This window comes from Falsiroseomonas ponticola (assembly GCF_016805305.1).
Classification (GTDB): Bacteria; Pseudomonadota; Alphaproteobacteria; order Acetobacterales; family Acetobacteraceae; genus Falsiroseomonas; species Falsiroseomonas ponticola.
This window is the reverse complement of record NZ_JAERQN010000003.1, coordinates 449,654-504,031: the sequence shown is the minus strand read 5'-3', so window position 1 is coordinate 504,031 and position 54,378 is coordinate 449,654. Positions and strand designations below refer to the sequence as shown.

Sequence of the window (54,378 nt, the reverse complement as noted above, 5' to 3'; positions counted from 1 at the left end):
CCGCCGTGGTGGCGCCGCGGCCGGACCCCGACGGCGCCCGCCGCATGCTGGCGGAGGCCGGCTTCCCGCAGGGCTTCCGCCTGACGCTGCACACGCCGAACGACCGCTACCCCAATGATGCCCGCACCGCCCAGGCGGTGGCGCAGATGTGGACGCGGGTCGGGGTGCGCACCCAGGTCGAATCGCTGCCCTGGGCCGCCTATGCCGCCCGCACCGCGCGGCAGGAACACAATGCCCGCCTGGCCGGCTGGGGCAGCGTGACCGGGGAGGCCAGCTACATGCTGGTCAACATCTTCGGCACCTTCGACCGGGAGAAGCGGACCGGCGCCTCCAACAACTCCCGCTACTCCAACCCGGAGCTGGATGCGCTGACGGCCCGCGCCACCGCGACGCTGGATGACGCGGCGCGGGAGCGGCTGCTGCAGGAGGCGGTGGCGATGGTGGACCGGGAGACGGCGATGATCCCGCTGTTCCAGCTCGTCAATTTCTGGGCGACGCGCCGCGGCATCACCTATGAGCCGCGGATGGATGAGCGGACGGTGGCAATGGGCGCGCGTCCGGCGAATTGAGGCCGCACCATTGTCATTGCCTTTTGTCCTATAGAGGAATATATTCCTTCATCAGGAGGTGTCCTGATGACGCGATCAGTCCCGGTGACCGAAGCCAGCCTGCGCCGCGCCATGCGGGACGCACGGTATTGGAACAACGCCAGCCTTGAACGGCCCGGCTATGTCCGGTGGGTCACCGAGGGCTATCGCGCCCTCGCGGGGCCGACCATTCGGCTGCCGGATGGCGGCGGCATGGTGTTCGTGCGCGCCTACACCCGCAGCCGCGATGGGAAGACGGAGCAGGTGCGCGCCCACTACAGGGCGGACCCTCCCGGCGGCAAGGATCGCGGCGGGGAGGGCGGCACGGGTACAGGGAAACGCGCCGGGAGCCCACCGGCAGGGAAGGCATCGTCGCCCGAGGATGACGGAACCACGCTGCCGGCCTCCTGGTGGCTACTGCCGCGCGGGCCGATCATCGGGGCGCGCCCGCCGGTCATCCCGCGCCTCCCCGGCCAGCGGCTGCCCGAGGGCATGCGTGATCCCGGTGGTGTGCCCCTGCCAAGGGCCGCCGGGCGCAGCGGAAAGGAAGCGGCGACGGACACCCCGGGCTGGGCCAGGGAGTTCCGCGACATTCGACAGAAACCCCCAGGCAGTACGCCGAACGCCTTCTGGATTGGAGATATGGCGGACGGCGGAACTGGGATAGCCGCGAAAACCGTGGGCCGACCTCCGAATTCAGCAGGATCCAAAAGAACGGTGGACGCGGATTCGACACACGCTCAATGCCGGGATCGCCGACGGAGGAGATCTACTGATGACGCCGCAACCTGTCTGGATACTTCTGCACTATGAAATCGCCGCCGATGTTGATGAGGCGGAGGAGGATGAGACGATCCTTAGCGAACGGGTCGTAGGTTATTACAGTTCGCAAGAACGGGGCGAAGCAGCCATCCAACGAATGCGGTCCAAGCCAGGCTTCCGGGACTGGCCTGACGGATTTCGCCTATACCCCACGGCGCCGAACCGGGAAGTTTGGAGCGATGGCTTCGTCAACATGGATGAGGAGGCGTGACATGATGGAAAACATCGGACCAGGCGGCCCGCGGCGGGTCTGGCGCCTCGAACATTACAAGGTAGCGGAGGATGCGGACGAACGGGCGGACCCCCGATCTGTGATGGAAAGCTTCGAATTGGGCACCTTCACCAGCCGAGACCTGGCTGAGGCCAGGGTGCAACGACTGGTGCTCCAGCCCGGTTTCCGCGACTATCCCGGCGGCTTCCGCATCTTCGAATACGTCGTGGACCAGGACGTGTATCCGGAGGGCTACGACGCCGACACGCCCCATCGCTGAACGGCGCGGGCCTATTCCTCCTGCGCCGCGGCCACGGGCAGGATCGCCGTCTCCTTCGGGCTGGCCAGGGCCAGGATCGTCTCCGTCCGCTCCACCCCCGGCTGGCCGCGCACCTCCTCGGAGACGAAGGTCTCCAGCGCCGCGATGTCGGCCAGGCGCAGCTTCACCAGGTAGCACCAGGCGCCGGTGACGGTATGGCATTCCAGCACCGCCTCATGCCGCTTCATGGCGCGCAGGAAGGTGGCGTCATCCTTGCCCGGCCGCATGGCGACGAAGACGAAGGCCAGCAGGGGGCAGCCGGCGGCGACGGGGTCGAGGTCGATCCGCCAGCCGCGGATCACGCCCCTTTCCTCCAGCCGCTTCACCCGCTCCGCGGTGGCGGAGACGGACAGGCCCGCGGCCTTCGACAGTTCAGCCAGCCCCGCCGCGCCGTTCTCCTGCAGCGCGACGACCAGGTTGCGATCGATCTCATCCATGGCGACAGGTTAGACCGGCTCATCCGAAAAAAGAAACGGCGGCCTTTCGGCCGCCGTTCCGTTCCGAGGCAGGGGGTCGCCGGCGGCGGCCGGGGGTCAGATGTAATGCTCGCGCAGCGGCTTGAAGCCGTTGAAGGCCTGGCTGGCATAGGTGGTGACATAGGCGCCGGTGGAGAGCAGCTCCACGCGGTCGCCATCCTCCAGCGCCAGCGGCAGGCGGTAGTTGGACTTCTCGTAGAGCGTGTCCGTGCTGTCGCAGGTCGGCCCCGCGATGGTCACGGGCCCTTCCGCGCCGCCGTCATGCGGCGTGCGGAATTCGTAGCGGATGGCCTCGCCCTCCGTCTCCGCCAGCCCGCCGAAGCGCCCGATGTCGAGATAGACCCAGCGCACCGGATCATCCGCCCCCTTGCGGGAGACGAGGACGACCTCGCTGCTGACCACGCCGGCATCGCCCACCATGAAGCGGCCGGGCTCGATCACCATCTCCGGCAGCGCATTGCCGAAATGCTCCGCCATGGCGCCCATGATGGCGTCGCCGAAGGCGTCGATCTCCGGCACCTCCGCGCGGTAGCGCACGGGATAGCCGCCGCCGAGGTTGACCATGCGCAGGTTCACCCCGGCCTCGCGCAGGTCGGTGAACAGCATGGCCACGCGGGCGATCGCCGCCTGGTAGGCGCCGGTCTGCGTCTGCTGGGAGCCGACATGGAAGGAGATGCCATAGGGGTCCATGCCCCATTCGGCCGCCTTCACCATCAGCTCCTTCGCCATCCCCATCTCGCAGCCGAATTTTCTCGAAAGCGGCCACTCGGCCCCTTTGTTCTCGACGAGAATCCGGCAGTACACACGCGCACCCGGGGCATGCTGGGCGAGCTTCTTCAGCTCCGGCTCGCTGTCGAAGGCGAACATGGTCACGCCGGCCGCATGCGCGGCCTTGATGGCGGAGACCTTCTTGACGGTATTGCCGAAGGAGATGTCGGCCGGGCGCGCGCCGGCGGCCAGGCAGGCCTCGATCTCTTCCCAGGACGCCGCGTCGAAGGAGGAGCCGAGCGCGGTCAGCCGGTCGAGGATCGGGGCGGCCGGGTTGGCCTTCACGGCGTAGTAGACGCGCGCCAGCGGCATCGCGGCCATCAGGCGGCGATAATTCTGCTCCACCCGGTCCACGTCCAGGACGAGGCAAGGCGTGGCCGGCGCGTGGTCGCGCAGATAGGCGGCGATCTTCGGGTTCATCGCGCCCCAACTCCCCAAACGGCGGGGGCGGCCCTGCGGGGCGGCCCCAGATTGACGAAACGGTCGAACGAACCAGCGACCAAGTGAAACCGGCGGGGTGAGCCACCGGGGTTGCCAGAACGCTTGACGTCGTTGCGTTAACCTTGCGCCGCGGTGACCCCGGATGTGCGAAAGCGCCCGTCACCCGCCAGGGGCTTCGGCCGTATCGCTGTCCGGTGGTTCCGTGGGCCTGGGGCCTTCGGCACGTGCGTACTGCGTCTGGGCGGGCATATAGGCCCCCCCTCCCCCGCTGGAAAGCGGTTTTTCCGCCCGGGCCGTTTTTTTTCCGCGGCGCCCCTTAAGAAGCCGGAAACACCGCCTGTCCGCCCCCCGGGGGCGCCGGGATGGCTCCTGGGAAGACAGCGCTTTCCACGCGATTCAGCCGGAACGACGAGTCGCACCCCAGGAAGCCCCTGGGTTTGCCGCGCAAGGCCGCGCCGAAAGGACTCGCGGCCGCCGCCATGTTTCTGCTATGTTCCCGGAGCCACCGGGCGATCCGCGCCCGGGCCCGCCCCCCCGGAACGGCAAGGCGGGGCCCGAAGGCGGGACCGGAACCCGGAAGGGCACGCGGAATCGGTGCTAAAGGCACTAAACCGGCATTAACGGCTAAAGGGGGTTAGTGGCTCAAAGGCCACACCCCCGGGTCAACTCGCCAGCAGGCCGCCATTCGTCACGGTGATGCGGCTGGCGCGGCAGACATTCACGCCGCGGATCTCGGCGGCGCGGCCATTGGCCCAGACCACGCGGAAATCGTAGTTGCCGGTATTGGCCGCGCGGTAGGACACCTGCCGGCCCGGCGGCAGCACGCTCTGCCCCAGCTGGTCGGCACCCCAGGCGCCCAGGCTGGAATGGCTGAAATACAGCCGCTCCACCGTCGCGCCGGAATTGTTCACCACCACGAAGCTGGTGTCGCAGGCCTGCGCCACGGGCTGCTGCACCACGACCACCTGCTGCGGCTGCTGGGGGGTGCAGGCCCCGAGAGCCAGGGCCGCGACCACCAGCGAACCCATTGCGCCACGACGAAGCATGCGATGTCCCCCCTGGGGTTTTCCCATCCCCTGGGACAGAATCTACATCGTGGCGAAACCGTCACACAAGCCGGGGGCGCATCGACCTCAGGCGATCAGGCCGGTGGTGGGAGAGGACGGATCGGCCGCCGGGGAGCGCGGCATGCGCCCGGCCAGGAAGGCATCCCGCCCCGCCTCCACCGCCGCCTTCATGGCGCGCGCCATGCGGACGGGGTCGCGGGCATGGGCGATGGCGCTGTTCAGCAGCACCGCGTCGCAGCCCAGCTCCATGGCCAGCGCCGCGTCGGACGCCGTGCCGATGCCGGCATCCACCAGCACGGGCACCTTCGACTGCGCGATGATCGCCTTGATCATGAAGGGGTTCGCGACGCCGAGGCCCGAGCCGATCGGCGCGCCGAGCGGCATGATGGCGGCCGCCCCCATCTCCTCCAGCCGCTTCGCCGCCACCGGGTCGTCGGCGCAATAGACCATCACCTCGAACCCGTCGCGCACCAGGGCTTCCATCGCCTCGAAGGTCGCGCGCATGTCGGGGTAGAGGAAGGGCGGCGGGCCCAGCACCTCCAGCTTCACCAGGTTCCAGCCGCCCGCTTCCCGCGCCAGGCGCAGCGTGCGCACCGCATCCTGCGCGGTGAAGCAGCCCGCCGTGTTGGGCAGGTAGGTGTAGCGGTCCGGCGGCACGAAATCCTGCAGCATGGGCTGCGAGGCGTCGGAAAGGTTCACCCGCCGCACCGCGACCGTCACCATCTCGGCGCCCGATGCCTCGATGGAGGCCGCGGTCTCCTCCAGGCTCTTGTAGCGCCCGGTACCGACGACGAGGCGCGATCGGAAGCGGCGGCCGGCGACGGTCCAGCCCTCGTCGGTGTCAGCCAGCGGCGTGATCCCGTCCATCTCAGCCACCTCCGATGAAGTGCACGATCTCCAGCCGGTCCCCGGCGCCGAGCCGCGTGCTGGCCCAGGCGGAACGCGGCACGATCTCCAGGTTCCGCTCCACCGCCACCTTGGGCGCGGCCAGGCCGATCAGGTGCAGCAGGTCATGCACCGAGGCGCCTTCCGGCACCTGCCGCGCCTCGCCATTGACCTCGATGGATATGGTCCCCGTCATGGGGCGAAGATGGCGGGCGGCGGCGGCCGGGACAAGACGCCGCGGCGCGCGGCAGGCGCGGCGGGAACGCGGGGCAGCCCCGCAACCCGGAGGCGTGCTTGCCCGGCGCGGAGACACCGTGCTAGGCGCACCTCTCCCTGCGAGCCAATCGCGAGAACCGGGACATTCCTTCCTTGACCCCGCCGATGATCGCCGTGCTGAACGGTCCGAACCTGAACCTGCTCGGCACCCGCCAGCCCGAGATCTATGGCGCCGAGACGCTGGACGACGTGGAGGCGCTCTGCGCCGAAACCGCCGAGCAGCTCGGCCTCGCGATCGATTTCCGCCAGACCAACGGGGAAGGCGAGCTGGTGACCTGGGTGCAGGAATGCCGCGGCCGCGCCGCCGGCATCGTCATCAACCCCGCCGCCTACAGCCACACCTCCATCGCCCTGATGGATGCGCTGAAGGCCGTGGACCTGCCGATCGTGGAGGTCCACATCTCCAACATCCACCGCCGGGAGGAATTCCGGCACCTGAGCTACGTGTCCAAGGTGGCCACGGGCGTCATCGCGGGCCTCGGCATCCGGGGCTATGCGCTGGCGCTGCGCGCCATGGCGGACATCGTCGCCGCAGAAGGAGAGCCCTGAATGTCGGGCGTCCAATTCGACCCCGCGGCGATCCGCGAACTCGCGAAGATCCTGCGCGAGACCGACCTGACCGAGATCGAGCTGGTCGAGAAGGACAGCCGCATCCGCGTGGCGCGGCAGATCACGGTGCAGCAGGTGGCGACCGTCGCCGCCGGCCCGGCCCCGGCCCCCGCCGCCGCGGCGGCGCCCGCCCCGGCCGCCGCGCCCGCCCCGGTCAGCGATGCCGCGCATCCCGGCGCCGTCACCTCCCCCATGGTCGGCGTCGCCTACCTGGCGCCGGAGCCCGGGGCCGCCCCCTTCATCACCGTCGGCGGGCGCGTGGCGCAGGGCCAGACCGTGCTGCTGATCGAGGCGATGAAGACCTTCAACCAGATCCGCGCGCCGCGCGCCGGCGTGGTCTCACGGATCCTGATCGAGAGCGGATCGCCGGTCGAATACGGCGAACCCCTTCTCATCATCGAATGAGCCGTCCGATGACTGGAAGGCCACAGGCCTGGAGGTCTGAATCGGCCGGCCATGCGCCGCGCAGCGGCGAGGAGTAGGCGCTATGTTCGGCAAGGTCCTGATCGCGAACCGGGGCGAGATCGCGCTCCGCGTCCATCGCGCCTGCCAGGAAATGGGCATCCGCACCGTCGCCGTGCATTCCACGGCGGACAGCACCGCCATGCATGTGCGGCTGGCGGATGAAAGCGTCTGCATTGGCCCGCCCTCCGCGCGGGACAGCTACCTGAACATGGCGGCGATCCTCTCGGCCGCCGCCATCACCGGCGCGGACGCCATCCACCCGGGCTACGGCTTCCTGTCGGAGAACGCCAATTTCGCCGAGATGGTGGAGGCCCATGGCCTGGCCTTCATCGGCCCGACGGCGGCGCATATCCGCATGATGGGCGACAAGATCGCCGCCAAGGACGCCATGCGCTCCCTCGGCGTGCCCCTCGTGCCCGGCAGCCTCGGCGCGCTGGAAAGCTTCGAGGAAGCGCGCGCCGTGGCGGAGGAGATCAAGTACCCCGTCCTCATCAAGGCCGCCGCCGGCGGCGGCGGGCGCGGCATGAAGGTGGCCCGCAGCGCGGAGGAGCTGGAGGAAGCCTGGCGCGTCGCGCGCACGGAATCCAAGGCCGCCTTCGGCGACGATGCCGTCTACATGGAGAAGTACCTGGACCGCCCGCGGCATATCGAGCTGCAGGTCCTGGCCGACATGCACGGCAACGTCGTGCATTTCGGCGAACGCGACTGCTCCCTCCAGCGCCGCCACCAGAAGCTGGTCGAGGAAGCCGGCAGCCCCGTGCTGACGGCGGCGGAGCGCGATGCGCTCGGCGCGCAGGTCACGAAGGGCCTCCGGCAGCTCGGCTACCGCAATGCCGGCACGCTGGAATTCCTGTGGCAGGACGGCCAGTTCGCCTTCATCGAGATGAATACCCGCCTGCAGGTGGAGCATCCCGTGACGGAGATGGTCTGCGGCGTGGACCTGGTGAAGGAACAGCTCCGCGTCGCGGCCGGGGAGCCGCTGGGCTACAGCCAGGCCGATATCCGCTTCTCCGGCCACGCCATCGAATGCCGCATCACGGCGGAGGATCCCGAGACCTTCGCCCCCAACCCCGGCCGGGTGGACATGTACCACGCGCCGGGCGGGCTCGGCGTGCGCGTCGATAGCGCGCTCTATTCCGGCTACACCGTGCCGCCGCACTACGACAGCCTGGTGGCCAAGCTGGTCGTGCATGGCCAGACACGGTCGGAGGCGATCGCCCGCCTCAAGCGATCGCTGGACGAGATGGTGGTGAGCGGCATCAAGACCACGCTGCCGCTCCACCAGCGCATCGTGGCCGATCCCGAGTTCCAGGCCGGCGACTACACCATCCACTGGCTGGAGAAGTTCGTCAGCCGGGGCCACTGAGACGACGGGGCCGATTCATTCGCTCGCCCCGGAGGCCCGGGGCGGGTAGGATGGCGCCGTGAGCCGAAGACAGTTCGAGATCACCCCCGAACTCATGCTCCGCGCCTATCGCGCGGGCCTCTTCCCCATGGCCGAGACGCGGCGGGGCGACCGGCTCTACTGGCTGGACCCGGAGCTGCGCGGCGTGCTGCCGCTGGATGGCTTCCACCTGTCCCGCCGCCTGGCGCGCACCGTGCTGGCGGGGGAGTACCTGATCACCACCAACCGCGATTTCGCCGGCGTCATCGCCGGCTGCGCCGCGCCGGCCGCGGGGCGGGAGGATACCTGGATCAACCCGGAGATCGAGCGCCTGTTCAGCGCGCTGCACCGCATGGGCCATGCCCATTCGGTGGAGGCCTGGGCGCCGGCGGAAGGCGGGCCGAAGCTGGTCGGCGGCCTCTACGGCGTGGCGCTGGGCGGCGCCTTCTTCGGGGAGAGCATGTTCAGCCGCGCGCGCGATGCCTCCAAGGTCGCGCTGGTGCACCTGGTGGCGCGGCTGCGCCTCTTCGGCTTCACGCTGCTGGACAGCCAGTTCATGACCACCCACCTGGCCCAGTTCGGCTGCACGGAGATTCCCCGCCAGGCCTATAAGCGCCTGCTGTCGGAGGCGGTGGAGGAACAGGCGCGCTGGGATGACGAACCCGCCCCCGCCGCCATCGAGGCCGAGGTCCGCCGCCTGCGCGACGCCTCCCGCGGCGAATAGCGGCCGCCGGCGGGGCCGCGGCCCCGCGCCCGGTCAGCTCGCCCGGCACTCCATGATGCGGATGTCGTAGACGGGGTGTTCCAGCATGTTCACGCCCGGCGCTTCCGCGAACATCCAGCCGCGGAAGACCGCCGCGCCATTGGCCGGGGCGCGGCTGTCCGTGATCTCCAGCCAGGCGGCGGCGTCCGGCACCTCGTCCGGCGGGCGGGCGTTGCAGGACCGCACGGTGATGGTGAGGCTGCCGAAGCGCTCGGGCTGGTTCAGCGTCGCGCGCAGCGTGATGACGCGCGCCGTCACCTTGTCCAGCGCCTGCAGCACCGCGACGCGCTGCGGGCGCCATTCCTGCGCCGCGGCCGGGGCGGCGATCGCGCAGGCCAGCAGCGCCGCGGCGGCGAGGGTGCGGATCATGCCGCGCGCTTCGGGCTCGGCAGCGCGGCCACCATCTCGGCCAGGATGCGGCGCATCGCAGCCTCGTCCACCCCCATCAGCACGGCATCCTCGAAGGCGTCGCGCAGCACCTGCGCGGCTTCCCGGTGGTTCTCCGCCAGCACCTTCAGCTTTTCCCGGCACGACAGCGGCGTGCCATCGGCGCCCGGCCAGGCGGCGGGCGGGTCGAGCGGCGTGGTCATGGCCGGGGGGTGGCGGTTCCCGTGGCGGCGCCTTCCGGGGCCTGCCCGCCGGGGGAGGAGGAGGAGCCCTGGGTCATGGAGAAGATGAACCGGCCCAGCAGGCTCTCCAGGCTGATCGCGGATTGCGTGATCGTGATCTCCCCGCCGTCGCGCAGCATGCGGTCGGACCCGCCCGGCACCAGGGAGACGAAGCGGCCGCCCAGCAGCCCCTCGCTCGCGATCTCGGCGGAGCTGTCGGAGGGGATGCGCAGGCTGCCATCGATGCGCATGGTCAGCACCGCGAGGAAGCTCTGCGGGTCGATCCGCTGCCCGGTGATGGAGCCCACCTTCACGCCCGCGATGCGCACATCGGCGCCGGGCGCCAGGCCATCGATCCGGTCGAACTTGGCGGTCAGCGTCAGCGCCGGGCCGGCCATGGTGGACCGCCCGCTATTGGTGACGGCGAAGAGCAGGAAGCCGGCGGCGACCAGCAGCACCACGGCGCCGGCCAGCACTTCCGCGATCGAACGGCCCTTCATGCGCGCGGTCCCGGCATCAGGTCCCGGGCGTCCAGGCCTCGTAGTCCCCGGCCGTCACGGCGCGGCGGCCGCCGGCATAGTCGTGGCCCGCGGGGCGGTAGGCATTGGCCGTGCCCGTCTGGTTCGGCTGGTGGTCCAGCATCCAGAGGTGGCGCTTCTGCTCCGGCATGGGCTGGGGCGCGGTGTGGTGCAGCCAGCCATGCCATTCCGGCGGCACCTTCGTGGCCTCCGCCGCGCCGTTGAACAGCACCCAGCGGCGCTTGCGGCCATAGCCGCGGAAATCGGCCTTGGACTCGTAGTAGGCATTGCCGAAGCGGTCCGTGCCGATCTTGCGGCCGGACAGGGAGGAGGTGAGGCGCAGCAGCACCGACATCGGGAATCCTCGCAGCGGCCCGGGGCAGGCCGGCCCGCCAGGTGCGGGCCCATGACCGGGCGGCGCCAGTTTCGCACATCGGCTGCCGCAGCGCAAAATCCCCGAGGGGGTCCCGGCGGGGCATCCGCGCCGGCGGCGCGCATCCGCGATTCTGTCCACAGGATGTTGCGGTTGCGGCCCCGTAACACCACCACATACGGCTTCCACCGGGCGCCCCGCCCCCCTAGAGTAACCCCATGACAAGCATGGCCGGGACGATCTGGGACGGAATGGCTCTGTGGCGCCTGCGCGCCGCGCCGGACCCGGATTCGAAGCCCCGCGCCGTCGCCCTGCCCGTCGCCTGGGATGAGGAGGCGGCGGAGGCCGTCGCCGCCATCGCCCCGGGCCAGGCCCCCGTCGCCCTGCCCCGCCTGGCGGAGGGCTGGATCGCCCCCCTCCTCGCCCGCGGCCGGCAGCTCGGCATCCTGGCCGATGCGGCGGAACAGGACCGGCTGGGCCATGCGCTGCGCGGCCTGCTGCTGTCCCGCGCCGCGGCGCCGGGGCTTGGCATCTGGCGCGGCGATGCGCGCTCCGCCAGCCGCTTCGTGCTGAACCTGCCGGCCTTCCTGGATGCCGAGGGCGGCTTCGATGCCACGGCCTATGCGGCCGCCGTCGCCGTCGGCGTGCAGGTGCTGGATATCTGGACCGGCGCCCGGTCCCCCCGCCTGTCGATCGGCTTCGCCGACCTGGCCGGGCTGCTGGCCGGGCTCGGCCTGGCCTATGAGTCGGCGGAGGCCCGCGCCGTCGGCGCCGCCATCGCCGCCCTCACCCGCGGCGCGGCGGAGGCCGAGTCGGGCCGGATCGCGGAGCGGCTGGGCGCGCGGGAACCGGTGGCCCTCATCGCCCCCTCCCCGCCCGAGGCGACGGTGGTGCCGGGCCTGGCCGCCGCGGCGCGCGCCGCGCTGGATGAGGCCGCGGGCAGCCTCGGCCTGCGCCACCAGGCGCTGGTCGCCCTGGCGCCCCCCGATGCGGTGGAACGGCTGCTGGGCGCGGAGGTCGGCGGCCTGGCCCCGGCCAGCGGGCCCACGCGCCTGACGCTGGACCGCGAGGGCTGGGTGGCGGAGGTGCCGACCCGCGCCGCGCTGCGACTCGGCCGGGCAGAGGCCGAGCGGCTGCTCGCCCCGGCCCCGGATTCCGCCTGGATCGCCATGGCGCAGGGCATCGCCCCCTTCCTGCATGCGGCCCCGCCCATGCCGGTGGCGGCCGCGGCGCCCGCCAGCGCGCCCGCCCCCCTGCCCGCCCGCGCCACGGCGCTGCCGACGCGGCCGGGCGGATCGGTCTGGCGCGTCTCGGTCGGCGGCCACAAGGTCGTGCTCCGCACCACGGAGGATGGCGCCGGCAAGCTGTCCGAGGTCTCCATCGCCCTGACGAAGGAAGGCGCGGCCTATCGCAGCCTGATGGATGCGATGCTGCACTCCGTCTCCATCGGCCTGCAGCACGGCGTGGCGCTGGACCATTACGTGGAGGCCCACGCCTATACCCGCTTCGGCCCCGCTGGCGCCGTGGAGGGCGACCCCGCCATCCGCCGCGCGACCAGCGTGCTGGACTGGGCCTTCCGGCGCCTGGCGCTGGAATATCTCGGCCGCCGCGACCTGGCCGATCCGTCGGAGGCCGATTGCGCGCCGGATGCCACCGGGCATGCCGCGGAACAGGCGCCGCTGCTGCCGATGGACCTGCCCTCCTCCCCCGCGCCGCGGGCCAGGCGGCGGCAGTTCAAGCTGGTCGGGTAGCGTTTTCCGCGCGCCCGACGCAGTCTCCCGCCCGGCAAGAACGGAGACCGCGCCATGGCTGGCACCATCGAAGGCAACCTCGCGACGCTCGGCATCACGCTGCCGGTGCCGGCCGCGCCGGTGGCGAACTACATCCCCTACAACATCGTGGGGAACCTGCTGGTCGTCTCCGGCCAGATCCCCTTCGTGGACGGCAAGGTGGCCGTGACCGGCAAGGTCGGCGCGGGCGTCAGCATCGAACAGGGGCAGGAAGCGGCGCGGATCTGCTTCATCAACCTGGTGGCGCAGGTGAAGGCCGCCTGCGGGGGCGACCTCGATCGCGTGAAGCGCGTGGTGCGCCTCGGCGGCTTCATCGCGGCGGGGCCGGACTTCACGCAGCATGCGGTGGTGATGAACGGCGCCTCCGACCTCGCCGTCGCCGTCTTCGGGGAAGCCGGGCGGCATGCGCGCACCACCATCGGCGTGCCCTCCCTGCCCGCCGATGCGGCCGTCGAGGTGGAAGGGATGTTCGAGATCGCCTGAGGCGGGCTTGAGCATCCGCCCGCCGACCCAAGCTGGACCTGCATGCCCGATACGGCGCCCGCGCTGAGCCTCTCGCTCCATCCCTCCATCGCGGCGATCCCCGCGATGGAGTGGGATGCCTGCGCGGGATCCGCGAATCCCTTCGTCAGCCATGCCTTCCTCCTCGCGCTGGAGGAATCGGGCAGCGTCGGCGGGCGCACGGGCTGGCTGCCGCAGCACGCGGCGCTGCGGGAGGAAGGCGGCAGGCTGGTCGCCTGCGCGCCGATGTATGCGAAGATGCACAGCCAGGGCGAATACGTCTTCGACCATGGCTGGGCGGATGCCTTCGAACGCGCGGGCGGCCGCTACTACCCGAAGCTGCAGGTCGCCGCCCCCTTCAGCCCCGTACCCGGGCCGCGGCTGCTGGTGCGGCCGGGCTGCGAGGCCGGCATCGCCGCGCTGGCGCAGGGGCTGGTGCAGGCCTGCGGGCAGCTCGACCTCTCCTCTATCCATGTCACCTTCTGCCAGGCCGCGGAGTGGGAGGCGCTGGGCCAGGCGGGATGGCTGCAGCGCATCGGCACGCAGTTCCACTGGACCAATGCGGGCTACACCAGCTTCGACGACTTCCTGGCCGCGTTGTCATCGCGCAAGCGCAAGCAGATCAGGCGCGAGCGCCGCGATGCCGAGGCCTCCGGCTTCGTCCTCAAGACGCTGCGGGGCCATGAGATCACGCCGCGCCACTGGGACGCCTTCCACCGCTTCTACCTCTCCACCTCCGACAAGAAATGGGGCCGCAGCGCCTACCTGAAGAAGGCCTTCTGGCCGATGCTGGGCGAAAGGCTCGGCGACCGCGTCGTGCTGATGGTGGCGGAGCAGGAGGGGGAGCCCGTCGCCGGCGCGCTGAACCTGCTGGGGGAGGAGGCGCTGTTCGGCCGCAACTGGGGCTGCCTGGTCGATGCGCCCTTCCTGCATTTCGAGCTCTGCTACTACCGCGCCATCGACTTCGCCATCGAGCACAAGCTGCCACGGGTCGAGGCCGGCGCGCAGGGCGAGCACAAGATCCAGCGCGGCTACCTGCCGGTGCCGACCTACTCCGCCCATTGGATCGAACACCGCGGGTTGCGTCGCGCGGTCGGCGATTTCCTCGACCAGGAACGCCCGGCGATGATGCGGGAGATCGAGGCGCTGGCGGACATGTCGCCCTTCAAGAGGGATGGCGAGGCGGGCTGATGGGCTCGCCCTTCTACGCCCGGATCAAGGGTGACGTGCTGGCGATCGTGGCCAGCATCCCGCCCGGCCGCATCGCCACCTTCGCCGATATCGGCGCGCATCTCGACGTCATGCCCCGCCATGTCGCCTACATCCTGGCGACGCTGTCGGAGATCGAGAAGGCGACGCTGCCCTGGCACCGCGTGGTGGCGGCGGATGGCCGGCTCGGCGTGCCCAAGGCGGGCGCGGATGGCACGCCGCAGCGGGCGGCTTTGGAAGCGGAGGGCGCGGCCTTCGATACCGACGGGCGCATCACCGATGCGGTGACGCGGGCGGCCGCGGTGGACAGCCTGCCGCATCGCGTGCCACGCCAGACGCGCCCCGCCACCGCCCCGAAAGCCCCGCGCCGCCGATGATCGCCATCGAGGATCCCGCCCAGCCCGAGATCATCGCCATGCTGGAGGAAGGGGAGGCGCATAGCGCCAGCCTCTACCCCGCGGAGAGCAACCATCACCTGCCGCTCGACGCGCTGCGCGCGCCTGGCGTGCTCTTCCACGTCGCCCGGGACGCAGCCGGCCGCGCCATCGGCACCGGCGCCATCGTGGTGAAGGGCGACTGGGCGGAGGTGAAGCGCATGTGGACGGCGCCGGCGTCGCGCGGCCAGGGCGTGGCGGCCGCCATGCTCGCGGCGCTGCTGGATGCCGCCCGCAGCCGCGGCATCGGCCTGCTGCGGCTGGAAACCGGCATCCACAGCCATGCCGCGATCGCGCTCTATCGCCGGCACGGCTTCGTCGAGATCCCGGCCTTCGAGGGCTATGCGCCCGATCCGCTCAGCGTCTTCATGGAACGCCGCGAACCGGTGTAGACCCCTTCGCGTGATCCTCGCCTACTTCCAGCTCGCCCTCTCCATGGCGTTGGTCGGCGCCAATGTGGGCGTCGCCAAGCTCCTGGCGCAGGACCTGCCCATCCCCATGATCGCGGGCCTGCGCTGCGCGCTGGCCGTGCTGGTGCTGTGGCCGCTGGCGAAAGCCATGGAGGGGCTGCCCTCGATCGAACGCCGGGGCTTGTGGAACCTGGCGCTGCAGGCCTTCTTCGGCACGGTGATCTACAATGCCGGGCTGCTCGCCGGGCTGCGCCTGACCACGGCGCTGGAAGCCGGGCTGGTGCTGGCCACGCTGCCGGCCGTGGTCGCCATCGGCAGCGCGCTCTGGCTGCGGGAGAGGCTGCCGCCGCGGCAATGGGCGGCGGTGGCGCTGGCCGCCTTCGGCATGGCGGCGATCACGCTGGCGCGCCTCGGCGGCGATGGCGCGCATGGCAGCCTGCTCGGCAACCTGCTGGTCTTCGGCGGCGTCTGCGGGGAGGCGATGTATGTCCTGCTCGCCAAGCGCCTGGCGGGGCACGCGCCGGTCGTCACCTCGACGCTCTGGATGCAGGTCTTCTCCGCGCTGATGCTGCTGCCCTTCTGCATCCCCGTGGCCGGCGCGGTGGTGGCGCTGGCGCAGCCCGCGACGGCGGGGCTGCTGGTCTTCCATTCGCTGACGGCCTCGGTCCTCTGCCTGCTGCTCTGGTACCAGGGGCTGAAGCGCGCGCCGGCGGGCATCGCGGGCGTCTTCACCGCCTTCCTGCCCGCGACCTCCGCGCTGGTGGCGATCGGCTTCCTGGGGGAGGTCTTCACCGCCACCCATGCGGCGGGCTTCGTGCTGCTGACGGCCAGCATGCTGCTGGCGACCTGGCCTTCACGCCCCCGCGCGGGGTGACGCGAAAGCCTTCGCAAGCCGCGCCGGCAGCGGGTACGCTCGGTGCGTGAGACGAACCAAAGCCCTTCGCCTGGTGCTGCTGGGAGGCGGCGTGACCTCCCTCCTCGCGGCCTGCGGCGATGATGATGCCCGCGCCGCGGAATGCGCGCGGGCGCGGGCGGAGATGCGCCCGAATGCGGAGCAGATCTGCCAGCAGAGCGGGTCGCGCGGCGGCTCCTCCTCCTCCTGGACCAAGGGCCGGACCGCGACGGATACCGCCAGCAGCGCCGGCTCCTCCGCCCGCGGCGGATTCGGCGATTCCTCCGCCTCGAGCAGCGGATGAGCATGCGGCGCGTCCCGACGGCCCCGCGGCCGGACCTGCGGGCGCGCGCGGCGCGGCTGGGCTTCGCCTTCGCCGAGATCGCCGGCGAACCCTATTGGGACGAGACCGCCTTCTACCGCTTCGATGCCGCCGGGATCGACGTGCTGGACGACGCGACGGCGGAGATCGAGGCGCGGAGCCGGGAGGCGGTGGACTACGCCGTGCGGCACGACATGCACGGGCCGCTCGGCATCCCCGCCGGGGCCTGGCCGCTGGTGACGCGAAGCTGGGAGAGGCAGGAACCCAGCCTCTATGGCCGGCTCGACCTGCGCTGGGACGGCAGCGGGCCGCCCAAGCTGCTGGAATACAACGCCGACACCCCCACCGCGCTGTTCGAGGCCAGCGTGGTCCAGTGGGAATGGCTGCAATGCCGGAGCGAGGGCGAGGCCCGGCCCGCCGACCAGTTCAATTCCATCCATGAGGCGCTGATCGCCGCCTGGCCGGCGATGGCGCTGCCGCCGCGCGTGCACTTCGCCTGCGTGCGGGACCATGCGGAGGATCGCGGCACCGTCGATTACCTGCGCGACACCGCCATCCAGGCGGGGATCGAGGCGCCCTTCCTCTTCATGGACGAGATCGGCTGGGGCCGCGGCCGCTTCCGGGACATGGAGGAGCGGGAGATCGCCGCGATCTTCAAGCTCTACCCCTGGGACTGGCTGCTGGCGGAACGCTTCGCCGCCAGCATCGCCACGGCGCCGACGCGCTGGATCGAGCCGTGCTGGCGCCTGATCCCGGCCTCCAAGGCCTTTCTCTCGCTGCTCTGGTACCTGTTCCCGGACCACCCGAACCTGCTGCCCGCCTTTCTCGAATCCGGGAAGACGGGCGGGCCGGAGATCTCGAAGCCTTTCTGGGGGCGGGAGGGTGCCAACATCGTCGCCCCGGGGATCGAGACCCCAGGCCCCTATGCCGCGCAGCCGCGCCTCTGGCAGGAATATGCGGAGCTGCCCTGCTTCGACGGCCGCTATCCCGTGATCGGGTCCTGGATCATCGCCGGGCGCGCCTGCGGGATCGGCATCCGGGAGGATGCGACGCCGGTGACGCGCGACACCAGCCGCTTCGTGCCGCACCTCTTCGAGGGGGAGAACCCACCGTGACGAGCCTCGCCAACCTGCCCGGCTTCCTGGTCTATTTCGTCGTCGCCATCGCGCTGCTGGCCTTCGCCATGGCGACCTATCTGCGCGTGACGCCGCATGACGAGATGGCGCTGATCCGCGCGGGCAATGCCGGCGCCGCCATCGGCTTCAGCGGCGCCATCATCGGCTTCGCCCTGCCCATCGCCAGCGCCTTCGCCCACAGCGTGAACATCCTGGATGCCGCGGTCTGGGCGGTGGTGGCGCTGATGGTGCAGCTGCTGGCCTTCTTCGTGGTGGCGAAGCTGCTGGGCAGCGGCTGGCGCGCAGCGATGGAGAAGGGGGACAGCGCCGGGTCCATCCTGAAGGCGGCGGTGGCGATCGCGGTGGGGATGCTGAACGCGGCGTGTTTGAGCACCTGAGTTGAGGGCCTGGTTCGCCTGCACGGGGGCGGAGCTGCTGGCGCGCGACCCGCGCGACACGATCGGGCGCCTGGCGGCCGCGCAGCAATCCCGTGGCTATGCCGGCAGCATCGACCAGGATTTCGCCTGGCAGGGACAGCTCCGCGCCCTGGCCGCGGCGATCGCGGAGGCCGGCGGCCAGGCCTGGACCATCGCGCTGGAATACGACCTGCTGCGGCTGGAAAAGCGCATCGACGCCGTGGTGCTGACGGACCGCGCCATCATCGCAATGGAGTTCAAGACCGCAGCGGCGACCAACGCCACGCTGGCGGAGGCCGAGGATTACGCGCTGGATCTGCGCGACTTCCACGCCGGCAGCCGTGCCCATCCCATCGTGCCGGTGCTGGTCGCGGGCGGCGGCGGCTTCGCACCGCCGGTGCAGCCGCCCCTGATCTGGCATGGCGTGACGCAGCCCATCGCCTGCGGCAGCGCCGGGCTCGGCGCGCTTCTGCGCTGGGTGCAGTCCACTGCACCGGAACCGGCCCGGCCCCTGGATGGCCCGGCCTGGCTCGAGGCGCCCTACCGCCCGGTGCCGACCATCGTGGAGGCGGCGACGCTGCTCTACGCGCGCAACGGGGTGCGGGAGATCGCGACGGCGCGGGCGGACGCCGCCAACCTCACGCGAACCGCGCAGGCGATCCGCGACGCGGTGGCGGAAGCGCGGCGGGATGGCGCCAAGCTCGTCGTCTTCGTCACGGGCATCCCCGGCGCGGGCAAGACGCTTTGCGGTCTCAACGCCATCTTCGGCGAGGCGCGGATGGACGGCGCCGCCTTCCTCACCGGCAATGCGCCCCTCGTCACGGTACTGCGCGCAGCCTTGGCGCGGGATGCGGTGACACGCGGCGCGTGCAAGCGGCCAGAAGCTGAGCGCCGGGTGAAGGCCGCCCTGCAGAACGTGCACCGCTTCCTCGAAGACAATGCGCGCCCGGGCCTCGCGGCGCCGCCGCCCGAACGCCTGATCGTCTTCGACGAGGCGCAGCGCGCCTGGAACGAGGCGAAGGCCGTGCTCGGCACGCGCAACAAGCCCTCCACGCTCACCATGAGCGAGCCCGCCCATACGCTCGATATCATGGGCCGCCATGATGGCTGGGCGGTGGTGGTCGCCCTCATCGGCAACGGGCAGGAGATCAACACCGGGGAGGCCGGGCTGGCCGAATGGGGCCGCGTCATCGCCGCCGATCCGCGCTGGCGGGCGATCGCCGCGCCACGCGCCGTGCAGGCCACCGAGCCCGCGCAGCGCCTGGCCGGGATGGGCGCCCCTTGGCTGCGGATCGACGCCGCGCTCGACCTCGCCACCCCCATCCGCAGCGTGCGGGAAAGCGCGGGCGCCGCCTGGGTGGATGCGGTGCTGCGTGGCGCGGTCGTGGAGGCACGCGACATCGCGGCGGGCTGCGAGGTGCTGCCCTTCCTGCTGACCCGCGACCTTGACGCCATGCGCGCCGCCCTGCGCGAGCGGGCGCGCGGCCAGCGCCGGGCCGGGCTGCTCGCCGCCGCCGGCGCGAAGCGGCTGCGCGCGGATGGGCTTGGCGTGCAGGTGGAGGATGTGGCGGACTGGTTCCTGCGCCGCTGGCCGGACATCCGCGCCTCCGACGCCCTGGAGACCATCGCGACGGAGTATGATTGCCAGGGGCTGGAACTGGATGTGGCAGGGCTCGCCTGGGGTGGCGATTTCATCCGGATCGCCGGCGAATGGCAGGCGAGGCGCTTCGTGGGCGCGGCGTGGCAGCGCGATCTCAAGGAATTCACCTTCGTCCGCAACACCTACCGCGTGCTGCTGACCCGCGCCCGCTATGAGACGGTGATCTGGGTCCCCCGCGGCAGCATGGCGGGCGCGCCCTTCCATGACCCGACCCGCGACGCCGCGACCTATGACGCCATCGCGGATTTCCTCGAGGCCTGCGGCGCCCGTCCCCTGCCCGCCGCAACCGCCCCGCAGGACGAAGCCCCCGCGCTGCTGCTATAGCCGCCCCCATGCGCATCCTGCTGATCCTGCTCCTCCTCCTCGCGCCCCCCGCCGCGGCGCAGACGGAGATCAAGCTCGCCACCTGGAACATCGCCTGGCTGACGCTGAAGCCCGCCGGCCACCCCGACCTGCCGCGCGACATGCGCGTCCGCGAACCCGGCGACTTCGCGCTGCTGCGCGGCTATGCCCAGCGGCTCGCCGCCGATGTCGTCGCGATCCAGGAGATCGATGGCGAACAGGCCGCCGCGCGCGTCTTCGACCCCGCCACCTACGCCATCCACCTGACCGACGAGGACGACGTCCAGCGCCCCGGCTTCGCGGTGCGGCGTTCGCTGCGGATGATCCCGCAGCGGGACCTTGCGGCGCTCGACCTCCGCGCCGGGGCGCGGCGCAGCCTGCGGCGGGGCGCCGACATCATCGTGGAGGCGCCGAACGGCACGCGCCTCCGGCTCCTCTCCGTCCATCTCGATGCCGGGTGCCGGGAGGATGCCTTCGGCGCCAACGCCTCCCGCGATTGCCAGGGCCTGCAGCGCCAGGCGGAGATCATCGCCCAATGGGCGGAGGCGCGGCGGCGGGAGGGCATGGCCTTCGCCATCCTCGGCGACTTCAACCGCCGCATGGGCGGCAATGACGACTTCCTGCGTATCGTGGAGGAGGCGGCGCCGGTGGCACGGCCGACCGAGGGCCTCTCCTCCCCCTGCTGGGCGGATTCCCGGGGCGGGCGGCCCTTCATCGACCATCTGCTGATCGGCGGCCCGGCGCGGGAATGGCTGGTGCCGCGCAGCCTGGCCGTGCTCGCCTATGGGGAGCGTGACAGGAGCTATCGCGACCGCCTGTCGGACCATTGCCCCGTTTCGGTCCGGATGCGGCTGCCGTAGCGGCGCAAGCCGTGCCACCATCGCGCCATGCGCATGTTCGCCCGGCTCACCCTCCCGCTCGCCGGGCTGAATTTCGTCAACCAGGCCTCGCGGACCATGATCGCGACGGTGGGGCCGCTGCTGGCGCTGGAATTCGGCCTCAGCGCCAGTGAACTCGGCCTGCTGGCCGCGGTGTTCTTCGCGGGCTACGGCCTGGCGCAGCTGCCGATCGGGCTGGCCATCGATCTCTGGGGCTCGCGCCGCGTGCAGACGGTGCTGGGCTGCGTCGCGGCCTGCGGCTTCGTGATCTGCGCCGTGGCGCCGGGGCCGGCCTGGCTCGCGGTCGGGCGGGCGGTGACGGGGCTCGGCGTTTCCGCCGGGCTGATCGCCATGCTCAAGGTCAACACCCAGTGGTACCCGAAGGACCGCGTGGCGGGGATGACGGGGCTCGGCATCTTCGTGGGCTCCTGCGGCAGCGTCGCGGCCACCGTGCCCGTGGCGCTGCTGGTGCCGGAGATCGGCTGGCGCGGCGTCTTCGTCGTGCTGTCGCTGCTGACGCTCGGCGTCGCGGGCTGGATCTGGACCAGCGTGCCCGATCGCGGCCCGGGCGCCGCGCCGCCGCCCCGCCGGTCCTTCGGGCGGGAGATCGCGGAATTCGGGAAGATCTTCGCCCATCCCGCCTTCCTGCGCTTCGCGCCCGCCGTGGCGCTGCTCTCCTCCCTCAACTTCACCTACCAGGGCCTCTGGGCCGGGCCCTGGCTGCGGGACGTGGCGCTGCTGGATGACGGTGTCCGGGCGGTGCTGCTGATGGCCTATTCGGCGGGGCTGATGGTGGGCAGCGCCGCCACCGGCCAGGCGGCCTCCTTCCTCCAGCGCCGCGGCGCGGGGCCGATGCTGGTGCCGCTGGTGGCCATGGGCGTCATTGCCGTGGTGCAGCTGCTGCTGATCCTCCTGCCCTGGCGCGATCCGGTGACGCTGGGGGTGCTGTGGTTCACCTTCGCGCTCTCGGCCTCCGCCGGGCCTTCCGGCTATGCCGCCATCGGGCAGCGCTTCGGGCCGGAACTGGCGGGGCGGGTCGCGACGGCCATCAACGCCTCCATGCTCGGCCTGGTCTTCCTGCTGCAGAATGCCATCGGCTGGATCCTGGACCTCTGGCCGCGCGTTGCGACGGGCGGCTGGGACCCCGCCGGTTACGGCTGGGCGCTGGGCATGACGGTCGCGTTGCAGGCGCTGACGCTCGGCTGGATGCTGCTGCCCGGCCGCCGCGGATGACGGGAGGGATCGGTTGGAAAAGCGGATCGAGAAGCTGCTGTCCCGCTACCGGGTCGAGGGCGGCAAGTTCCGGCTGAAGGATTTCGACCCCGCCGATACTGGCGGGCTCGACCTGAAGAAGGAGGAAGCGGCCGCGCTGCTGAAGCAGGGCGTCGATGCGCTGTCGGCGCACCAGGACATGCTCTACGCGCAGGATCGCTGGTCGGTGCTCTGCATCTTCCAGGCGATGGACGCGGCGGGGAAGGATGGCGCCATCAAGCACGTCTTCTCCGGCGTGAACCCGCAGGGCTGCCATGTCGTGTCCTTCAAGGCGCCGACCTCGACGGAGCTGGACCACGACTTCCTCTGGCGCCACGTCATCGCCCTGCCGTCGCGCGGCCAGATCGGCATCCACAATCGCAGCTGGTACGAGGAAGTGCTGGTGGCGCGCGTCCACCCCACCATCCTGGAACACCAGAAGCTGCCGCCGCGCCTGGTGGGCAAGAAGATCTGGGAGGAGCGGCTGGAGGATATCGCGGCCTTCGAGCGGTATCTCGGCCGGCAGGGCACGGTGGTGCTGAAGTTCTTCCTGCATGTGAGCCCGGAGGAGCAGAAGCGCCGCTTCCTGTCCCGCATCGAGGAGCCGGAGAAGAACTGGAAGTTCAGCGCGGCGGATGTGCAGGAGCGCCGGCACTGGGACGCCTACCAGGACGCCTATGAGCGCGCGATCCGCGCCACCGCGACGAAGGAGGCGCCGTGGTACGTGGTGCCGGCCGACCGGAAGTGGTTCACCCGCCTGGTGGTCGCCGCCGCCATCGGCCGCGCGATGGAGGGCCTCGGCCTGCACTACCCGCAGGTGACGGAGGCGCAGCGCGCGGCGCTGGCCCAGGCGCGGGAGGATCTCGGCCCCTGATGGTGCGGCGCTTCCTGCTGGGGCTGCCGCTTCTGGCGGCCGCCTGTTCGCCGGCGCGGATCGCGGGGGTGCTCACGCCACGCGGTGGCAGCGTGATGCGGGAGGGCCTGGCCTATGGCCCCCTGCCCCGCCACCGGCTGGATCTGGTGCTGCCGGAAACGGTGACGGATCGCACGCCGCTGGTGGTCTTCTTCCATGGCGGCGGCTGGACCAGCGGCGGGCGCGGCGACTACGCCTTCCTCGCCCGGACGCTGGCCGCAGCGGGCATCGCCGTGGCGGTGCCAGATTACCGGCTGTTCCCCGAGGGGCGCTGGCCCGATTTCGTGGAGGATGGCGCGCGCGCCGTCGCCTGGCTGCGGGCGGAGATGCCGGCGCAGCCGCTGTTCGTCATGGGCCACTCCGCCGGCGGCTTCATCGCGGCCGCGCTCGCGCTCGATCCGCGCTGGCTTTCGGCGGCGGGATCATCGCGCGCCGCGCTGGCCGGCGGCGTGCTGCTGGCCGCCCCCATCGCCTGGCAGCCGGATGAGGAGCCGACCATCAGCATCTTCGCCAATGCCCCCGGCGGAAGGATCGCGGCGGTGGCGCGGGCGGAGGATCTGGCAGGCGCGCCGCCGATGCTGCTGCTGCACGGGGCGGATGACCGGGTGGTGGGGCCCTTCCACGCGCTGGACCTGGCGCGGGACCTGCGCGCGGCGGGGCGGCCGGTGACGCTGCAGGTCTATCCCGGTGTGGAGCATGTCGGCGTGCTCTCCGCCATGGCGGCGCCGGTGCGCGCGCTGGGGCTGGCGAAGGCGCCGGTGTTCGAGGCGGTGGTGGGGTTTCTGCAGCCCTCAGGCTGAGGGCGGCAGCAGGCCGAAATCGCGGCCGAAGGCATCGAAGGCCGCGGGGAGCCCGGCCAGCAGGCGGCGCCCCGCATGCACGGCGGGGGCGGCGCGCATCAGCTTGAAGCCGATATAGCCATGCACCGCCACATGCCTGAAGCGCCGGAGCTCATCCAGCTCCGCATGCAGGTGGCGCGCGAAGGCCGGGCGGCCGCGCGACGCGTTTGTCGCCATGACCAGCAGGTCCTCGTGCCAGTTGCCGCCGACAGGCTTCGGGTCGCCGGCATAGGCCAGCATCCGCAGCATCGCCTGCTCGATGCTGGCATAGGCATCCTGGAGACATTTCTGGATGGCCTTTTCCTCGATCCGCCGCCCGCGAACCGGCCCCTCCGCCGAGTGGCCATCCCAGAGCGAGATGGCGAGTCCGAGATCATCGAGCGCGGCATCGCGGAGGCGCTGGATCGGTGTCCAACGCGGGTCAGGCGCCGCAGGGAATTCCGTCACGCTGCGCCTCCTCCTGGATGAACTCTGCCAGATCCTCCCACAGCATCACATCGCCCCTGAGCCGCAGCGCCCGGCAGGCGTCGTAGGCCGCGCTTTCCGCCGCCGCCCAATCGCGCCCCGCACCCACGATGGCAATATCCGCGTCACTCCCCCGCCGCGCGGTGCCGCGGGCGAGCGAGCCAAACAGGATGTAGTGCCAGGGCCTGCCCTGCGCGGCCGCCGTCAGCGCCGCGATCAGCGGCGCCCGGGCGGCGGCGAGGTGGGCGGCCTCCGCCCGGTCGATGTCCTGGATGGTCGGCATGGCACGCTCATCCTAGCACAGGCAGGGTCAGCCCTGCCCCGCCCCGTCCATCGCATCCAGCACATGCATCGAATAGGTCAGCGCCGCGCCGGCGTTCAGCGCCACGGCGACGCCCAGCGCCTCCGCGATCTCCTCCTTCGTCGCGCCGGCGGCCTTGGCCTTGCGGACATGGGCGTCGATGCAGCCCTGGCAGCGGGTGGTGACGGCGACGGCCAGCGCGATGAATTCCCGGGTCTTGGCGTCGATGTGCTTCGTCGTGGAGGCACCACGGCTCAGCGCGCCGAAGCCCTTCATCAGTTCCGGATGCAGCTGCCCCAGTTCCTTGCCGCGCTCGCGCAGCGCCCCGCTGTACTCGTCCCAGTCCGTGATCCGGGTATCCGTGGTCATCGCTCTCTCCCACACACGCAAAAGGCGCCTCCCGGCCACCCGGGAGACGCCTTCGCAACTATGACCGCGGCAGCCCGGAGAATCTATTCGGCCGTCTCGGGCTCCTTCTCCGCCTCGCCGTCGCCGCTGTCCTCGGGCTTGGGCAGGGCGGGGGGCGCGGCCTCGACATAGTCGAAGACCAGCGCGCCGTCCTTCAGGCCGACCTTCACGGAACCGCCCTTCACCAGCCGGCCGAAGAGCAGCTCCTCGGCCAGCGGCTTCTTCACCACTTCCTGGATCACGCGGGCCAGCGGCCGCGCGCCATAGAGCGGCTCGTAGCCGCGCTCCGCCAGCCATTCGCGGGCGGCGCTGGACAGCTCGATCGTCACGTTGCGGTCGGCGAGCTGCGCCTCCAGCTGCATGACGAACTTGTCCACGACCCGGGCCACGATCTCCGGCGTCAGGCCCGAGAAGGGGATGACGGCGTCGAGGCGGTTGCGGAATTCCGGCGTGAACATCCGCTTGATCGCTTCCTCATCCTCGCCGAGCCGCTGCGTGCGCTCGAAGCCGATGGTCGGCTTCGCCATGTCGGCGGCGCCGGCATTGGTGGTCATGATGAGGATGACGTTGCGGAAATCGACGGTCTTGCCGTTGTGGTCCGTCAGCTTCCCGTGGTCCATCACCTGCAGCAGGATGTTGTAGAGGTCCTGGTGCGCCTTCTCGATCTCATCGAGCAGGAGCACGCAATGCGGGTGCTGGTCCACGCTGTCCGTCAGCAGGCCGCCCTGGTCGAAGCCGACATAGCCGGGCGGCGCGCCGATGAGGCGGGAGACGCTGTGGCGCTCCATGTATTCGGACATGTCGAAGCGGATCAGCTCGATGCCCAAGGTCTTGGACAGCTGCTTCGCCACTTCCGTCTTGCCGACGCCGGTCGGGCCGCTGAACAGGTAGTTGCCGATCGGCTTCTCCGCATCCCGCAGCCCCGCGCGGGACAGCTTGATGGCGGCGGAGAGCGCATCGATCGCCTTGTCCTGGCCGAAGACCATCGACTTCAGGTCCCGCTCCAGCGTGCGCAGCGTCTCCTTGTCGTCGTTGGAGACGGTCTTGGGCGGGATGCGGGCGATCTTGGCGACGATCTCCTCCACATCCTTCAGCGTCACCGTCTTCCGGCGCTTGTTCTCCGGCAGCAGCATGCGGGAGGCGCCGACCTCGTCGATCACGTCGATCGCCTTGTCCGGCAGCTTCCGGTCATGGATGTACTTGGCGGAGAGTTCCACGGCGGCGCGGATGGCTTCCGGCGTGTAGCGGACCTTGTGGTGCTTCTCGTAGTTCGTCTTGAGGCCCTGGAGGATCTTGACCGCATCCTCCAGCGTCGGCTCGTTCACGTCGATCTTCTGGAAGCGCCGCACCAAGGCGCGGTCCTTCTCGAAGTGCTGGCGGTATTCCTTGTAGGTGGTGCTGCCGATGCAGCGCAGCGTGCCCTGGGCCAGCGCCGGCTTCAGCAAGTTCGACGCATCCATCGCCCCGCCGCTGGTCGCGCCGGCGCCGATCACGGTGTGGATCTCGTCGATGAAGAGGATGCTGCCGGGCTGCTGCTCCAGCTCCGACACCACGGCCTTCAGCCGCTCCTCGAAATCGCCGCGGTAGCGGGTGCCGGCGAGCAGGCTGCCCATGTCCAGCGCGAAGATGGTGGACTTCGCCAGCACCTCCGGCACGTCGCCCTCGATGATCCGCTTGGCCAGGCCCTCGGCGATCGCGGTCTTGCCCACCCCCGGGTCGCCCACATACAGCGGGTTGTTCTTGGTGCGGCGGCAGAGGATCTGGATCGTGCGCTCGATCTCGGAGTCGCGGCCGATCAGCGGGTCGATCTTGCCCGCCTGCGCCTTCTTGTTCAGGTTCACGCAGTAGTTGGTCAGCGCGTCCTGGCCGCGCGGCGCATTGCCGCGCTGGGGCTTCTCCTCCTTCTCCGGGGTCTCCTCCGGCGTCTGGGGGGTGCCCTGCACGGGGCGGCTGGTGCTGCGGCCGGGGGCCTTGGCGATGCCGTGGCTGATGAAGTTCACCGCATCCAGCCGCGTCATGTCCTGCAGCTGCAGGAAGTAGACCGCGTGGCTCTCGCGCTCGGAGAACAGGGCGACGAGGACGTTGGCCCCCGTCACCTCGTCCCGGCCGGAGGACTGCACATGGATGGCGGCGCGCTGCACGACGCGCTGGAAGCCGGCGGTCGGCTTGGCATCGCCGGCGCGGTCGGACACCAGCCCGGCCAGGTCCTTGTCCAGGAACTCGGCCAGGTCGCGCTTCAGCTTGTCGTTGTCCACCCCGCAGGCGCGCAGCACGGTGGCCGCATCGGTATCGTCGGCGAGGGCGAGGAGGAGGTGTTCGAGAGTCGCGTATTCGTGCCGGCGGTCATTGGCGAGGCCGAGGGCGCGGTGGAGCGTCTGCTCGAGGTTGCGGGACAGCATGGTCTGACGCTCCCTATCGGGTGGCCTGGGCGTTCAACGGAACGCCGCGGCGCGGGTTGCCCTCAATGTGGTCGCTCCCTCTTGCTTGCGACAGTCCCCCGCAGGCCGTTTTGCCCGGCCTTCCTTCCATCCGCCGCCCGAGCGAAGGCGGCGTCCCGATCATTCTTTTTCGATCGTGCACTGGAGCGGGTGCTGGTTCTGCCTTGCCAGGTCCATCACCTGGGTGACCTTGGTCTCGGCGACTTCATAGGTATAGACGCCGCAGACGCCGACGCCGCGGCGGTGGACGTGCAGCATGATGCGCGTCGCCTCCTCCCGGCTCTTCTGGAAGAAGCGTTCGAGGACATGCACGACGAATTCCATCGGCGTGTAGTCGTCGTTCAGCATCAGCACCTTGTACATGGAGGGCTTGCGGGTGCGTGGCCGCGCCTTGACCACCACGCCGGTGGTCGGCCCCTCCGCCCCATTGCCCTGTCCTGGGCGCTTGTCGCTGTCGCTCATGCCTGCCTTGGTTGCCTGCCGGGGATGTGAACGCCCCCCGTCGTCGTCCTGTCGTCGTCCTGCCTAGGATATCGGAGCGAGGGGCCGGGAGTGAAGGGCTTGACGAAATTCTCCCGCAGAAGACCCCCGCCAGGGTTTCCCGGGCGTTAGCCTAGCCCGTAATCGGCGGTCCGGAAACGCAAAAGGCCCGCCGCGATGCCCGCCCTGGCCCCCGGGGGGACAGGTTGCGGGCACCGGGCGGGCCATTCGGGGCGAAGGAGGGGGGCGTGTCCACCCCCCGCCATCCCGGCGTCAGGCCGCGAGGGGCTTGCCCATCTTCTCGACCGCCAGCGTCACGCGGGCGGCGAGCGGGGCGGAGGCCTGCTCGGCCAGGCGGTAGGCGGCCTCCTGCAGCTTCGTCGCCTCGCTCATCGTGCGCTCCAGGGAGGCCTTGGCGAAGGCGGCCTGGATGTCAGCGGCTTCCTTCAGGGACTTCACGGCGGCCAGGGCCTTCGCGCTTTCCAGCGCATGGTCCGTCAGGGCCTGGGACACGGCGAAGTACTGCTTGCCGAGGTCCTGGAAGCCGACCGTCAGGGTCTGCGTCGCCTTGGTGAAGGCCTCGATGTTGCCGCGGCCGAACTCAGCGGCCTCCTCGGCGGCCTTGAAGAAACCCTCGGCCGTCTTCGTCGCCTGTTCCATGCCCTTCTCCATTGCGGCACGCGCCGTCGTGGCGCCATTGTCGATGATCTTCTTGGTCTGCGCGGCGCCCTGCGTCGCGGCATTCTCGACCAGCGCGATGTTGCGCTTGGATTCGGTCTTCGGCTCGGTGGCCATGGGGGTCTTCCTCAAGCTGGTTCGCCGGCACCCGGCGCGGCGGGAGCCTGGAACCCGGCCCCGGGGGATTTGCTGCGATGCAGCACGACGCCTATGTGCCAACGCTCGCATTCCGATGCAAGCACTATTTTGCAGTGCAGCAATTTCATTGACCGAAAAAATGCGGAACCCTCCCCGGGCCGGGCCGCACAACCGCGCGACGGCATGCGAAGCCGCTACAAAACAAGCCGTTAAGTCCTTGCGGTTACACCATGTTCCACAAACACCCCCGTGGACAGGCGCGCCAATTCTTCCCTAGGTTGTTGCGGGTGGCGGTGCACGGGGGGTGTGCCGCCGGGGGGACTATCCATGCGTTTCAGGCTCGGGACCTGTGCGGGACTCGTCGGCCTTGCCCTGTCCATGCTGGGCGCTGCCCCGGCGGCGCAGGCGCAGATCGGCAGCGACCGCTACTCCGCCATCGTGCTCGACAACCGCACCGGCAACGTGCTGGTCGCCGCCAGCCCGGACGAGACGCGGCACCCCGCCTCCCTCACCAAGATGATGACCCTCTACATGGTGTTCGAGGCGCTGCGCGAAGGCCGGCTCTCCCTCACCTCCGCCGTCCCGATCTCGGAGGAAGCGGCCTCCCGCCCCCCCTCCAAGCTCGGCTTCCCGCCGGGGCAGAGCCTGACGGTGGAGCAGGCCATCATGGCGCTGGTCACCAAATCGGCGAATGACGTGGCCGCCGCGGTCGGCGAACGGCTCGGCGGCTCCGAGGAACGCTTCGCCCAGATGATGACGCTGCGCGCCCGCTCGCTCGGCATGACGCGCACCACCTTCCGCAACGCCTCCGGCCTGCCGGACCCGGACCAGGTGACCACGGCGCGGGACATGGCGACGCTCGGCCGCCGCCTGATCCAGGACTTCCCGGAGCGCTACCACTATTTCGGCATGCAGCACGCGGCCTTCCGCGGGCTCCGGCTGCGCAACCACAACCGCATGCTCGGCGAGTATGAGGGCGTGGACGGCATCAAGACCGGCTATATCCGCGACAGCGGCTTCAACATCGTCACCAGCGCCAGCCGCGGCGGGCAGCGGGTGGTGGGCGCCGTCTTCGGCGGCAATTCCTGGGTGGAGCGGGACCAGCACATGGCCGCCCTGCTCGACCAGTCCTTCACCAGCATGGGGATCGCGCCGCGGCCCGTGATGGCCCGCGCCACCACCGGCGTGGTGCGCAGCGCCGATGCCGCACCCGCCCCGCGCCCCCGCCCCGCCACGGCGCAGGCCCCGGCGCGCCAGCAGCCCGTGGCGCGCACCACGGCCACCGCCCAGGCCGCGCCCCGCCCCCGCCAGGCCACCACCGCCCGCGCCACCACCCCCGCGCGCCCCACGCCGGCCGCCGCCACCCGCCAGGCCCCGCGCCCCGCGGCCGCGCCGCCCACGCGCACGACGACGAACCGCGCCGTGCCCATCCCGACCGCCCCCACCACCCCGGCCCCGCGCATCCGCACGGCCGAGGCGCGCTGAACGCCCCTCACGCTTTGCGGCGCGCGCCCGCCTGGCGCCGCCCGGCCCCGCAACGGGCTGGCGGCGCGGGCGCCATCGGTTAACACTTGGTGACGGCCAGGTTGCGGCGGGGCGCCCCCGCCGCCCCGGGCCGCACCACGACCGAGGCGAGCGGAACCGGCAGACGACGCGATGAGCGAGACCCTGGATGGCGGCGCGACCGCGCCCGAGCCCACCCACCGCCTCGGCCTTCGCGGCGCCCTGCTCCGCCGCATCGCCGCCCGGCTCAGCCATGGCAGCCTGACCATCGTGACGCCGGCCGGCGCCACCTGGCGGCACCGCGCCCCCCATCCGGGGCCGGAGGCGACGCTGGTGCTGCATCGCTGGCGCGCCGTGCGCCGCCTGGCGCTGGGCGGGGACGTCGCCTTCGCGGAAGCCTATGGCGATGGCGACTGGTCCAGCCCCGACCCCGCCACGGTGGTGGCGCTGGCCTGCGTGAACGGCGCCACCATCGACCCGCTGGTGGTCGGCTCCCCCCTCGCCCGGCTGTGGAACCGGCTTCGCCACCGGCTGCGCGCCAATACGCGCGCCGGCAGCCGCCGCAACATCATCGCCCATTACGACCTGGGGAACGAGTTCTTCGCCGCCTGGCTCGACCCCGGCATGACCTATTCCTCCGCCCTGTATCGCCGCCCCGGCGCGACGCTGGAGGAAGCGCAGACCGCCAAGCAGGACCGCGCGATCGCGCTGCTCGGCCTCGGCGGCGGGGAACGCGTGCTGGAGATCGGCATCGGCTGGGGCGGGCTGGCGGAGCGGCTGCTGACCACCAGCGATGCGCGCCTCACCGGCATCACCCTGTCCCCGCGCCAGCTCGCCCACGCCACGGCGCGCCTGGCCGCCGCCGGCCTCGCGCCCCGCGCCGAGCTCATGCTGCGGGACTACCGCGACGTCACCGGCACCTTCGACCGCATCATCTCCATCGAGATGTTCGAGGCGGTGGGCGAAGCCTATTGGCCCGCCTTCTTCCAGGCGGTGCGGGACCGCCTGGCCCCCGGCGGCATCGCGGTGCTGCAGGTCATCACCATCGCGGAGGATCGCTTCGAGGCCTATCGCCGCGGCGCGGACTTCATCCAGACCCACATCTTCCCGGGCGGCATGCTGCCCTCCCCCTCCGTGCTCCGCGCCCATGTCGCGGCGGCCGGGCTGGCGATGGAGCAGGAGGAATGCTTCGGGGAGAGCTATGCCCGCACGCTCGGCGAATGGCATGCGCGCTTCCAGGCGGCGCAGCCGCAGATCGGCGCCATGGGGCTGGATGAGCGCTTCCAGCGGCTCTGGCGCTACTACCTCGCCTATTGCGAGGGCGGCTTCCGCACGGGCGCCATCGATGTCGGGCTCTACCGCATCCGCAAGCCCGGCTGAGCCTCAATCCGCCCCCGCTTCCTCCGGCCGCCGGAAGCGCGCCAGGAACCAGGCGAAGCGGTGGTGCCAGGACAGGTCCGGCCGGTCCACGATCCGCGCCAGCGGCACCGCGTAGTCCAGCAGGAAGCCCGGGGTCCAGGTGGCGCTGTCGGCACGCAGCCGCATGAGGCCGGCCAGCCACATGTCGGGGTTCAGCATCAGCGCCAGCAGCCGCCGCCAGGGCCGGTCCGTCGCCAGCACGCCTTCCAGCGCCGCATCCAGCGCGCCGGCGATGACGGTGGAGCAGTTGCGGTTCACGACGTTGTAGGTGCTGTCCTGCCGGTAGCCGATCCAGAAGGCGCGCAGCCGGCGGGGATTGTAGGTGTGGAACCGCACCTCCCGGTCCGCCTCCACCCATTGCGCGACCTCCGTCGCGTAGTCCGGCTGGAACAGGCCCGGCGCGTCATTCTCCTTGGCTCCGCGCAGCGCGTGCAGGAAGTGGTCGCTCGACCGCGTCATCTCCTGCTTCGGGTAGTGGCTGATATAGACATCCGGCGCGACCTCCAGCGAGGAATGGCCGGTGGAGATGCTGCCATCCCGGTCCACCGCGCCGATGTAGCGGTCCAGGATGGGCATGCGGTCGGTGATGTTGGCGGCGCCGCGCGGCGTCCAGACGCGGATCAGGATCGGCCTGTCCTGCCGGCGCGCGCCGGCATCGTCCTCCACCAGGATCGGCGCATGCTCGTACCAGCCGCGCCCGGCGAAGAGCGGCAGCATGAGGATCGCGACCTCCTCCTCCAGCGTCCGCAGCATCAGGCCGAGGCGGAGCAGCAGCCACCCCGCGCCGCCGATGAAGACGCCGACGCAGAAATGCACGGCATGGCTGCGCGGGATCGGCCAGCCGGCGATGAGCAGCAGGGCGAGCAGGAATTCCCCCACCGCCAGCGCCACATGCAGCCGCCAGCCGACGAAGCGGCCGACCATGGCGGGCACGATCCGCCCGATGCCATCGACCACGAAGAGGAAGGCGTAGAACAGCGCCAGCGCCAGGTCGCTTTCGATCGGCGCCAGCAGGATGGCCAGCCCCGCCAGCATGGAGAGGGCTGGCGCCAGGCAAGCCGCGGCGCCGCGCCGCGCCACCACCGCCGCGGCCAGCGCCAGCGCGCCATAGGCGGCGAAGGCGAGCCCGAGCGCGTGGTAGGTGATGGCGGAGATGGCCGGCACGACATCCGTCACCACCAGCGCCGCCAGGCCCATCAAGCCGGCGCCGAGCGCCGCGATACCATGCCAATGTCCCCGGAAGGAGGCCGGGCCAATCAGAAGAAACGCCAGCTTCAGCATGCACACGCCTGGATTGAACGCCCCCAGGCATAGTGCCTCGCCGCGGGCTAGGCCATTCCCCCCCGCGCCGCGATCGGCCAGAGGCATTCGACGCGCCCGCGGCGCACGCCGACATACCAGTCGTAGCGATCGACCGTCGGGTCGCAATGGCCGGGGACCAGGCGCAGCTTCTCCCCCAGCTTCGGCGCCAGCGACGGATCCTCCGCCCTGATGTTCCCGTGCTCATCGGAAGCGCCGGTATAGGCAAGCCCCGGCCGGCCATGGACCAGCGGCAGGCCGCTATCCACGGCCACCGCCTTGTGCCCGGCATCCAGCACCGCGAAGCCGTCCCGCGGCGCGCTCATCACCTGCGACAGCACGAAAAGGCTGTGGCGGAAGGGCGGCGGGTCCTCGTTCCGCCCGTAATCCGCATCCATGAAGGCGTAGGAGCCCGCCTGGATCTCGTTCCAGATGCCGGACGCCGCTTCGTGCTGGAAGGTGCCGGTGCCGGCACCGCCCACGATGGCGCAGGCCAGGCCACGCTGGCGCAGTTGTTCCACGGTGCGGCGCGTGCCTTCCGCCGCATGGGCGATGGCATCGCGGCGCTGTTCCGGCGTGCGGCGGTGCTGGGCATTGCCGTGGTAGGATTGCAGCCCGCCGAAGATGAGGTGCGGGCTCGCCGCGATCCGCTCCGCCAGCGCCACCGCCTGCGGCCCCGGCTCCACCCCGCAGCGCCCGGCGCCGCAATCGATCTCCACCAGCACGGTCATGCGGATGCCGGCGTGTTCCGCCGCGGCTTCGATGGCGGCGATGCCGGCCACGTCATCGGCGCAGACGGCGACCTTGGCGATGCCGGACAGCGCCGCCAGGCGCGCCAGCTTGCGGGGCGCGATCACCTCGTTGCTGACCAGGATGTCCGGCACGCCGCCCCAGGCCAGCGCCTCGGCCTCCGCCACCTTCTGCACGCATTGCCCGACGGCGCCGCGCTTCATCTGGGCAAGCGCGACGACCGGCGATTTATGCGTCTTGGCGTGCGCCCGCAGCTTCGTGCCCGTCGGCGCCAGCAGCGCCGCCATGGTGTCGAGGTTGTGTTCGAAGGCGTCGAGGTCGAGCACCAGCGCGGGGGTGTCGATATCCTCCTCGCGCATGCCGGGCTCGGCGGGGGGGTGCTGGAGCATGCTCTGTCCTATTCCTCAGGAAGCCATGGCGGCGGTCAGCGCGGCCATGATCGGGTCGAGTTCGCGTTCGTCGTTGTAGCCGTGGAAGCTGATGCGGATGCGCCCGCGCCCGTTCCAGGCCAGCACGCCGCGCGCGGCCATGCCCTCCACGACAGCGGAAGCCCGTTCATGCGCGATGCAGACGCTGGCGCCGTGATGCGCGGGATCGGGCGGGGTGATGGAGGCGATGCCGGCGGCATCGAGGCGCTTCAGAAGGCCCACGGTCAGCCGCTGCACATGCCGCTGCACCACGCCCTGCGGGATGGCCTCGAGGAAATCGAGCGCGCCATGCAGCGCATAGGTGGCCGCATGGGCGGGATTGCCGCGGGTGAAGCGCCCGCCATCCGGCCGCAGCGCGATGGGCGCGCCGTAATCGGGCCGCGGCCCCGTGACGATGGAATACCAACCCGCCGTCGCCGGCGCCCAGCCCGGCTGCCGCGCGCGGTTCCAATACGCCACCGCCAGCCCCGTCAGCCCCAGCATCCATTTGTAGCAGGCGGAGAAGGCGAAGTCCGCGACCTCGGCCTCGATCGGCATCCAGCCATTGGCCTGGGTGTAGTCCACCACCAGCATCGCCCCCGCGCGGTCCGCCACCGCGCGCAGCGCCACCAGGTCATGCCGCGCGGCATCGAGGTAGGAGACGGCGGAGACCGCGATCATCCGCACCCGCCCCGTCGCGGCCGCCGCCACCGCCGCCGGATCGTTCATCGGCACGAAGCGCAGCTCGACGCCCGGGCGCATCGCCAGCGGCACGACGACGCTCGCATATTCCTTCGCATCCACCAGCACCACGTCGCCCGGCTGCCAGTCCAGGCTCTCCACCAGCATGGACATGCCCTCGGCGACCGAGGAGACGAGGCCGATGCCCGCCGTCTCCACCTTCCACCAGGCGCCGAGCCGCGCGCGCAGCCGCTCCACCTCCGCATCCAGCCGCGCACGGCCGGCCGGGCCCTCGGACTTGTCCACGGCATGGCGGTCCAGCGCGGCGCCCTGGGCGTGCAGCACCGGCGTCTCCCCGGCCGCGCAGACATGGATCGCGCCGGCGGGCAGGCGGAAGGCGGCGGGGTCGAACAGCGGCACGGGCGGGCCCTCGGGGTTGCGCTTGGCGGCCATGCTGGCACGCTCCGCACGGAGGAGACAGACGGGCATGGATTTTCAGCTCTCGGCCGAGCAGGAGGCGCTGCGGGAGGCGATCGGCCGCATCTGCGGCCGCTTCGGCGACGACTACTGGCTGGCCAAGGACCGCGCGCATGCCTTCCCGCATGAATTCCACCAGGCGCTGGCGGCCGATGGCTGGCTCGGCATCTGCATGCCGGAGGGAGTGGGCGGCGCGGGCCTCGGCGTGACCGAGGCCGCTGTCATGATGCAGGAGATCGCGCAGAGCGGCGCCGCCATGTCCGGCGCCTCGGCTGTTCATATGAACATCTTCGGCCCCATGCCGGTGGTGGTGCATGGCACGGCCGAGCAGAAGGCGCGCATGCTGCCGCCGCTGATCGAAGGCCGGGAACGCGCCTGCTTCGCGGTGACGGAACCCAATACGGGCCTCGACACCACGCAGCTCAGGACCTTCGCGGAGAAGCGCAACGACCGCTACGTCATCACCGGCCAGAAGGTCTGGATCAGCACCGCGCAGGTCGCGGACCGCATGCTCATCCTGGCCCGCACCACGCCGCTGGAGCAGGTGAGGAAGCGCAGCGAGGGCCTGTCGCTGTTCTACACCAGGCTCGATCGCAGCCGCGTGGAGGTGCGCGAGATCCCGAAGATGGGCCGCCACGCCGTCGATTCGAACCAGCTCTTCATCGACGGGCTGGAGGTGCCGATGGAGGACCGCATCGGGGAGGAAGGCAAGGGCTTCGACTACATCCTGCATGGCCTCAATCCCGAACGCATCCTGGTGGCGGCGGAGGCGGTCGGCATCGGCTTCGCCGCCATCGCGCGCGCCAGCCAGTATGCGAAGGAACGCGTGGTGTTCGGCCGCCCCATCGGCCAGAACCAGGCCATCCAGCATCCCCTCGCCGCCTGCTGGATGCAGCTGGAAGCGGCGCGGCTGATGGTGATGCAGGCCGCCTGGCGCTACGACCAGGGAATGCCCTGCGGGGCGGAGGCCAATGCCGCGAAATACCTGGCGGGCGAGGCCGGCTTCAACGCCTGCCAGCAGGCGGTGATGACGCTCGGCGGCTATGGCTACGCCCAGGAATACCATCTGGAACGCCTGCTGCGCGAAAGCTTCATTCCCCGCATCGCGCCGGTCAGCCCGCAACTCGTTCTCTGCTACATCGCCGAGCGCGTGCTCGGACTGCCGAGGAGTTACTGATGGAGTTCCTGGATCGCCTCGATGCCAGCGCCACAAGGCGAGAGACGCCATGCGGCGATGGCACGATGGTCTGGCGCTGCTGGAACGAGGGGGCGGGCCGGCCGCTGGTGCTGCTGCATGGCGGCAGCGGGTCCTGGCTGCACTGGACGCGGCAGATCGAGCCCTTCGCCGCGACCCGCGCCGTGCTGGCGCCGGACCTGCCGGGCCTCGGCGACAGCGCCAACCCGCCCGGGGAGCATTCGCCTGCCAATGTCGCCGCCGTGGTCGCGGCGGGGCTGCGCGAGTTGGTGCCGGCGACGGAAACCGTGGACCTCGCCGGCTTCTCCTTCGGCGCCAACATCGCGGGCCATGTCGCGGCGCTGCTGGCGCCCCGGCTGCGCAGCGTGACGATCCTCGGCGCCGGCTCCATGGGCACGCCCCGGCATCCCGTGCCACTGATGAAAGTCCGGGACAAGGAAGGCGCCGACCGCGTCGCGGCGCATCGCCACAACCTCGGCTCCATGATGATCGCGGATGCCGCGAAGATCGACGAATTGGCGCTGGCCATCCAGGAACGCGCCTTCATCAATTCCCGCCTGCGCAGCCGCCCCTTCGCCACCGCGACGATGCTGGCGGATGCGCTGGTGCGCGCGCAGGGCGTGCCGGTGAACGCCATCTGGGGCGATCGCGACCAGGTGGCGATGCCCGACATCTCGCTGCGGACGGATGCGCTGAAGCGCGCGCGCCCCGATGCGCGCATCGCGCTGGTGCCCGGCGCCGGCCATTGGGTGGCCTATGAGGCCGCGGGGCAGGTCAATGCGCTGCTGCGGGAGTGGCTGGCATGATCGCCTCCCTCCCGGGCGTCGATCTTTTCTACACCGACAGCGGCGGCGATGGCGCGCCGCTGGTGCTGCTGCACGCCAATACCGGCAATGCCGATAGCTGGGCCCATCAGTTCGGCCCCTTCGCCGAGGCCGGCTACCGCGTCATCGCCTTCGACCGCCGCGGCTGGGCGCGCAGCGTGCCGCGCCCCGATACCGGCCCGCAGCCCGGCTGCATCGCGGAGGATCTGGACGCGCTGGCCACGCACCTCGCCCTGCCGCGCTTCCACCTCCTCGGCGTGGCCGGCGGCGGCTTCGCGGCGCTGGACTATGCGGCCTGGCGCGGCGACCGGCTGCGCTCCCTCATCGTCGGGGCCAGCTACGGCCAGTTCATCGACCCCGCCATCACGGAACCCTACAGCCGCATCGCGACGCCTGCCTTCAAGGCGCTGCCGAGCGAGATGCGCGAACTCGGCCCCAGCTATCGCGGCTTCGAACCCGCGGGCCTGGCGCGCTGGATCGAGATCGACCGCCATGCCATGCGCGCCGATGGCGTGGCGCAGCCGCTCCGCACGCCGAACAGCTTCGCCAAGGTCGCGGCCATCGGCGTGCCCGCGCTGGTGATCGCCGGTGGCGCGGATCTCTACGCGCCGCCGCGGCTGATGCAGCTCTGGGCCTCCAACCTGCGGCGCCACGAATTCCAGGTGATCGCGGAGGCCGGGCACGCCATCAACTGGGAAGCGCCGGCGGCCTTCAACGCGATGGTGCTGGATTTCCTCGCGCGCGCTACAGCGACTTCTCCAGCAGGTACATGATCAGCACGGCGACGATCGCGCTGCCGGCGACGAGCGGGAAGGTGAAGGGCATGGCCGGCCCCTGGGGATGACGGTCGCTCATGGCGTGGTTTCCTCCGGTTGCAGGTCCCGCGGGAACGCAGGCCGCGACGCGGAAGTTCGGAAGCGTTACGCGAGGAGCGGCCGCAGGCGGAAGGCCAGCCGCTCCGCCGTCTCCGCGGCGGTGCGCGGCCGCACCAGCATCGCCTCCACCTCCGCGCGGATGATCGCCTCCGCCCGCGCGGCCTGGGCGAAGGGCGGCAGGGCCGGGCGGGCGACGCGCACCGCCGCTTCCTCCGCCGCCGCCCAGGGCACCGCGGCGCGGTAGCGCGGGTCCGCCAGCGCCGCCAGCCGCGTGGGGCCATTGCCGTTCAGCCCCGCGCGCACCGCCGCCTCCACCCCGCCCAGCCGGCCCAGGGCGCGCCGCGCGCCATCCGGGTTCGCCGCGTTGCGCGGGATGACCAGCGCGCGCAGCGCCACCGTCACCGGCGCCGCCTGGCCCTCCACCCCCGGCACGGCGGAAACCTCGATCCGCCCGGCATCGCGGCTGGCGCCGGGGCGGTTCAGCAGCCCGTGGCGCAGGAAGGGCGCCAGCGCGAAGGCGCCGCGCCCCGCCTGCATGTCCCGCAGCGCATCGGCGGGCGTGAAGCGCGGCAGGGTGCGGGGCAGCGCGCCCTCCGCGAACAGGGCCGACAGCGCCTCCAGCCCCCGCAGCATGGCGGGCTCCGTCACCCGCAGCGCCAGCGCCGCATCCAGCACATCCCCATCCCAGAGCCGCGCGAGGTCGATGGCGAGTCCCGGCCCATCCGCCACCAGCCCCGCCACGGCCGATCCATCCGGCCGCCGCCCGGCGGCCGCGCGGCAGGCCGCCAGCATGGCAGCGGCCGTGCCGGGCGCCGGCGCGTCCCGCGCGATGGCGGTGTTGCGGAACAGCGCCTGCGTCACCTGCGCGAAGGGCAGGCCGTAGAGCCGCCCATCCAGCGTGAAGGCGCGGCGGAAGGCGGGCGGGATGTCCTCCACCGCTTCCTCCAGCGGCAGGAACAGCGTCGCGACGCGGGGCGTCACCAGGTGATGCGGCAGCAGCGCCAGGTCGTAGCTGCCCTGCGCCAGCCCGGCATCGCGCAGCGCGCGCTCATGCGGCGTGTCGGAGATCGTCCAGACGATGCCATCGCCCGCCACCATGCCGCCCGGCCCCCCGGACAGCATGGCCTGCGTCGCCGCATCGCCCAGCATCACCACCCGATCCGCCTGCGCCCGCAGCGGCCGCGCCAGCAGCGCGGGAAGCGCGGGCAGCGCGGGCAGGAAGGCGCGGCGCCTCACGCGCCCATGCGCTCCCGGTACCGCGCGCCCCAATCCGCGCCGCGCACCCAGGCCAGCAGGCTTTCCGCATCCGGCGCCTGCTTCGTCACCGCCCGCACGCAGCGCCAGGCCAGCGCATGCATGCAGGAGGTCACCGGCGCCTCCCCCACAAAGGGTTTCTCCAATATGGCGCCCAGCGTCGGCATCCCGGTGCCCAGCATCGCCACCGCCTGCGCACGCCCCGCCGGAAGTGCTGCCAACGCCGCCGCGGCGCCGGCGGCGTTCATGGCGTAGATCGGGTGGAAGGCGCCATCCTGCATCGCACCGCGGGAGACATCGACCACATCGAAGCCCCGCGCGCGCCAGTATCCCGTCGCGGCATCCGTCAGGTCATCAGGATAGGGCGAGACGAGGCCGATCCGCTCCGCCCCCACCGCAAGGAAGGCGTCGCGCACCGCGGTCGCGGCGGTGATGACGGGAATGCCGAGCCGATCCTCCATCCGCGCCACCAGCGCATCCTCCTCCTCCACGCCGGCGTAGTAGCTGGCGCCGGTGCAGGCGAAGGCGATGGCGTCGATCGGCGCATTGGCGAATTGCGCGGCCGAGCCCGGCAGGTCCCGCAGATAGTCCAGCAGGCGCGCCACGATGGTGTCCTTGGGGCTGGTCAGGCGCGCATTCAGCATGGCGATGCCGGCCGGCCAGAGCATGGCGAATTCCGGCTCCACCGTGGTGTTCGCCTGCGGCGTCAGCACACCGATCAGCCCCTTCGGCGCATATTCCACCGTCATGCCGCTACCCCTCCACGAATGCGTGCGGCGATCGCCGCGGCCCCCTCCGGGTCCGCCTCGCCGCGCCAGGCGACATGCCCGTCCGGGCGCAGCAGCACCAGGGGGCGCTGCATCAGGTCCACCGCGACGGGATCGGCCACCGCACGCTCCGTCAGCGGAATTCCCGCCGCGCGGATCGCCGCCGCCAGCCCGGGCGCGGCGGCCCCCGGCGCCGCCAGCAGCGTGAAGCCGCCGCGATCCGCCAGGTCCAGCGTGCTCGTCCCATCCGCCAGCCAGCCATGCGGGAAGCGGCTGCCCGGCCAGGTGCCGGGCACCACCTGCCCCGGATCATCCGGCGGCTCCGGCGTGCCATCCGGCACCACGATGGGGCTGTCGGCATAGCGATACCCCAGATGCGTGCCCGCGCTGTTGAACTGCTTCGCCATCCAGAGGATGCGCTGCCGCAGCGCCTCCCGCGCCGCCTCCGACGTCGCGATATCCGGCGCCACCTCCCCCATCACCATGTCGATGCGGTCGGAGTTGTTGGCGCTGATGACGCTGTTGCGCCAGGCCACGGGCTTGCGCTCGGCCTCATAGCTGTCGACCAAGCCCTCCCCGCCCCAGCCCTGCTCCACCGCCGCGATCTTCCAGGCCAGGTCCACCGCATCGCCAATGCCCGTGTTCATGCCGACGCCGCCGGTCGGGACGAAGAGGTGCGCGGCATCGCCCGCCAGGAAGACGCGCCCATCCCGCCAGCGATGCGCGACCGATTGGTGGTGGTGCCAATGGGTCGTCGCCAGCAGCTCGAAGGCGAAGGGCTTGCCCATCGCGCGATGCAGCACCGCCGCCGGATCATCCTGGCCCGCATCCCGCGTCGGGTCCGCCCAGTAATGCTGGTAGTTCCAGGTGCTGTGCCCGTCGATGGCGGTAAAGACGCCGAAGGCATCCGGCGCCAGGCAGAAATAGAGGTTCGCCAGCCCCTTCCCATGCGCGGCCAGGAAATCCGGCGAGCGGAAGAGGTAGCTGACATTGCTGCGCATCCGCCCGCGCCCGCCCATGCGGATGCCGAGCCTGCGCCGCACCGCGCTGCCCCCGCCATCGCAGGCGACCATCCAGCGCGCCGCCAAGCTCTCCCGCCGCCCGGTCGCCACCTGCTCCACCTGTGCAGTGACGCCGTCCCCGTCCTGCGCGAAATCCACCTGCCGCCAGCCATGGCGCAGTTCCAGCAGCGGCTGCCGCCGCGCCTCCGCCAGCAGCACCGGCTCCAGCGCCTGCTGGCCGATCTGCGTCTTGCCCCAGGGGGACCAGGCCAGCTCCCGGAACCGCGCCACCGCCTCCGGCGCCCGCCGCCGCACCGCCTCCAGCCCCGGGGATCGGAACCGGTGCAGCTCATGCCCCGCCAGCCGGTCGCAGAAGAGGATGAAATAGTCCTCCTCCTGCCGCATCGCGGCCTCCGCCACCTTCAGGTCCAGCCGGTCCCAGGCGCGGAAATGCTCCATGGACCGCGCGCCGAGCAGCGTCGCCTTGGGGTGCGGCGTCGGACCCTCCCGCTCCTCCACCAGCACCGCGGCGATACCGGCCCGCGCCAGGGCGATGCCGAGGCAGAGCCCCACCGGCCCACCCCCCACGATCAAGACCGGCGCCATCCCGCCCCTCCGCGCTGCGGCCGCCATGCTATAGGCTCCGCGCCGGAATCGGGAACGGGACCCCCCTCATGCGCCGTCGCGACCTGCTCGCCCTGCTGCCGCTGGCCCCGCTGGCCCTGCCGGGCCTGGCCCATGCGCAGGCAGGCTACCCCAGCCGGCCGGTGCGCGTCGTCGTCCCCTTCCCGCCCGGCGGCACCACGGATTTCATCGCCCGCCTGGTCAGCCAGCGCCTGGCTTCCGTGCTCGGCCAGCCCTTCGTGATCGAGAACCGCGCCGGCGCCGGCGGCACCGTAGGCTCCGACTTCGTCGCGAAAAGCGCGCCGGACGGCCACACCCTCGTCGTCTCCAACATCGCGAGCTTCGGAGTCGGGCCCAGCGTCTATCGCTCCATGCCCTACGATTCCGTCCGGGACTTCGCCCATATCGCCGTGATGGCGGAAATCCCCTCGGTGCTCGCCGTCAGCGCCTCCTCCCCCATCCGGACCTTCGAGCAGTTCGTGGCGGCGGCGAAGGCGCGGCCCGGCATGACCATCGGATCGCCGGGCAACGGCACCTCCTCCCACGCCAAGCAGGCCATCCTGCAGCGCTCCGCGGGGATCGAGACCACCCACGTCCCCTATCGCGGCAGCGGGCCCATGATGAACGACCTGATGGCCAACGCGGTGGACGCCATGATCACCACCCTGGTGGAGGCCGGGCGCAATGACCGCTTCCGCCTGCTGGCCGTCACCGCGGACAGCCGCGTGGAAGGCTGGCCGGACCTGCCGACCTTCAAGGAACTCGGCCACCCCGACCTGGTCGCCTCCACCTGGTTCGGCCTCTCCGCCCCCGCCGGCACGCCGGAGGCGATCGTGACCCGCCTCAATGCCGAGGTGCTGACCGGCCTCGCGACCCCCGAGATCGCGCCCCGCCTGGTCGAGACCGGCGCCACCCCCCGCCGCCTCTCCGCCCCCGAATACACGGCCTTCATCGCCGCCGAGGTCGCGCGCTGGGCCGCCGTGGTCCGGGCCGCCAATATCCGCGCGGATTGATGGCCGCGAAGCCCCCACCCCCCGCCCCCGGCAGCAAGGCCGAGCGCGAAGCCCGCCTGGCCGCCGCCCTGCGGGAGAATCTCCGCAAGCGGAAAGCCCAGGCCCGCGCCCGGGCGGAGGACCCGCCACCCCCCGCCGCAGCCCCGCCACCCCCGGGGGACGACGCAAAGGGCTAGCCCCCCCGGCCCGGCTGGGGTAACCCCTCCGCCCCGACGCGCTGGAGCCCGCCCCACCCCATGCCCATCATGCCCGACACCTGGATCCGCCAGATGGCCCAGGACAAGGCCATGATCGAACCCTTCGTCGAAAGCCAGCGACGGGAGGGCGTGATCAGCTACGGCCTCTCCTCCTACGGCTACGACGCGCGGCTGGCCGATGAATTCAAGATCTTCACCAATGTGGACAACGCGATCGTCGATCCCAAGGTCTTCTCGGACCAGGGGTTCGTGACCCGGCGCGGGGAGACCTGCATCATCCCGCCCAACAGCTTCGTCCTGTGCCACACCATCGAATACTTCCGCATCCCGCGCGACGTGCTGGTCATCTGCCTCGGCAAATCCACCTATGCGCGCTGCGGCCTCATCGTGAACGTCACCCCGCTCGAACCCGAATGGGAAGGCCAGGTCACGATCGAGATCAGCAACACCACCCCCCTGCCCGCCCGCATCTACGCGAATGAAGGCATCTGCCAGTTCCTGTTCCTGCAAGGCGCCGGCGCCCCCGAAACCAGCTACGCCGACCGCCAAGGCAAATACATGCGCCAACGCGGCGTGTCGCTGCCACGGCTCTGAGGCGTGGCGCGGGGGGCCTTGCCAGGGGGCTTTGCCCCCCGGCACCCCCCACCAGGGTCCAGCGGGACCCTGGACCGCGAGGTTATCGGTGGATGAAGGGAGGGGCACGGAGCGCGCTTCGAACAAGCGGTCGCTCCAGGCCCCTCCCTTCATCCACCGATCTCATGGGTTCCGAGGGGCCGCTGCCCCTCGGCGGGGAGCGCGAGGGGCAGCGCCCCTCGCAACTCACCCGAGCCACACTCTAGAGTCGGAGGCCACGCGCCATGGACCGTATTCGCATTCGCGGGGGCAGGCCGCTCAAGGGGTCCATTCCGATCGGGGGGGCCAAGAACGCTACGCTGCCCCTGATGGCGGCGGGGTTGCTGAGTGACGGGCCGCTGGTGCTGGAGAATGCGCCGGATCTCGCGGACATCGCGACCATGCGGCATCTGCTGGTGCAGCATGGGCTGACGGTGGTGCATGACCGGGCGGCGCGGACGCTGACCATGTCGGGTGCCGCCAGCAACCTGGAGGCGCCCTATGACCTCGTGCGCAAGATGCGCGCGAGCGTGCTGGTGATGGGCCCGCTGGTGGCGCGGTTCGGGGAGGCGCGGGTGAGCCTGCCGGGCGGCTGTGCCATCGGCACGCGGCCGGTCGATCTGCACATCAAGGGGCTGGAGCAGATGGGCGCCGTCTTCGACCTCGAAGGCGGGTACATGCATGCCAAGGCGCCGCAGGGGCTGAAGGGGGCGCGCATCATCTTCCCCCAGGTCAGCGTGGGCGCGACCGAGAACCTGCTGATGGCCGCCTGCCTGGCCGATGGCGTGACGGAGCTGGTGAATGCGGCGCGGGAGCCGGAGATCGGCGACCTGGCCATGTGCCTGATGCGCATGGGCGCGCGGATCGAGGGCATCGGCACCGATCGCCTGGTGATCGAGGGCGTGAAGAGCCTGGGTGCCGCGACCCATCCCATCATCCCGGACCGGATCGAGGCCGGCACCTATGCCTGCGCCGCCGCCATCACGGGCGGTTCCGTGTTCCTGGAGGGCGCGCGGATGGTCGATCTCGGCGCCGTGGTCCGCGTGATGCGGGAGGCCGGCGTCGATGTTGCGGAGGAGCATGGCGGGCTCCGCGTCACGCGCCTCAACGGGCTGCGCGGCGCGGATGTGATGACGGAGCCCTTCCCCGGCTTCGCCACCGACATGCAGGCGCAGTTCATGGCGCTGATGTGCGTGGCGGAGGGTGCCTCGATGATCACGGAGACGATCTTCGAGAACCGCTTCATGCATGTGCCGGAGCTCATGCGCATGGGTGCCCGCATCAAGTATCACGGCCAGAGCGCGATCGTGCGCGGCGTGCCGAAGCTGAGCGGCGCGCCGGTGATGGCCACGGATCTCCGCGCCAGCGTCAGCCTGGTGCTGGCCGGCCTGGCGGCGCAGGGGGAGACGATCGTCAACCGCGTCTATCACCTCGACCGCGGCTATGAATCGATCGAGCGGAAGCTGGGCGCGGTGGGGGCCGAGATCGAGCGCGTCTGAGGGCGCGCCTTCCGGGACGGCGTGGCGGGGAGCGTGGTTGGCATGGCGCTGGATGGCGCTGGGGTGGCGGTCGTGGCGGGGCAGCGCCATGCCGGGTTGAACGGGCTGCGCGGCATCCTCTGCGTGCAGATCATGATCGTGCATTTCATCATGGCGTATCTGCCGGATGCGCTGACGCCCTATAACCCGGCCCTCTTTCCGCCCACCGCGAACCCGCACTGGCTGACGCCGTGGCTGCAGCTGCCGGGCGTGACGCTGCTGACCGGCGGCAATTTCGCGGTCATGACCTTCCTGGCGCTGTCGGGCTATGTCGTCACGATGCCCTATTTCGAGGGCCGGGCGGATCGGCTGCGCGTCACGCTCTGGGGTCGCTACATCCGCCTGACGGTCGCCATGGCGCCGGTGATCCTGCTGTCCTGGCTGCTGTCGCAGGCCGGCCTCTATGCCGTGGGCGCCGTGGCGGCGGAGACGGGGTCCGTGATCATCGGCACGCAGATGCCGCCGGCGGAGCTGACGCTTCCGGCCGCGCTGCGGGACATGGCCTGGCACGTGCTGGTGACCGGGGAGACGCATTTCAACAGCGCGCTCTGGACGCTGCGCTACGAATTCCTCGGCGCGCTCATGATCCTGGCGCTGTTCCTCGTGATGCCGCATCGCCTGCGCGCGGTGCCGGTGCTGGCCTTCATCGTCCTCGTCGCGCTGCTCTTCGGCCCCTTCGCGATCTTCGTGATGGTGATGCTGGGCGGTGCGCTGGTGCATGCGGTGCGGGTGCCGGCGCGGGCGGTGCCGTTCCTGGCCGTCTTCGGGCTGTTCGTCGGGTCCTACCTGCCGGGCCACGCGCCCTATTCCTGGCTGCCGGCGCCCTTCACCGCGCCGGAGCAGGTCTTCTTCAACGTGCCGCTCTACAACATGCTGGGGGCGGTCTGCCTGGTGGCGGCGGTGTCGCGGGGCTTCGCCGGGCGCTGGCTGTCATCCCGGCCGCTGCAATGGCTGGGGGACCTGTCCTATGCCGGCTACCTGCTGCACCTGCCGCTGCTGTGCTCGCTCTCCGCGGGCCTCTATCTGGCGCTGCCGCGGGGCGATGTCGCGCTGCTGGTCAACCTGCTGGTCTATGTCGCCGTCGTGCTGGCGCTCGCCGCGCCCTATGCGGCCATCGTCGATGCGGCGGGCATTCGCTGGGCGCGGCGCTTCGGCGAATGGGTGGCGCGCCCGCCAGGCGCGCCGCGCGCAGCCGGGTAGCGCCTCCTACCCCCGGAACATACCCCCGCCATCCACATCCACCACGGTGCCGTTCACATAGGCGCCGCGCGGGCCGCTCAGGAACACGGTCAGGTCCGCGATCTCCGCCGCCTCGATCGGGCGGCCGAAGGGCAGGCCCGTCAGCGTCTCCGCCCAGCGTTCCTCGTCGCCGAACTTGAGCTTCGCGTTGACGCGCGCCTGCGTCTCCATCCGGTCCGTCCGCGTGGCGGCCGGGTTGATGCCGAAGACGCGCACGCCCATGGCCTGGGTGGCGCCGCCGAGCGCCGAGGTGAAGGCGATCAGCGCCGCATTGCCCGCGCCGCCGCAGATATAGCCCATGCGCGGCGCGCGCCCGGCCATGCCGATGATGTTGCAGATCACGCCCGCGCGCCGCTCCTCCATCCCCGGCAGGTAGAGCTGGCACAGGTGGATGTAGCCCATGACCTTCAGGTCCCAGGCCTGCTGCCACCGCGCGATGGGGATGTCCTGCAGGCGGCCCGACGGGATGGCGCCCGCATTGTTCACCAGGATGTCGATGCCGGGATGGGCGGCATGCACCCGCTCCCGCTCCTCGGCCCTGGAGAGGTCGGCCGCCAGCGTCTCCACCCGCACCTGCGCGCTGCCCCGCACCTTGTCGGCGGCGGCGGCCAGCGCGGCGGGATCGCGCCCCACCAGCACCACATCCGCGCCTTCGCGGGCAAAACCCTCCGCGCAGGCCAGCCCGATCCCCTTCGACCCGCCGGTGACCAGCACCCGCTTGCCGGCAACGCCCATCTCCATCGCCATGCTCAGACTTCCATCTCGATCAGGAACGGCGTCTCGGAGGCGAAGCTCTGCTGCATGAGGTCCGCGACCCCCTCCAGCGTGCCCGTCCGCGCCGCCTCCACGCCCATGCCGTTCGCCAGCTTCACCCAGTCCAGGTCCGGATTGCCGAGGTCCATCATGTCCAGCGCCGTGCGGCCGGGATTGGCGCCCACACCCTGATATTCGCCGAGCAGGATCTGGTACTTGCGGTTGGAGATGACGATCGTCGTGATCGCCAGCCTCTCCCGCGCCTGGGTCCACAGCGCCTGCAGCGTGTACATGCCCGACCCGTCGGCCTGCAGGTTGATCACGCGCCGGCCCGGCGCGCCGATGGAGGCGCCGGTCGCGAGCGGGATGCCGCAGCCGATGGCGCCGCCGGTGATGTGCACCCAGTCATGCGCCGGCGCATTGTGGGTGAATTTGTAGAAGCCGCGGCCGAAGGAGACGCTTTCATCCGCGATGACCGCGTTCTCCGGCATCAGCGCCGCCAGCGTCTGCGCCAGGCCCTCCGGCGTCGGCTTGCCGCGCACGGGATCGGGGCGCGGGCCGGCATCGGGGATCGCCGCAGCGCCGGCGCCAAGCTCCTCCGCCAGCGCGGTCAGCGCCTGGATCGGGTCGGCCTCGTAGCGCGTCAGCAGGACGATGTCCGCATCCTCCCGGTGGTGGCGGGACGGCTTGCCGGGATAGGCGAAGAAGCCGACCGGCGCCTTGCTGTTCACCAGGATGATGGTGGTGAAGGGCTTCAGCGCCTCGATCGCCAGGTCCGCCGGATAGGGCACGCGTTCCAGCTGCATGCGCCCGCGGCCGCGCGCCACCTTGGCGTTGGACATCTCGGCCAGGATGCTGGCCCCCGTCGCCTGGCCAATGCGCCAGGCCAGCGCCTGCGCCTCCTCGGTCAGGGCAAGGCCGCCCAGCAGGATCAGCACGTTGGACCGCTCCCGCAGCACCTTCGCCGCGTTGCGCACGGCATGCGGGTCCGCCTGCGGCCGCGCCGGCACGGGCAGCGCCGCGGCCGGGCCGCCCGGCGCCTCGTCCCAGCAGGTGTCGGAGGGCAGGATCAGCGTCGCGATCTGGCCGGGGCTGGTCATCGCCGCCTGCACGGCGGTCGCGGCATCCCGCCCCACCTCGTCCGCCCGCGCCACGGTGCGCGTCCAGCCGGAGACGGCGCGCGCGAATCCTTCCGTATCCGCGGTCAGCTGGGCATCGAGGGGCCGGTGGTAGGTGGCCTGGTCGCCGACGCAATTGACGATGGCCGACCGCGCCCGGCGGGCATTGTGCAGGTTGGCGAGCCCGTTCGCGAGGCCCGGGCCGCAATGCAGCAGCGTGGCCGCCGGCTTGCCCGCCATGCGGAAATAGCCATCCGCCATGCCGGTGACGACATTCTCCTGAAGCCCCAGCACGCAGCGCATTCCGGGGATGCGGTCCAGCGCCGCGACAAAATGCATCTCGCTGGTGCCGGGGTTGGCGAAACAGGTATCCACCCCCGCCCCCAGCAGTGTGTGCACCAGGCTTTCCGCTCCGTTCACCCTTGGGCTCCCCCATTCCATGGCCCGGGAGGGTGCGCGGGCGCGGCGAAGGCCGCAAGGGGACCGGCCGCGAAGGGCGAAGGCGCACCCCCCCAGCCATGCGCCTGCCGCCACCCAGGGGTGACAGCGCCGTAATACTGACGCAGTTTCCGTCAATTGATCCCGGACCCGCACCAGGGGGGCTGGCGGGCTGGATCACGGATAAGGGGCGGCCGATGCCACGCTTGGCCATCGCATTCTTCTGCTCGGGCTTCGGCGCGCTGCTCTGCCAGATCGTCTGGCAGCGCATGCTCGGCATCTTCGCGGGGTCGGACACCATCTCCGCGGCGCTGGTCGTGGGTGCCTTCCTGGCCGGGCTCGGCCTCGGCTCCATCATCGGCGCCAAGCTGGCGGACCGCCTCTCCCCGCGCCAGGCGATGATCGGCTTCGCCCTGGCGGAGGGTGGCGTCGCCCTCTTCGCCCTGCTCTCCAAGTTCTTCCTCTATGACTTCCTCGCGCTGCAGCTGGCCGGCGTGGTGGATGCCCCCATCGCCATCTTCGCGCTGTGCTTCGCGGGCCTGGTGCTGCCGACCACGCTCATGGGTGCCTCCCTGCCCCTGCTGGCCCGCGCCATCGCCACCAGCCTCGACACGGTGGCGGAGCGGATCAGCAGCCTCTACGGCCTGAACACGCTGGGCGCCGGCCTCGGCGCGCTGCTCGGCGGCTGGTTCATCGTCGGCAATCTCGGCTTCGTCGGCGCGCTGGTGCTGGCGGCGGGGCTCGATGTGCTGGCGGCGGTGCTGGCGCTGACGCTGCTGCCGACGCTGGGGCGGGACGTGCCGAAGCCCGCCCCCCGCGCCGCGGCGGCGGCCGGCGCGGCGGAGCCCTTCGGCAGCCTGAAGCTCTGGTGCCTGCTGGTCTTCCTGTCGGGCTACGTGATCGTGGCGCTGGAGATCGTCTGGGTGCGGCTGCTGGGCCAGGTCGGCCAGTACCACGCCTACCTCTTCCCGACCGTGCTCGGCATCTTCCTGCTGGCGGACGGGCTCGGCATGGCGGTCGCGGCGCGGATGGTGCGCAGGCTGAAGGACCCCCGCCCGGCCTTCTTCATCACCCAGGCCGGCGGCTTCGCCCTGGCTGCCGTGCTCATCCTGGCGCTGTTCATCGCCCTGCCCTACTGGCCGATCAACCAGTTCCTCTCGGCCGATGTGCAGCGGCTGCGCGGCGGCGGCCTGGCCACCACCGTCATCCTGACGCTGATCGTGGTGGGCCCGCCCTCCTTCCTCATCGGCATGACCTTCCCCTTCGTGCAGCGCGCGGTGCAGCAGGACCTGGCCTCGGTCGGCGCGCGGGTCGGCTGGGTGCAGCTGGCCAACATCCTGGGCAATGCGGCGGGGTCCATCGGCACGGGCATCGTCACCTTCCACCTGCTCGGCACCGCCGGCACGCTGAAGCTGCTGGCCGCGCTGTCGGTGCTGCTGATGCTGGGCTGGCTGTGGAAGGAAGGCCGCGGCCGCAGGCCCGAAATGGCGCTGGCCGCCGCCTGCGCCCTGGCCGTGGTGGCGCTGCCGGGCAATGCCGCGCTCTGGTCCCGCCTGCATGCGGAACAGCCCCGCCACCAGGTCGCCTGGGCGGAGGACCGCTCCGGCGTCGCCTTCTTCCGGGACGACAACCTGCCCGGCCAGGATGGCCCGCACGGCCCCTTCTTCATCCAGGGCTTCTCCCAGGGCCGGATCCCCTTCCTGCCGATCCACCAGTTCCTCGGCGCGGTCGGCCCGCTGATCCATCCGGACCCGAAGTTGGTGCTCTGCATCGGCATCGGGTCGGGCGGCACGCCCTGGGCGGCCGGCGTCTCCGCCGCCACGCACCAGGTCCGCGCGATCGAGCTGGTGGGCCCGGTGCTGACGGCGCTGGAGCAGATCGGGGAGCGTTATCCCCGCGGCCCGATCGCCGAGATGTTCCGCAACCCCCGCTGGCAGCTGGAATACGGCGATGGCCGCCGCGCGCTGTCGAAGGGCGACCAGCTCTATGACGTGATCCAGGCGGACGCGATCCTGCCGGAGGGATCGCATTCCGGCCTCCTCTATTCCGAGGAATTCCTCCAGCAGGTGCGCCGCCGCCTGGCCCCGGGCGGGATCTATGTGCAATGGGCGCCGACCCAGCGCGTGGTGGAGACCTTCAGCACCGTCTTCCCCCACACGCTGCTGCTGATGCCGTCCTCCGTCATCATCGGCTCCGACCGGCCCATCCCCTATGACGCGGAAGCCCTGGCGCGGCGCTTCGCGGAGCCCGCGGTCCAGGCCCATCTCGGCCGGGGCAATACCGGCTTCAGCGACTATGCGGGGCTGTTCAGCCGCCCGGCGCTGAGCTGGGCGCCCGGCACGCCGCGCGTGGGCGCGACGCTGACGGATGTCTTCCCGCGGGACGAGTTCTACCTGAACAACACCGTCACCGGGACGCAGGCGCTGGCGCGGCCGCAGGACCTGATGCTGCGCGCGGCGCATCGGTAGGGGCCTGCATCGGTTGGCGGGACAGGGCCGCACGTTCTAGATTCGCCCTGTCCCCAAGACGGAGTCGCTGCGTGAAGAAGGTCCTGCTCTTCGGGTTCATCTGCGGGGCGCTCGCGGTGATCGTCTTCCACCAGGGGACGGTCTGGGTGCTGTACCACCAGTTCCCGCTGATCAAGGCGGTGACGGGCGCGGCCGATGCCTTCCGGCCGGCGGCGCAGGGCTTCAACCTGCGCGGCGTGCCGCCCTTCGGCGTGCCGCAGGTCGTCTCCCTCGCCTTCTGGGGCGGCCTCTGGGGCATCCTGCTGGCCGGGCTGATCCGCTGGGTCCGCATCCCGGACCTGATGGGCGGCTTCGTCATCGGCATGGCGGCGACCGTGGTCGGCATGACCATCGTGGCGCAGCTGAAGGGCCTGCCGATGTGGGCGGGCGGCAATTCCATCGCCATCTGGCGGGCGGTGCTGCTGAACGGCGCCTGGGGCTGGGGCACCGCCATGCTGCTGCGCCCCTTCGTGCTGCGGGGGGACTGACCCTCAGCCCGTCAGCCGCGCCAGCAGCGCCGTCAGCTCCGCCTGGTGGCGGCAGCCGGTCTTGCGGCGGATGGCGGTCAGCTGGCTGCGCGCCGTGGTCACGGCGATGCGCCGTGCCTGCGCATGCTCCGCCACCGTCTTGCCCGCCGCCAGCGCGGCCGCCAGCGCGCCTTCCGCCGCCGTCAGGCCGAAGGCCTGGCGCAGCAGCGGCGCGCGCGGCCGCGGGCGCTGTTCGTCATCCGTCACCAGCAGCATCACGCCGGTGAAGCCTTCCGGCATGCCGATGGCTTCCAGCCCCCGCAGCGGCAGCACCTGCACCAGCCAGGGCGCCGCGCCGGACCGCCGCGGCAGGGTCAGGCCGGCGGCGTCCGGCATCATCTTCACCTTGCCGTCCAGCGCCAGGATCGCCGCGCCGACGCCCCGCGCCAGCGATTGCCGCGCCTGCGGGTCGAAGGAACTCAGCCCGCCATCCGGCACGAAGGACAGGCCGTCATCCTCCGCCACCATCATCTCCAGCGCCGGGTTGGTGACGATGATGCGGCGGTGCCGGTCCAGCAGCATCACGCCCTGGCGCAGCGCCGCGAAGCCGGCCCGCAGCGCCCGCACCTGTTCCCACCCCGCCGCCGCCAGCCGCGCTTCCGCCACCAGGGCGCGGCGGATGGCGGGGTAGTAGGGGCGCAGCATCTCCTCCTCGGTGCGGGAGAAGGCGTCCGCGCGCACCGAGCGGTGGAAGGCGACGCCGCCCACGATTCCCCCCGGCGCATGCACCAGCGCCGCCATGCAGTTGAAGGCGCCGTCCCGCGGCGCCGCCCATTCGTTCCAGATCGGGGTCCGGCGGAACAGGTCCGGCGCCACCACGCGGGCCATGTTCAGCACGCCGTCCGGCGCCTGCGCCGCGGCCTGCGCCCAGGGGTCGTGGCGGATCCAGAACCGGCCGTATTCGGCCATCACCTCCGGCGCGGTGTTGGGGCTGCCCTCGGACCGGCTGTCCCGCGGCGCGCCATGCGCGAAGCGCATCAGATGGACCGCATGGGTGCTGGTGCCCAGGCGCCGCGACAGGCCGAGGAGGGCGCTGGCAATGCTGCGGCCGTCCAGGACGGCGGCATACAGGCCCAGCGCAAAGGCATCCGGATCAGGCAACTCGGGTCGGATGATCACGAATACAGAATAGCACTATGCGCGTCGCCTGTTACAGTCCCAAAAGCGCGTCATGGTGGAACAGATGTTCCGCTCTGCGCGCGGGAAGTGCCGCCCCCGCCAGGCCGACCGCCCCGCTTGCAGCCCGGCCGCCCCCACCCCACCCTGCACGGCATGACCGATACCCCGCTTCGCGTGCAGCCCGACCCCGCCGATCCGCGCCTGACACGCCGTGTCACCGGCATCGATCACCTCGGCCAGCCCATCGAGACCAGCGTCACCGTCGAACGCCCCCTGACCCTCTACCTCAACGGGCAGGAGATCGTGACGATGATGACCATCCTCGACCGGCCGGAGGACCTCGCCATCGGCTACCTCCTCAACCAGGGTATGCTGAAACGGCAAGACCGGATTGCCGCGATCGACTATGACGAGGATCTCCAGGTCGTCGTCGTCCGCACCGATGCCAGGACGAACTTCGAGGAGAAGCTGAAGAAGAAGACCCTCACCTCCGGCTGCGCCCAGGGCACCGCCTTCGGCGACCTCATGGAGGATTTTTCTCAGGCTCGGCTTCCGATGTCAGCCGAGATCAGGACATCCTGGCTCTACCGCCTGCTGCACCGGATCAACACGCTGCCGAGCCTCTACCTCGAGGCCGGCGCCATCCATGGCTGCGCCCTCGCCCGGCAGGACCAGCCCATCGTCTACATGGAGGATGTCGGCCGCCACAACGCGGTGGACAAGATCGCGGGCTGGATGTTCCGCAACGGCGAAGGGCCGGAGGACAAGATCTTCTACACCACCGGCCGCCTGACCTCGGAGATGGTCATCAAGACCGTCCGCATGGGCATCCCCATCCTGGTGTCGCGCTCCGGCTTCACCGCCTGGGGGGTGGAGCTGGCGCGGGAGGCCAACCTGACGCTGATCGGCCGCTGCAAGGGCAAGCGCTTCGTGGCACTCGCCGGCGAAAGCCGCATCGTCTTCGACGCCGACCCCGCCTATGTGCCGGAGGAAAGCGCCAAGCACTGGCGCAAGAACAGCCTGGAAGCCCAAGCGGAGGCGACGGCGCGCGATGCGGAGTGACACGCTGGCCGTCATCCTGGCCGGCGGCCTGGCGCGGCGCATGGGGGGCGGGGACAAGCCGCTGCGCCTGGTCGCCGGCCGCCCGCTGCTGGACCACCTGCTGGACCGGCTGCGCCCGCAGGTGCCGGCCCTCATCCTGAACGCCAATGGCGATCCCGCCCGCTTCGCCAGCTATGGCCTGCCGGTGGTGGCGGATACGCTGCCGGACCATCCCGGCCCGCTGGCCGGCATCCTCGCCGCGCTCGATCACGCGGCGGCGGCGCATCCGGGCCTGCCCTGGGTGGTGTCGCTGACCGGCGACGCGCCCTTCATCCCCGCCGACCTGGTGGCGCGCCTGCACGCCGCCCGGGAAGCCGCCGGCGTGACGCTGTCCTGCGCCCGCTCCGCCGGCCAGGCGCATCCGCCCATCGGCCTCTGGCCCGTCGCGCTGCGGCATGACCTCCGCGCCGCGCTGCTGGCCGGCGAGCGCAAGATCGACCGCTGGACCGCCCGCCATGGCTGCGCCCATGCCGATTGGCCGGCCGATCCCTTCGACCCCTTCTTCAACGCCAATGCCCCGGAAGACCTGGCGGAGGCCGAGCGCATCGCCGCCCAGGCGGCCAGCCACTTGCAAGCCGGCAATGTTGCACCGATAGAGTAGGCGTCTCGCGTATCTGGGGAGAACGCCCGCATGAAATCCGTCCTGACCGGCGCCCTCGCGGCCGTCGTCATCGCCATCGGCGCCTAT

59 protein-coding genes (2 of these 59 only partly in view) are annotated in these 54,378 nt (G+C 71.3%); 35 read left to right on the top strand and 24 right to left on the bottom strand.

The window, feature by feature from the left end:
- The 3 genes from JJI54_RS12940 to JJI54_RS12930 form a co-directional block, all read left to right on the top strand.
- Positions 1-569 carry the final stretch of an ABC transporter substrate-binding protein gene (locus tag JJI54_RS12940; RefSeq protein ID WP_203073403.1) on the top strand. Its footprint begins 1,015 nt before the window's first position, so 569 of the gene's 1,584 nt are visible here — the last part of the coding sequence; its start codon lies beyond the left edge, outside the window; its stop codon occupies positions 567-569.
- A gap of 793 nt (positions 570-1,362) precedes the next feature.
- A complete protein-coding gene (locus JJI54_RS12935) occupies positions 1,363-1,620 on the top strand; it encodes a hypothetical protein (protein WP_203073402.1) in 258 nt (85 codons plus the stop codon).
- A 1-nt stretch (position 1,621) separates the two neighbouring features.
- Positions 1,622-1,900: a hypothetical protein gene (locus JJI54_RS12930; protein WP_203073401.1), complete on the top strand. Its 279-nt coding sequence runs from the start codon at positions 1,622-1,624 to the stop codon at positions 1,898-1,900.
- Positions 1,901-1,911: 11 nt separating this feature from the next.
- On the opposite strand, the gene JJI54_RS12925 is transcribed toward JJI54_RS12930, so the two are convergent.
- The 5 genes from JJI54_RS12925 to thiS all read right to left on the bottom strand — a co-directional run bounded on the left by JJI54_RS12925 (position 1,912) and on the right by thiS (position 5,772).
- Positions 1,912-2,376: an Lrp/AsnC family transcriptional regulator gene (locus JJI54_RS12925; protein ID WP_203073400.1), complete on the bottom strand. Its 465-nt coding sequence runs from the start codon at positions 2,374-2,376 to the stop codon at positions 1,912-1,914.
- A gap of 96 nt (positions 2,377-2,472) precedes the next feature.
- Positions 2,473-3,603 (bottom strand): type III PLP-dependent enzyme, encoded by a 1,131-nt coding sequence (locus JJI54_RS12920; RefSeq protein WP_203073399.1) that lies wholly within the window; start codon positions 3,601-3,603, stop codon positions 2,473-2,475.
- A gap of 683 nt (positions 3,604-4,286) precedes the next feature.
- The gene (locus JJI54_RS12915; protein ID WP_203073398.1) at positions 4,287-4,670 is read right to left on the bottom strand and encodes a hypothetical protein; all 384 of its coding nucleotides are present in this window, start codon (positions 4,668-4,670) and stop codon (positions 4,287-4,289) included.
- 87 nt (positions 4,671-4,757) lie between these two features.
- Complete coding sequence (locus JJI54_RS12910; protein ID WP_203073397.1) at positions 4,758-5,558, bottom strand: thiazole synthase; 801 nt, start codon at positions 5,556-5,558, stop codon at positions 4,758-4,760.
- 1 nt (position 5,559) lies between these two features.
- The gene (thiS, locus tag JJI54_RS12905) at positions 5,560-5,772 is read right to left on the bottom strand and encodes a sulfur carrier protein ThiS (RefSeq protein ID WP_203073396.1); all 213 of its coding nucleotides are present in this window, start codon (positions 5,770-5,772) and stop codon (positions 5,560-5,562) included.
- A 173-nt stretch (positions 5,773-5,945) separates the two neighbouring features.
- On the opposite strand from thiS, the gene aroQ reads away from it, so the two are divergent.
- The 4 genes from aroQ (at position 5,946) to aat (ending at position 9,034) form a co-directional block, all read left to right on the top strand.
- Positions 5,946-6,401: a type II 3-dehydroquinate dehydratase gene (aroQ, locus tag JJI54_RS12900; protein ID WP_203073395.1), complete on the top strand. Its 456-nt coding sequence runs from the start codon at positions 5,946-5,948 to the stop codon at positions 6,399-6,401.
- Positions 6,402-6,866: an acetyl-CoA carboxylase biotin carboxyl carrier protein gene (gene accB, locus JJI54_RS12895; protein ID WP_203073394.1), complete on the top strand. Its 465-nt coding sequence runs from the start codon at positions 6,402-6,404 to the stop codon at positions 6,864-6,866. It begins immediately after the preceding gene.
- 82 nt (positions 6,867-6,948) lie between these two features.
- A complete protein-coding gene (gene accC, locus JJI54_RS12890) occupies positions 6,949-8,292 on the top strand; it encodes an acetyl-CoA carboxylase biotin carboxylase subunit (RefSeq protein ID WP_203073393.1) in 1,344 nt (447 codons plus the stop codon).
- Between the two features lie 58 nt (positions 8,293-8,350).
- Positions 8,351-9,034 carry a leucyl/phenylalanyl-tRNA--protein transferase gene (gene aat / locus JJI54_RS12885; RefSeq protein WP_203073392.1) on the top strand — a complete coding sequence of 228 codons (684 nt, stop codon included), beginning with the start codon at positions 8,351-8,353 and terminating at the stop codon, positions 9,032-9,034.
- Between the two features lie 33 nt (positions 9,035-9,067).
- Here aat and JJI54_RS12880 read toward each other — a convergent pair whose 3' ends face one another.
- From JJI54_RS12880 to JJI54_RS12865, 4 genes are read right to left on the bottom strand one after another with little or no spacing between them, the layout of a single operon-like run.
- Positions 9,068-9,442 carry a DUF2155 domain-containing protein gene (locus JJI54_RS12880; protein ID WP_203073391.1) on the bottom strand — a complete coding sequence of 125 codons (375 nt, stop codon included), beginning with the start codon at positions 9,440-9,442 and terminating at the stop codon, positions 9,068-9,070.
- Positions 9,439-9,663 carry a hypothetical protein gene (locus JJI54_RS12875; RefSeq protein WP_203073390.1) on the bottom strand — a complete coding sequence of 75 codons (225 nt, stop codon included), beginning with the start codon at positions 9,661-9,663 and terminating at the stop codon, positions 9,439-9,441. Before JJI54_RS12875 ends, JJI54_RS12880 begins: the two co-directional genes overlap by 4 nt.
- On the bottom strand, positions 9,660-10,181 hold the full coding sequence (mlaD, locus tag JJI54_RS12870; RefSeq protein WP_203073389.1) for an outer membrane lipid asymmetry maintenance protein MlaD: 522 nt from the start codon (positions 10,179-10,181) through the stop codon (positions 9,660-9,662). Before mlaD ends, JJI54_RS12875 begins: the two co-directional genes overlap by 4 nt.
- Before the next feature lie 16 nt (positions 10,182-10,197).
- The gene (locus JJI54_RS12865; RefSeq protein WP_203073388.1) at positions 10,198-10,554 is read right to left on the bottom strand and encodes an NADH:ubiquinone oxidoreductase subunit NDUFA12; all 357 of its coding nucleotides are present in this window, start codon (positions 10,552-10,554) and stop codon (positions 10,198-10,200) included.
- 269 nt (positions 10,555-10,823) lie between these two features.
- On the opposite strand from JJI54_RS12865, the gene JJI54_RS12860 reads away from it, so the two are divergent.
- Genes JJI54_RS12860 through JJI54_RS12795 form a run of 14 tightly spaced genes read left to right on the top strand, consistent with a single transcriptional unit; the run spans position 10,824 to position 23,505 of the window.
- Positions 10,824-12,323, top strand: coding sequence for a TSCPD domain-containing protein (locus JJI54_RS12860; RefSeq protein ID WP_203073387.1), 1,500 nt, complete (start codon positions 10,824-10,826; stop codon positions 12,321-12,323).
- A 54-nt stretch (positions 12,324-12,377) separates the two neighbouring features.
- Positions 12,378-12,845, top strand: coding sequence for a RidA family protein (locus JJI54_RS12855; protein ID WP_203073386.1), 468 nt, complete (start codon positions 12,378-12,380; stop codon positions 12,843-12,845).
- A 42-nt stretch (positions 12,846-12,887) separates the two neighbouring features.
- Positions 12,888-14,054 (top strand): GNAT family N-acetyltransferase, encoded by a 1,167-nt coding sequence (locus JJI54_RS12850; protein ID WP_203073385.1) that lies wholly within the window; start codon positions 12,888-12,890, stop codon positions 14,052-14,054.
- A complete protein-coding gene (locus JJI54_RS12845; RefSeq protein WP_203073384.1) occupies positions 14,054-14,449 on the top strand; it encodes an MGMT family protein in 396 nt (131 codons plus the stop codon). Before JJI54_RS12850 ends, JJI54_RS12845 begins: the two co-directional genes overlap by 1 nt.
- Positions 14,446-14,898 carry a GNAT family N-acetyltransferase gene (locus JJI54_RS12840; RefSeq protein WP_203073383.1) on the top strand — a complete coding sequence of 151 codons (453 nt, stop codon included), beginning with the start codon at positions 14,446-14,448 and terminating at the stop codon, positions 14,896-14,898. The genes JJI54_RS12845 and JJI54_RS12840 overlap by 4 nt, the downstream gene beginning before the upstream one ends.
- Positions 14,899-14,908: 10 nt before the next feature.
- Positions 14,909-15,790, top strand: coding sequence for a DMT family transporter (locus JJI54_RS12835; RefSeq protein ID WP_318987496.1), 882 nt, complete (start codon positions 14,909-14,911; stop codon positions 15,788-15,790).
- Positions 15,791-15,836: 46 nt separating this feature from the next.
- Positions 15,837-16,112 carry a hypothetical protein gene (locus JJI54_RS12830; RefSeq protein WP_203073381.1) on the top strand — a complete coding sequence of 92 codons (276 nt, stop codon included), beginning with the start codon at positions 15,837-15,839 and terminating at the stop codon, positions 16,110-16,112.
- 2 nt (positions 16,113-16,114) lie between these two features.
- Complete coding sequence (locus JJI54_RS12825; protein WP_203073380.1) at positions 16,115-17,245, top strand: glutathionylspermidine synthase family protein; 1,131 nt, start codon at positions 16,115-16,117, stop codon at positions 17,243-17,245.
- Complete coding sequence (locus JJI54_RS12820) at positions 17,242-17,643, top strand: DUF350 domain-containing protein (RefSeq protein WP_203073379.1); 402 nt, start codon at positions 17,242-17,244, stop codon at positions 17,641-17,643. Before JJI54_RS12825 ends, JJI54_RS12820 begins: the two co-directional genes overlap by 4 nt.
- Before the next feature lies 1 nt (position 17,644).
- A complete protein-coding gene (locus tag JJI54_RS12815; protein WP_203073378.1) occupies positions 17,645-19,645 on the top strand; it encodes a DNA/RNA helicase domain-containing protein in 2,001 nt (666 codons plus the stop codon).
- 8 nt (positions 19,646-19,653) lie between these two features.
- A complete protein-coding gene (locus JJI54_RS12810) occupies positions 19,654-20,523 on the top strand; it encodes an endonuclease/exonuclease/phosphatase family protein (protein ID WP_203073377.1) in 870 nt (289 codons plus the stop codon).
- A gap of 27 nt (positions 20,524-20,550) precedes the next feature.
- Positions 20,551-21,774, top strand: a complete 1,224-nt coding sequence (locus JJI54_RS12805) for an MFS transporter (protein ID WP_203073376.1) — start codon at positions 20,551-20,553, stop codon at positions 21,772-21,774.
- Between the two features lie 13 nt (positions 21,775-21,787).
- A complete protein-coding gene (locus tag JJI54_RS12800; RefSeq protein ID WP_203073375.1) occupies positions 21,788-22,666 on the top strand; it encodes a polyphosphate kinase 2 family protein in 879 nt (292 codons plus the stop codon).
- Positions 22,666-23,505 (top strand): alpha/beta hydrolase, encoded by an 840-nt coding sequence (locus tag JJI54_RS12795; RefSeq protein ID WP_203073374.1) that lies wholly within the window; start codon positions 22,666-22,668, stop codon positions 23,503-23,505. The genes JJI54_RS12800 and JJI54_RS12795 overlap by 1 nt, the downstream gene beginning before the upstream one ends.
- Here the strand turns inward: JJI54_RS12795 and JJI54_RS12790 are convergent.
- The 6 genes from JJI54_RS12790 to JJI54_RS12765 all read right to left on the bottom strand — a co-directional run bounded on the left by JJI54_RS12790 (position 23,497) and on the right by JJI54_RS12765 (position 28,431).
- Positions 23,497-23,991 (bottom strand): ribonuclease toxin HepT-like protein, encoded by a 495-nt coding sequence (locus JJI54_RS12790; RefSeq protein ID WP_203073373.1) that lies wholly within the window; start codon positions 23,989-23,991, stop codon positions 23,497-23,499. The two genes, JJI54_RS12795 and JJI54_RS12790, sit on opposite strands and share 9 nt — an antisense overlap.
- The gene (locus JJI54_RS12785) at positions 23,966-24,292 is read right to left on the bottom strand and encodes a nucleotidyltransferase domain-containing protein (RefSeq protein WP_203073372.1); all 327 of its coding nucleotides are present in this window, start codon (positions 24,290-24,292) and stop codon (positions 23,966-23,968) included. The genes JJI54_RS12790 and JJI54_RS12785 overlap by 26 nt, the downstream gene beginning before the upstream one ends.
- A 27-nt stretch (positions 24,293-24,319) precedes the next feature.
- Positions 24,320-24,661 (bottom strand): carboxymuconolactone decarboxylase family protein, encoded by a 342-nt coding sequence (locus tag JJI54_RS12780; RefSeq protein ID WP_404817621.1) that lies wholly within the window; start codon positions 24,659-24,661, stop codon positions 24,320-24,322.
- Between the two features lie 101 nt (positions 24,662-24,762).
- On the bottom strand, positions 24,763-27,117 hold the full coding sequence (clpA, locus tag JJI54_RS12775; RefSeq protein ID WP_203073371.1) for an ATP-dependent Clp protease ATP-binding subunit ClpA: 2,355 nt from the start codon (positions 27,115-27,117) through the stop codon (positions 24,763-24,765).
- A 159-nt stretch (positions 27,118-27,276) separates the two neighbouring features.
- A complete protein-coding gene (gene clpS / locus JJI54_RS12770) occupies positions 27,277-27,618 on the bottom strand; it encodes an ATP-dependent Clp protease adapter ClpS (RefSeq protein WP_203073370.1) in 342 nt (113 codons plus the stop codon).
- Between the two features lie 291 nt (positions 27,619-27,909).
- Positions 27,910-28,431, bottom strand: coding sequence for a phasin family protein (locus JJI54_RS12765; protein WP_203073369.1), 522 nt, complete (start codon positions 28,429-28,431; stop codon positions 27,910-27,912).
- A 348-nt stretch (positions 28,432-28,779) separates the two neighbouring features.
- Between JJI54_RS12765 and JJI54_RS12760 the strand changes: the two genes are divergently transcribed.
- Both JJI54_RS12760 and JJI54_RS12755 read left to right on the top strand, forming a co-directional pair.
- The gene (locus tag JJI54_RS12760; RefSeq protein WP_203073368.1) at positions 28,780-29,937 is read left to right on the top strand and encodes a D-alanyl-D-alanine carboxypeptidase family protein; all 1,158 of its coding nucleotides are present in this window, start codon (positions 28,780-28,782) and stop codon (positions 29,935-29,937) included.
- A gap of 171 nt (positions 29,938-30,108) precedes the next feature.
- Complete coding sequence (locus JJI54_RS12755) at positions 30,109-31,335, top strand: SAM-dependent methyltransferase (RefSeq protein ID WP_203073367.1); 1,227 nt, start codon at positions 30,109-30,111, stop codon at positions 31,333-31,335.
- A 3-nt stretch (positions 31,336-31,338) separates the two neighbouring features.
- Here JJI54_RS12755 and JJI54_RS12750 read toward each other — a convergent pair whose 3' ends face one another.
- Genes JJI54_RS12750 through JJI54_RS12740 form a run of 3 tightly spaced genes read right to left on the bottom strand, consistent with a single transcriptional unit; the run spans position 31,339 to position 35,000 of the window.
- A complete protein-coding gene (locus JJI54_RS12750) occupies positions 31,339-32,655 on the bottom strand; it encodes a protease (RefSeq protein WP_203073366.1) in 1,317 nt (438 codons plus the stop codon).
- Positions 32,656-32,702: 47 nt separating this feature from the next.
- Entirely contained in the window at positions 32,703-33,812 is a 1,110-nt protein-coding gene (locus JJI54_RS12745; RefSeq protein WP_203073365.1) for a DSD1 family PLP-dependent enzyme, read from the bottom strand.
- A 15-nt stretch (positions 33,813-33,827) separates the two neighbouring features.
- Entirely contained in the window at positions 33,828-35,000 is a 1,173-nt protein-coding gene (locus tag JJI54_RS12740) for an aminotransferase class V-fold PLP-dependent enzyme (protein ID WP_203073364.1), read from the bottom strand.
- On the opposite strand from JJI54_RS12740, the gene JJI54_RS12735 reads away from it, so the two are divergent.
- From JJI54_RS12735 to JJI54_RS12725, 3 genes are read left to right on the top strand one after another with little or no spacing between them, the layout of a single operon-like run.
- Positions 34,999-36,165 carry an acyl-CoA dehydrogenase family protein gene (locus JJI54_RS12735; RefSeq protein WP_203073363.1) on the top strand — a complete coding sequence of 389 codons (1,167 nt, stop codon included), beginning with the start codon at positions 34,999-35,001 and terminating at the stop codon, positions 36,163-36,165. The two genes, JJI54_RS12740 and JJI54_RS12735, sit on opposite strands and share 2 nt — an antisense overlap.
- The gene (locus JJI54_RS12730) at positions 36,165-36,989 is read left to right on the top strand and encodes an alpha/beta fold hydrolase (protein WP_203073362.1); all 825 of its coding nucleotides are present in this window, start codon (positions 36,165-36,167) and stop codon (positions 36,987-36,989) included. The genes JJI54_RS12735 and JJI54_RS12730 overlap by 1 nt, the downstream gene beginning before the upstream one ends.
- On the top strand, positions 36,986-37,780 hold the full coding sequence (locus tag JJI54_RS12725) for an alpha/beta fold hydrolase (protein WP_203073361.1): 795 nt from the start codon (positions 36,986-36,988) through the stop codon (positions 37,778-37,780). Before JJI54_RS12730 ends, JJI54_RS12725 begins: the two co-directional genes overlap by 4 nt.
- Positions 37,781-37,927: 147 nt before the next feature.
- On the opposite strand, the gene JJI54_RS12720 is transcribed toward JJI54_RS12725, so the two are convergent.
- The 3 genes from JJI54_RS12720 to JJI54_RS12710 are packed head-to-tail and all read right to left on the bottom strand — an operon-like array spanning position 37,928 to position 41,510.
- Entirely contained in the window at positions 37,928-39,118 is a 1,191-nt protein-coding gene (locus JJI54_RS12720) for an extracellular solute-binding protein (RefSeq protein ID WP_203073360.1), read from the bottom strand.
- Positions 39,115-39,885, bottom strand: coding sequence for a maleate cis-trans isomerase family protein (locus tag JJI54_RS12715; protein WP_203073359.1), 771 nt, complete (start codon positions 39,883-39,885; stop codon positions 39,115-39,117). The genes JJI54_RS12720 and JJI54_RS12715 overlap by 4 nt, the downstream gene beginning before the upstream one ends.
- On the bottom strand, positions 39,882-41,510 hold the full coding sequence (locus JJI54_RS12710) for an FAD-dependent monooxygenase (RefSeq protein ID WP_203073358.1): 1,629 nt from the start codon (positions 41,508-41,510) through the stop codon (positions 39,882-39,884). Before JJI54_RS12710 ends, JJI54_RS12715 begins: the two co-directional genes overlap by 4 nt.
- A 68-nt stretch (positions 41,511-41,578) precedes the next feature.
- On the opposite strand from JJI54_RS12710, the gene JJI54_RS12705 reads away from it, so the two are divergent.
- From JJI54_RS12705 to JJI54_RS12690, 4 genes are all read left to right on the top strand, one after another.
- The gene (locus tag JJI54_RS12705; RefSeq protein ID WP_203073357.1) at positions 41,579-42,541 is read left to right on the top strand and encodes a Bug family tripartite tricarboxylate transporter substrate binding protein; all 963 of its coding nucleotides are present in this window, start codon (positions 41,579-41,581) and stop codon (positions 42,539-42,541) included.
- A gap of 236 nt (positions 42,542-42,777) precedes the next feature.
- The gene (dcd, locus tag JJI54_RS12700) at positions 42,778-43,332 is read left to right on the top strand and encodes a dCTP deaminase (RefSeq protein WP_164696578.1); all 555 of its coding nucleotides are present in this window, start codon (positions 42,778-42,780) and stop codon (positions 43,330-43,332) included.
- Between the two features lie 263 nt (positions 43,333-43,595).
- On the top strand, positions 43,596-44,849 hold the full coding sequence (murA, locus tag JJI54_RS12695; protein WP_203073356.1) for a UDP-N-acetylglucosamine 1-carboxyvinyltransferase: 1,254 nt from the start codon (positions 43,596-43,598) through the stop codon (positions 44,847-44,849).
- Between the two features lie 42 nt (positions 44,850-44,891).
- The gene (locus JJI54_RS12690; protein ID WP_203073355.1) at positions 44,892-46,088 is read left to right on the top strand and encodes an acyltransferase family protein; all 1,197 of its coding nucleotides are present in this window, start codon (positions 44,892-44,894) and stop codon (positions 46,086-46,088) included.
- Positions 46,089-46,094: 6 nt separating this feature from the next.
- Here JJI54_RS12690 and JJI54_RS12685 read toward each other — a convergent pair whose 3' ends face one another.
- On the bottom strand, positions 46,095-46,874 hold the full coding sequence (locus JJI54_RS12685; RefSeq protein ID WP_226381691.1) for a short-chain dehydrogenase/reductase: 780 nt from the start codon (positions 46,872-46,874) through the stop codon (positions 46,095-46,097).
- Between the two features lie 2 nt (positions 46,875-46,876).
- Positions 46,877-48,439, bottom strand: coding sequence for an acetolactate synthase large subunit (locus JJI54_RS12680; RefSeq protein ID WP_226381690.1), 1,563 nt, complete (start codon positions 48,437-48,439; stop codon positions 46,877-46,879).
- 203 nt (positions 48,440-48,642) lie between these two features.
- On the opposite strand from JJI54_RS12680, the gene JJI54_RS12675 reads away from it, so the two are divergent.
- Both JJI54_RS12675 and JJI54_RS12670 read left to right on the top strand, forming a co-directional pair.
- Positions 48,643-50,904, top strand: a complete 2,262-nt coding sequence (locus tag JJI54_RS12675) for a fused MFS/spermidine synthase (RefSeq protein ID WP_203073353.1) — start codon at positions 48,643-48,645, stop codon at positions 50,902-50,904.
- A 71-nt stretch (positions 50,905-50,975) separates the two neighbouring features.
- Positions 50,976-51,431, top strand: coding sequence for a hypothetical protein (locus JJI54_RS12670; RefSeq protein ID WP_203073352.1), 456 nt, complete (start codon positions 50,976-50,978; stop codon positions 51,429-51,431).
- 3 nt (positions 51,432-51,434) lie between these two features.
- Here the strand turns inward: JJI54_RS12670 and JJI54_RS12665 are convergent, their stop codons facing one another.
- A complete protein-coding gene (locus JJI54_RS12665; protein WP_203073351.1) occupies positions 51,435-52,589 on the bottom strand; it encodes a helix-turn-helix transcriptional regulator in 1,155 nt (384 codons plus the stop codon).
- Positions 52,590-52,742: 153 nt separating this feature from the next.
- On the opposite strand from JJI54_RS12665, the gene fdhD reads away from it, so the two are divergent.
- The 3 genes in view from fdhD to JJI54_RS32705 are tightly spaced (at most 30 nt apart) and all read left to right on the top strand, a layout consistent with a single transcriptional unit that may run on beyond the window.
- The gene (gene fdhD, locus JJI54_RS12660) at positions 52,743-53,651 is read left to right on the top strand and encodes a formate dehydrogenase accessory sulfurtransferase FdhD (RefSeq protein ID WP_203073350.1); all 909 of its coding nucleotides are present in this window, start codon (positions 52,743-52,745) and stop codon (positions 53,649-53,651) included.
- Positions 53,641-54,291 (top strand): molybdenum cofactor guanylyltransferase MobA, encoded by a 651-nt coding sequence (mobA, locus tag JJI54_RS12655; RefSeq protein ID WP_203073349.1) that lies wholly within the window; start codon positions 53,641-53,643, stop codon positions 54,289-54,291. The genes fdhD and mobA overlap by 11 nt, the downstream gene beginning before the upstream one ends.
- A 30-nt stretch (positions 54,292-54,321) precedes the next feature.
- On the top strand, positions 54,322-54,378 hold the start of the coding sequence (locus JJI54_RS32705) for a hypothetical protein (protein WP_264177176.1). 69 nt of this gene lie beyond the right edge of the window; only the first 57 of its 126 coding nucleotides appear in the window; the start codon lies at positions 54,322-54,324; the stop codon falls past the right edge of the window.

Bases quoted from the DNA above. Each gene is read 5' to 3' on its own strand.
- fdhD (WP_203073350.1), top strand. From the start codon at position 52,743: ATGACCGATACCCCGCTTCGCGTGCAGCCCGACCCCGCCGATCCGCGC.
- murA (WP_203073356.1), top strand. From the start codon at position 43,596: ATGGACCGTATTCGCATTCGCGGGGGCAGGCCGCTCAAGGGGTCCATT.
- JJI54_RS12825 (WP_203073380.1), top strand. From the start codon at position 16,115: ATGCGGCGCGTCCCGACGGCCCCGCGGCCGGACCTGCGGGCGCGCGCG.
- JJI54_RS12850 (WP_203073385.1), top strand. From the start codon at position 12,888: ATGCCCGATACGGCGCCCGCGCTGAGCCTCTCGCTCCATCCCTCCATC.
- JJI54_RS12750 (WP_203073366.1), bottom strand. From the start codon at position 32,655: ATGCTGAAGCTGGCGTTTCTTCTGATTGGCCCGGCCTCCTTCCGGGGA.
- JJI54_RS12725 (WP_203073361.1), top strand. From the start codon at position 36,986: ATGATCGCCTCCCTCCCGGGCGTCGATCTTTTCTACACCGACAGCGGC.
- JJI54_RS12715 (WP_203073359.1), bottom strand. From the start codon at position 39,885: ATGACGGTGGAATATGCGCCGAAGGGGCTGATCGGTGTGCTGACGCCG.
- JJI54_RS12785 (WP_203073372.1), bottom strand. From the start codon at position 24,292: ATGCCGACCATCCAGGACATCGACCGGGCGGAGGCCGCCCACCTCGCC.
- JJI54_RS12845 (WP_203073384.1), top strand. From the start codon at position 14,054: ATGGGCTCGCCCTTCTACGCCCGGATCAAGGGTGACGTGCTGGCGATC.
- JJI54_RS12740 (WP_203073364.1), bottom strand. From the start codon at position 35,000: ATGCCCGTCTGTCTCCTCCGTGCGGAGCGTGCCAGCATGGCCGCCAAG.
- JJI54_RS12735 (WP_203073363.1), top strand. From the start codon at position 34,999: ATGGATTTTCAGCTCTCGGCCGAGCAGGAGGCGCTGCGGGAGGCGATC.
- JJI54_RS12795 (WP_203073374.1), top strand. From the start codon at position 22,666: ATGGTGCGGCGCTTCCTGCTGGGGCTGCCGCTTCTGGCGGCCGCCTGT.
- JJI54_RS12865 (WP_203073388.1), bottom strand. From the start codon at position 10,554: ATGTCGGTGCTGCTGCGCCTCACCTCCTCCCTGTCCGGCCGCAAGATC.
- JJI54_RS12755 (WP_203073367.1), top strand. From the start codon at position 30,109: ATGAGCGAGACCCTGGATGGCGGCGCGACCGCGCCCGAGCCCACCCAC.
- clpA (WP_203073371.1), bottom strand. From the start codon at position 27,117: ATGCTGTCCCGCAACCTCGAGCAGACGCTCCACCGCGCCCTCGGCCTC.
- JJI54_RS12765 (WP_203073369.1), bottom strand. From the start codon at position 28,431: ATGGCCACCGAGCCGAAGACCGAATCCAAGCGCAACATCGCGCTGGTC.
- JJI54_RS12730 (WP_203073362.1), top strand. From the start codon at position 36,165: ATGGAGTTCCTGGATCGCCTCGATGCCAGCGCCACAAGGCGAGAGACG.
- JJI54_RS12685 (WP_226381691.1), bottom strand. From the start codon at position 46,874: ATGGCGATGGAGATGGGCGTTGCCGGCAAGCGGGTGCTGGTCACCGGC.
- clpS (WP_203073370.1), bottom strand. From the start codon at position 27,618: ATGAGCGACAGCGACAAGCGCCCAGGACAGGGCAATGGGGCGGAGGGG.
- dcd (WP_164696578.1), top strand. From the start codon at position 42,778: ATGCCCATCATGCCCGACACCTGGATCCGCCAGATGGCCCAGGACAAG.
- JJI54_RS12910 (WP_203073397.1), bottom strand. From the start codon at position 5,558: ATGGACGGGATCACGCCGCTGGCTGACACCGACGAGGGCTGGACCGTC.
- JJI54_RS12920 (WP_203073399.1), bottom strand. From the start codon at position 3,603: ATGAACCCGAAGATCGCCGCCTATCTGCGCGACCACGCGCCGGCCACG.
- JJI54_RS12680 (WP_226381690.1), bottom strand. From the start codon at position 48,439: ATGGAATGGGGGAGCCCAAGGGTGAACGGAGCGGAAAGCCTGGTGCAC.
- JJI54_RS12805 (WP_203073376.1), top strand. From the start codon at position 20,551: ATGCGCATGTTCGCCCGGCTCACCCTCCCGCTCGCCGGGCTGAATTTC.
- mlaD (WP_203073389.1), bottom strand. From the start codon at position 10,181: ATGAAGGGCCGTTCGATCGCGGAAGTGCTGGCCGGCGCCGTGGTGCTG.
- JJI54_RS12710 (WP_203073358.1), bottom strand. From the start codon at position 41,510: ATGGCGCCGGTCTTGATCGTGGGGGGTGGGCCGGTGGGGCTCTGCCTC.
- thiS (WP_203073396.1), bottom strand. From the start codon at position 5,772: ATGACGGGGACCATATCCATCGAGGTCAATGGCGAGGCGCGGCAGGTG.
- JJI54_RS12925 (WP_203073400.1), bottom strand. From the start codon at position 2,376: ATGGATGAGATCGATCGCAACCTGGTCGTCGCGCTGCAGGAGAACGGC.
- JJI54_RS12840 (WP_203073383.1), top strand. From the start codon at position 14,446: ATGATCGCCATCGAGGATCCCGCCCAGCCCGAGATCATCGCCATGCTG.
- accB (WP_203073394.1), top strand. From the start codon at position 6,402: ATGTCGGGCGTCCAATTCGACCCCGCGGCGATCCGCGAACTCGCGAAG.
- JJI54_RS12810 (WP_203073377.1), top strand. From the start codon at position 19,654: ATGCGCATCCTGCTGATCCTGCTCCTCCTCCTCGCGCCCCCCGCCGCG.
- JJI54_RS12915 (WP_203073398.1), bottom strand. From the start codon at position 4,670: ATGCTTCGTCGTGGCGCAATGGGTTCGCTGGTGGTCGCGGCCCTGGCT.
- JJI54_RS12875 (WP_203073390.1), bottom strand. From the start codon at position 9,663: ATGACCACGCCGCTCGACCCGCCCGCCGCCTGGCCGGGCGCCGATGGC.
- JJI54_RS12745 (WP_203073365.1), bottom strand. From the start codon at position 33,812: ATGCTCCAGCACCCCCCCGCCGAGCCCGGCATGCGCGAGGAGGATATC.
- JJI54_RS12930 (WP_203073401.1), top strand. From the start codon at position 1,622: ATGATGGAAAACATCGGACCAGGCGGCCCGCGGCGGGTCTGGCGCCTC.
- JJI54_RS12880 (WP_203073391.1), bottom strand. From the start codon at position 9,442: ATGATCCGCACCCTCGCCGCCGCGGCGCTGCTGGCCTGCGCGATCGCC.
- JJI54_RS12760 (WP_203073368.1), top strand. From the start codon at position 28,780: ATGCGTTTCAGGCTCGGGACCTGTGCGGGACTCGTCGGCCTTGCCCTG.
- JJI54_RS12690 (WP_203073355.1), top strand. From the start codon at position 44,892: ATGGCGCTGGATGGCGCTGGGGTGGCGGTCGTGGCGGGGCAGCGCCAT.
- JJI54_RS12935 (WP_203073402.1), top strand. From the start codon at position 1,363: ATGACGCCGCAACCTGTCTGGATACTTCTGCACTATGAAATCGCCGCC.
- JJI54_RS12860 (WP_203073387.1), top strand. From the start codon at position 10,824: ATGGCTCTGTGGCGCCTGCGCGCCGCGCCGGACCCGGATTCGAAGCCC.
- mobA (WP_203073349.1), top strand. From the start codon at position 53,641: ATGCGGAGTGACACGCTGGCCGTCATCCTGGCCGGCGGCCTGGCGCGG.
- accC (WP_203073393.1), top strand. From the start codon at position 6,949: ATGTTCGGCAAGGTCCTGATCGCGAACCGGGGCGAGATCGCGCTCCGC.
- JJI54_RS12705 (WP_203073357.1), top strand. From the start codon at position 41,579: ATGCGCCGTCGCGACCTGCTCGCCCTGCTGCCGCTGGCCCCGCTGGCC.
- JJI54_RS12855 (WP_203073386.1), top strand. From the start codon at position 12,378: ATGGCTGGCACCATCGAAGGCAACCTCGCGACGCTCGGCATCACGCTG.